Below are 55,663 nucleotides of genomic sequence, written 5' to 3' on the forward strand. Positions count from 1 at the left end.
AATTCGGCTCGTAATTCACGCGGCCGCGATGGATCGCCTGGCGATGCATGCCGTCGCGCTGGTTGTTCTGGATCTGCACGATCGGGGAGTTGATCGGGATCTCGTGGAAATTCGGTCCGCCGAGACGCGAAATCTGGGTATCCAGATAAGAGTGATTGCGGCCCTGCAGCAGAGGATCGTTACTGAAGTCGATGCCGGGTACGATGTGCGCGGTGCAGAACGCCACCTGCTCGGTCTCGGCGAAGAAATTGTCCGGGTTCCGGTTCAGGACCATGCGGCCGACCGGCATCAGCGGTACCAGCTCTTCCGGCACCAGCTTGGTCGGATCGAGGATATCGAAGGGGAAGGAAGCGGCCTGCTCCTCCGTGAAGACCTGCAGCGCCAGTTCCCATTCCGGGAAGTTGCCTGACTCGATGGCTTCCCACAGGTCGCGGCGATGGAAATCCGGATCGGCGCCGGAAATCTTGACAGCTTCGTCCCAGACCAGCGAGTGTGTGCCCTGCAGTGGATTCCAGTGGAACTTCACGAAGCGCGACTCGCCATTCGCATTCACCAGGCGGAAGGTGTGCACGCCAAAACCCTGCATGGTACGGTAACTGCGAGGAATCGCGCGATCGGACATGGCCCACATGAGCATGTGCGCGATCTCCGGGGATAGCCCGGCAAAGTCCCAGAAGGTGTCATGCGCGGTCGCTGCCTGCGGCATGCCGTGGTGCGGCTCCGGTTTGGCGGCATGCACCAGGTCGGGAAACTTCATCGCATCCTGGATGAAGAACACAGGGATGTTGTTGCCGACCAGGTCCCAGTTGCCCTCGTCGGTGTAGAACTTGACCGCAAATCCGCGCACGTCGCGCGCGACATCGGTCGAACCGCGCTCGCCGGCCACGGTCGAAAACCGCACGAACACCGGTGTACGCTTGCCCTTGGCGGCGAAAGGCGCCGCGCGGGTCAGCGCGCTGAAGTCGTCATAGGCTTCGAAAAATCCGTGCGCGGCCGAGCCGCGTGCGTGCACGACACGCTCGGGAATGCGCTCGTGGTCGAAGTGGGTGATCTTTTCACGCAGGATGAAATCTTCCATCGCGGTCGGACCGCGAAGGCCAATCTTCAGCGAGTGCTGGTTGTCCGCCACCAGTACGCCCTGGTTGGTGGTCAGGTGGCGGTCGCCCGGATCGACGCGCACACGGTCCAGTGGCGCCACGGTGGGATTGGCGCCGATCGCAGGCTTGCCGTCACCGACCTTGTCGGAACTGGCGATCTCGCTGCTGGTACTGCCGGTAGCTGCCGGCGTAGCGGGCTTGTGGTGGTCGCCCTCGGCCGGCGTGCGGGCCGCGTCGCCGTATTCGCCAGGCTTGTTCGGATTGAACGGCATGTCGGCGGCCAGCTGCTTCTCCGCGGCAGCCTTCTCGAACAGGCGCTTTTCGACCGGATTGCCGGACTTGGCAGGGCTGGGCGGCGCCGCGTCGGAGGGACCGGACACGGTACTTAATACGGAACCGGCGCCATCGGCGCCGGAGGTCTTCTTGGATGCGGTCATCGTGTCCTCTTCTTGAACCCTCGTTGAAAGAACACTTAACTTAGTCCACGAGGCCACGACCCTACGGTTAGCTGACTAACATATGGACGACAACCCTGAAAATAGCCGATGGTCCAGGCAGTCCGCATCAGCGCCGGCTGCGCGGCAGCGGTCCGATGGTCTTCTGGAACCAGTCGTCGATCATCTGCTTCTCGTAGCGCAGCGGTTCGGTGTCGAAGTAACGGACGCTGTGATCCAGGTAGTTCATGTCGGTCAGGCGCGCCTCGCCGCTCTTGATCACCTGGCCGTTCTGCTCCAGCGAATAGCGCAGTTCGATGCGCGGCCAGTCCGCGCGGCCGGTCATGACGCGCAGGTCGCGGCCGGCGCGCACGCTCGGGATCAGGCGGCCCGCGAGGTCGATGTCCGTCACCTCGATGCGCAGGTCCTGGCCCTGCGGCAGGCTGTTGCCCAGCTTGACGAAGTGCTCGGTCAGCTGCTTGAGCGTATCCTCGCGATCCCAGGGCACGAAGGGCACGTCGCTGAATTTGTCCGGTTGTATGTAAGTGACCGTGGTGGCGGCGCCGGCGCTGCCGGCGACCAGCGCGAAGAGGCCCGCGAGGGCCAATTTGCTGATGCGCGAGTCCATTTTATTTTCCTTTCGTCTAAGTCATCTTCCACTATCAATATACGCCGCATTCGGCGCCCCTGTCCGTCTACTTATGTTATTCATTTGTAATGAAATGTTAGTCCCCGCACAGCGGCCACGGACGCTTCCTCCGGAAAATGACGGCAAAGGGAGGACGCCGTGCCGGAAGGACCATCGCTCTACATTCTGAAGGAGCAGACTGCCCGCTTCGTGGGCCAGACCATCGTGCGCGCCGAAGGCAATACCTGGGCCATCGATACCGCGCGCCTGCTGAACCAGCCGGTCCTGGCGCTGCGCACCTGGGGCAAGCAGTTCTTCATCCAGATGCCCACCATGGCCGTGCGCATCCACTTCCTGCTGTTCGGCACCTACCGCATCGACGAGCGGCGCGAAAAGGAACCGCGGCTGTCGCTGGGTTTCGCCGACGGCAGCGAAATCAACTTCTACGCCTGCTCGGTGAAGGAAGTCGACTGCGAACTCGACGCCCTCTACGACTGGGAAGCGGACGTGATGTCCGATGCCTGGAACCCGAAGAAGGCGCGCAAGAAGCTGCGGGCAGCCCCTGACATGCTGGCCTGCGACGCCCTGCTCGACCAGGAGATCTTTTCCGGGGTCGGCAACATCATCAAGAACGAGGTGCTGTTTCGCATCCGCCTGCACCCGCTGTCCACGGTCGGCGCGCTGCCGCCCGCCAAGCTGCGCGCCCTGGTCGAGCAGGCGCGCCAGTACAGCTTCGACTTCCTGGCCTGGAAAAAGGAATTCACGCTCAAGAAGCACTGGCTGGCGCACAACCAGAAAACCTGCCCGCGCTGCCACATCCCCTTCCACAAGGCCAATCTCGGCCGCTCGAACCGGCGCAGCTTCTGGTGCGAACGCTGCCAGAAGCGCTATCAATGAGCCGCACAAAGGTTTATCAATTGCAAACACCATTAAAAAACGTTGCGGCTTTGTGACTTTTTGGTTCAGTTACGAACTGTTTCTTGTTGTTAATGGGTACTGCTCATACTACAATCGATTCGAGTAATACTGCTGTAATGCAAGGTTCGTTCTTTTTCAGACGCAATCACGATACTGGACATCGTCATGTCATTCCTGTCTTCCGCTGCGCCCAAACTTGCCCCGTGGAAAGTATTACTCGTCGATGACGAGCCGGACATTCACGACATCACCAAGCTCACCCTGTCGCGCTTCCGCCTGGACGGCCGCGGCCTGAGCTTCGTGCATGCCTATAGCGGCGAGGAAGCCAAGCAAGTGCTGGCGCGCGAAAAAGACATCGCGCTGGTGTTCCTGGACGTGGTGATGGAGCGCGAAGACAGCGGCCTGGAAGTGGCGCGCTGGATGCGCCAGGACCTGGACAACCAGTTCACCCGCATCGTGCTGCGCACCGGCCAGCCCGGCCAGGCGCCGGAAGAGCGCGTGATCGTCGATTACGACATCAACGATTACAAGGAAAAGACCGAGCTCGATCGCACCAAGCTGTTCACCACCACCTTCGCCGCCCTGCGCGCCTACCGCGACATCATGAAGGTCGAGGATGCGCGCCGCGTGCAGCTGACCTACCGCGAAGGCCTGGAGCGCGTGATCGCCGCCTCGGCCCATATTTTCCAGCAGCGTAACCTGAAGGACTTCGCCAGCGGCCTGCTGCAGCAGGTCGTGGCCCTGCTGCGCCTCGAGCAGAGCATGCTGCTGCGGGTGGCCGGCGCCAGCGTCATCACCGGCGAGAGCCGCTACGAGATCCTGGCCCGCATCGGCGAGATGGGAGAAAGCGACATCGGCCCCGAACTGGTGGCCCAGCTCGACGAAGCGCGCCACAACCGCATCTCCAAGCTGCACGGCGACACCTACGTCGGCTACTTCCCGAACAGCAGCGGCAAGGCTTCGCTGCTGGTGCTGAAAGGCGTCGACGAGATTTCCGAGATCGACGTCCAGCTGCTCGACGTGTTCTGCTCGGGCGTGGCGATCGCCTTCGACAACATCCTGCTGAACCAGGAGATCACCGATACCCAGGCCGAACTGATCCTGCGCCTCGGCGACGTGGTCGAGTCGCGCTCGAACGAGGCCGGCAACCACGTGCGCCGCATGGCCCAGGTCTGCCACCTGCTGGCCGAGGAATCCGGCATGTCCGAGGACGAGACCGCGGTGCTGATGCACGCGGCGCCGATGCACGACATCGGCAAGATCGCCACCCCGGACGCGGTGCTGCTGAAACCCGGCCGCCTCACGCCCGAGGAATGGGAAATCATGAAGCAGCACCCGACCGTCGGCCTGCAGATCCTCGACGGCTCCCAACGCCCGATCCTGAAGGCGGCCGCCGTGATCGCCCACCAGCACCACGAAAAGTGGGATGGCAGCGGCTACCCGCAAGGCCTGAAGGGCGACCAGATCCATCCGTATGCGCGCATCGTGGCGGTGGCCGACGTGTTCGACGCCCTCACCCACGAGCGCTGCTACAAGGAGGCCTGGCCGATCGAGCAGGTGCGCGACTACCTGCGCGAAGTGGCGGGCCACCATCTGGATCCGCACTACGTCGATATCCTCGTCAAGAACCTCGACAAGGCGGACGACATCAACCGCCGTTGGCCAGACTGAAGTAGACTACGCGCGCCGGAGCATTCTTGCCCGGAACACAATTTGCTCCGATGCGCATCCGAACCCGACTGCTGATCCTTATCCTCGCGATCCTGGTGCCGACCTTCAGCGCCGCGACGCTGGCGGTCGGCTACGTCTATCTCGAGGAGCGGCGCGCCCAGGAAAACAGCGTCAAGGAAGCGGTGCGCGCCTTCGCCCTGCTGGTCGACAACGAACTGGAAATCAAGGAAGGCATCCTGCGCGCCCTCGCCAGCTCGCCCTCGCTGGCGCGCGGCGACCTCGAGGAGTTCTACCGGCACGCCAAGGTCCTGGCGCCGACGCCGGACACCTCCATCATCCTGACCGAGCCCGACGGACACCAGCTGCTGAATACCCGGGTGCCGCTGGGCAGCCCGCTGCCGGCCCGGCGTGCGTCGAACATCGCCGAGCTGATGGAAACGCGCGGCGCCGATCGCACCCTGGTATCCGACCTGTTCAAATCGCCGCTGGGCGGCCAGCATGACTTCGTGGTGCAGGTGCCGGTGCGGATCGACGGCCGCATCCGCCACTTCCTCAGCATGGGCGTGACCGCCGCCAGCCTGCAGCAGCTGATGGCGGAGCAGCGTCTCCCGGCCGAATGGGTGGCTTCCATCATCGATCGCCAGGGGAAGATCGTGGCGCGCTCGCGCGACGCCGACCAGTACCGCGGACGCTCGGTGAGCAGCGCCGCCTTGCGCCAGTTCGCCAGCGGCAGCGAAGGCGTGTTCAAGGGCCGCAACATGGCCGGCACCCCGGCCCGGGGCTTCTACAGCACGGTGCCGGACGCGGGCTGGCGGGTACTGGTCAGCATCCCGCAAAGCGAGTTGCAGCGCGTGCCCGTGCATGCGGCGGCTTACCTGGCGGCGATCATGGCCGCGCTGCTGGTGCTGGCGGTGGTGCTGACGCGCCGTTTCGGCCGGCGCGCCATCGGCCCCATCGAATACCTGGGCCGCAGCGCCGAAGACCTGGGCGAGGGCCGCGAAGTGGCCTACGCGCCGCAGGAGATCGTCGAGATCGACGTGGTGGCGCGCCGCATGGCCGAGGCCAGCGACCGGATCCGCCGCGCCCAGGCCGAGCTGGAGCAGCGCGTGGCCGAAGCCGTCACCGCGAGCGAACAGGCGCAGGCGGCCATGATGCGCAGCCAGAAGATGGAAACCCTGGGCCGCCTGACCGGCGGCATCACGCACGAATTCAACAACCTGCTGCAGACCCTGACCACGGCGCTGCAGCTGGCAGCGCTGACCTCGAACCAGCCCAAGGTGCAGAGCCTGATCGACACCTGCAAGCGCACCATCAGCCGCGCCACCGCCCTCACCGGCCAGCTCGGCTCCTTCGGCCGGCTGCAGGACGCCAAGCTGTCGACGGTCCCCCCCGGCGAACAGCTGCGCAATTCCCTGCAGCTGATCCGCAACGTGCTGCGCCAGGGGATCGAGCTCGAACTCACCTGCGAGGACGATCTCTGGCCGGTGACGGTCGACCCGCTGCAGTTCGATCTCGCCCTGCTCAACCTGGGAATCAATGCGCGCGACGCCATGCCCGAGGGCGGCCGCCTCGCCATCAGCGCGCGCAATTGCGTGCTCGAGCCGACCGTCGAGCGCGGCGGCGGCGACTACGTGCTGGTCACCGTCACCGATACCGGCACCGGCATGGCGCCGGAGGTGCTGGCGCGCGCCCTCGACCCCTTCTTCACCACCAAGGAGCCGGGCAAAGGCAGCGGCCTCGGACTGGCCCAGGCTTATGCCTTCGCCACCCAGTCGCAGGGTTCGCTGGTGCTGTCCAGCACGCCCGGCCAGGGCACCCGGGTCGAACTCTACCTGCCGCGCTCGACCCTGCCGCTGTCGCCCCTGCCCGGCCGCAGCGCCCAGCTGGAAGAAATGCACGCCAGCGGCAGGATCCTGTTCGTCGAGGACGATGCGCTGGTGCGCGAAGCCGTGACGCGCGGCCTGGAGGAAGCAGGCTTCGAAGTGCTGGTGGCGCCCGACGGCGAGCGCGCGCTGGCGATGATCGAGGCCGGACTGGACGTCGACGTCGCCTTCTCCGACATCGTCATGCCCGGCAAGATCAGCGGCATCGACCTGGCCGGCATCCTGCGCGAACGCCGGCCCGGCCTGCCGGTGGTGCTGGCGACCGGCTACACCGACCAGCGCGCCACCGTGCCTGGGGTACAGGTGCTGGCCAAGCCCTACGAGATCGGCCAGCTGGTGGAACTGCTCGACAAGCTGTCGAAACAGGCCTGAGCGGTCTCCTTCAGAGGATCAGGCGCACGCGTTCGGCGCCGACGGCCACCATGCAGGTGGTCGCATGCAGCTTGCGTCCGCCGGTGGTCGAGCAGTCCGCGCTCACGCGCTTGCCCTGGAAGCTACCGGCAAACTCGCCGTCGCCGCGCAGCAGCGAGACATGCTCGTCGATGACCTTGTTCTCGTTGACGAAGATCTTGACGCCGGTGCTGTCGACCAGCTCGCCGCGAATCTGGAGTGTGCCGTCCGCGCTGACATAGCGACTTTCGGTAGCAGGCGTAAACACGGCGCAGCCGGACAAGATCATGCCCAGGCAGGCCATCAGTGTGAATTTTTGTGACATTTTTCCGCAGTTTTGAACGTTTTTTATTGTTTGCCTCGATGGGCAACGCATACTATACGGAATTGCTTAACGGAAAACTATCATATTGTCACAGCGACTGTTGTTATTCGGGTAATGTTAAAAGCCGAATGGCAACATGTATAAAATTGATGCAAGGCAACTGTTAGTTACGACCGCCAGAATGTGACATCCTGTGGACATGACTCCCTCCCCTTGCGCGTTCCCGCCCGGGCCGACCTGCGCGAAACCCTGGCCGGCGACTTCGAAATCCTGGGCCTGGGCGGCTCGCTGTCGCCGGACGGGCCGCACCTCCACATCGCCGTGGCGGATGCGGCCGGCAAGGTGACGGGCGGGCATATGGGGCCGGGCTGTCTGGTGCGCACCACGGCCGAGGTATTGGTGATGCTGCTGCCCGGCCACCGCTTCAGCCGGGAGACCGGCCCGGCGACCGGCTACAAGGAATTGTTCGTCGGGCCCGCCGAGTCCTCGATCGCGACATCGCGGTAGAGTTCCTGCAGGCCGGTATCTTCCAGGTCCTCGAGCAGGCGGATCAAGGTCGTCGATACCGCTTTCATCGAGCTCAGCAAGTCGGCCAGTTCGTTCAGCGTCGCGCCGCGGCGCACCTTCTCGATGATGTCGTCGCCGATGCGGTGCAGCTCGCGGTGCGGGGCATCGATCGCGTGGTAGATGGGTGTGGCGGCGATATGGCGGCCTTCGCCGAAATACCAGCGCCCCAGCGCGCAGTGGGTTGCGCTCATCTCCGGAAAACCGTCCGCCTTGCGGGTCGGACAATTGCGCGGCAAGGTGGCGCGCTGGACCGCATAGCTGACGAGCTGGCGCCGCCACTGTACGTGGTCGAGGATGGCCAGATGCACCTGCCCGACCGGAAAGCTGCGCGAACCGTCCGCCGTCGCGCGCAGCCGGCGAAATGCGTCCACCGGCAGCGGCCGGCTGAGCAGGTAACCCTGCATCAGCTTGCAGCCGGATTCGACCAGGAAATCGCGCTGGGCCTGGGTCTCCACGCCCTCGGCCACGACCTCCATGCCGAGCTCGTGGCCGAGCCGGATCGAGGAGCGCACGATCGTCGCATCCTTGGCCGAGCCCAGCATGCGGGCGATCAGGCCCTGGTCCAGCTTGATGGTGGTGAACGGCAGCTTGCTCAGGGTGTCGATGCTCGAATAGCCGATGCCGAAATCGTCCATCGCCAGGGTGATGCCGGCATCGACGATGCGCTGGACGCGCCCGAACAGGTGGTCGCAGGCCTGCAGCGCCTGGGTTTCGGTCATCTCGAGTTCCAGGCTGGCCGGCAGCAGCAGGTGGTCACGGATGGCGCCGAGCAGGATGTCGCTCAGCGCATCGTCTTCGAAGTCCTCGACGCTGACGTTGAAGGAAATGCGGATGTCCGCCCCGAGCGTCTCGCCCATGTCGTGCATGAGCTGGGTCAGGAGCTGCGCGGTCAGGGTCTTCAGCAGCGCCGTGCCCTGCATGACGGGGATGAAGCCGGCCGGCCCGACCACGCTGCCGTCCGCCCGGTGCCAGCGCACCAGCGCTTCGGCGCCCACGATACGGTTCGTGATCAGCGACGCCTTCGGCTGGTAGTACAGGACGAATTCCCTGTCGCGCAATCCCTCGACGATCTCGGCCTCGGTATGGGTTGGCATGGCGGCGCTCCGCAAATGGCGATACGACTTTATGCGCCTGCCCGCGCCGCGCGTCAAGCCGAGAGCGCCAGCTCCACCTTCCTGGCCGTGCGCGGGAAGCGCAGGTAATACTGCAGGCCCTTGCCGGGGCTGCTTTCCACCCGCAGCGTCCCGCCCAGCGAACCGGTCACCAGGTTGTAGAGGATGTGGGCGCCCAGGCCGCTGCCGCCGCTGCCGCGCTTGGTCGTGAAGAAGGGATCGAACATCTTGGTCAGCGTATCGGCGTCCATGCCGGCGCCGTCGTCGCCGTAGTCGAAGGCGATCATGTCGTCCTCTTCCATGCGCGCGCGGATCCTGATGTTGCCGGGCTGGTCGCGCTCGAAGCCGTGCACCAGCGAATTCACCACCATATTCGTGACGATCTGCGACACCGCGCCCGGGAAGCTGTCGACTTCCAGCTCGGGCGGGCAATCGACCTCCACCTTGACCGGCCGCCCTTTCAGCTTGGGCTGCAGCGAGAGCAGGATCTCGCCCACGTACTTGCACAGGTTGAACTTGCGGATATTGTCCGAGGACTGGTCCACCGCCACCTGCTTGAAGCTGCGCACCAGGCTTGCCGCGCGCTGGGTATTCGTGGTCATGATCCGCAGCGACTGGTCGACCACGTCGAAGAAGGCGTTCAGGCTGTCTTCCGTCATCTCGCCGGCCGCCAGCTCTTCCTTGGTGAGCTTGAGTTCCTGCACCAGGTGGCTGGTGGCGGTCACGCAGATGCCCAGCGGGGTATTGATCTCATGGGCGACGCCGGCCACCATCTGGCCCAGCGAGGCGAGCTTTTCCTGGCGCACCAGTTCGGTCTGCGCTTCCTGCAGCTGGGTCAGCGCCTGGTTCAGGGCCGCGTTCTGGCTTTCCAGGCTTTCCTTGGCCTTGCGGATCGCACGGTCGGCCTGCATGCGGGCGATTGCCACCGCCACGTGGCTGGCGATGAAGGCCAGCAGGTCGAGCTCGGTCTTGGTATACAGGACGGTCGGGTCGTAGCTCTGCACCACCATCACGCCATAGGCCTTGTCGTGCACCAGCATCGGCGCACCGATCCAGCTGGCGATCTGGATATTGCCGAGCGGCTGATGGACCTTGCCGGAAGCGACCAGGCGCGCGAAGCTGCCGGCGTCATGCAGCTGGGCCTGCCTGGTCTTGAGCACGTACGAGCACATGCCGATGCCGAAGGGGAAGCGCTTGCTGGGGGCGTCGTGGTCCTTCTCGTCGACGAAATACGGGATGCTGATCTCGCCGCTATCCGGATGGGTCAGCGCGATCAGGAAATTCTTCGCCACCATCAGTTCGCCGATGATGCGGTGCAGGCTGGCGGCCAGTTCGTCGGTGTCCAGCGCCGAGGCCGACAGGTCGGCGATCTGGTACAGCGCGTGCTGCACCTGCTCGGCGCGGCGGCGCTCGGCCACTTCGCGCGCCAGCGCCGCGGTGCGTTCCTGCACGGCGCGCTCGAGGCGGTCCATGCTCTGCAGGCCCTGCAGGGCGTTCGAGACGTGGTTGGCGATCAGGGCGAACAGCGCCTGGTCTTCCTCGCTGTAGGTGTGTTGGGGGAGGTAGCTCTGGATCACGATGGCGCCCAGCACCTCGTGCTGCTGGTCGAGCAGCGGGCAACCCATCCAGTGCTCGGCGACGCTGCCGGTGCCCCAGGTATTGCCGTTTTCCCGCGCACGCTCCTCGTCGGCGGTCATCGACAGCGCCTGCTTGTTGAGCATCACCCAGGCGGTCGGCGACTGCTCGGGCGAAGCCAGGCGCACGCGCTCGTCCGGGTTCGGGCCTTCATCGACGGTGTCGACGAAATACACGAAACGCACGGTACCGTCTTCGCGCTCGGCCAGGGCCACATAGAAGTTTTCCGCATACATGATGCGGCCCAGCGCGCGGTGCACGGCGCCGATGAATTCGGTGATGTCGGTGCAGCTGGCAGACAGATGCCCGATTTCGAGCAGCATGGCCTGCACCGCTTCCAGGCGCGCGAGACGGTTTTCCATCGATCCCCCTAAAACACGAAATAGTGCGTCTGGGAAATATTATCAGCTCGCGCGCCCGCCAGGAGAAAAGTGTGGCTTATTTGCGGCGATTTCAGCGCGGTGCGCGGAAATCGTTCTCGATCCAGGCCAGCGCGGAGGCCGGCGACAGCTTGAAGCCGGGATCGACCCGTACCTGGGCCACCTGCTCGCCCATCTCGTCGATGGCGGCCAGCAAGGCATAGGGATTGTCCTCGTCGGGGACGATGTCGAGCGTGACCTTCAGCTCGCCGTCCGCGCTGGACACCACGGTGCTCTTGTGCAGCCGGGCGTGCAGCTGCTGCTCGTGGCGGCGCAGCACTTCATACGCGGTCTTGACCAGCGTGTTGAAGGCGTTCACGTCGAGCGGCTTGGGGTTCTTCTTGTCGCGGCCCATGGTCCAGGGACCGACCAGGGCCGGTTCCGCTTCGCCGTCCTTGTACATCGCGACGGCCCAGCCTTCGTCATCCTCGTTCTTGATGACTCTTGCTGTCCATCCATTGTCCTGCCACAGACGTGCTTCCTGTACCGGCGCGTCTTCGTCGTGGTGATCCGGTGCTTGGTCGTTCATGTCGTTCCTATCCTGCTGCGGGCAAGCGCCCAAAGGTCAGATCATAGGAAATTCCGGCAGCCAGGGCAAGGGACAGCACCGAAACGGACACGATGCGCGGGCGGCATGCGCGCACCGGATGCGCCGGCTACATGCGCAGGTCGGGCCTGCGTGGCGGAAGGATCGGCGGCCCCGGTGGGGTACTGCGCGGATCGATCGCCGGATTCGGGATCTGCTTGTTGAATGGCGTGATGATGATGGGCGGAATGGCCGGTGGCGCCGACGGCGGATTCTTGTGGCCACCCCTGTCGAGCCGGGCAAGTGGTAACCAGGTCGGATGGTCCTCGATGTAATGCATAGGATTCCCTCCTGCGACAGAGCAGGCTGTCAGTATAGACCTCATGCTTGACATTGCAAGGCTTGATTCCCGCCAATTTTTCCTACCGTTCGTCGGCCGCCGGAGCACGCCTGCCCCCCGAAAATCGCAGCCTGTCGCATGCCGATGGAGGCGCCCGAACGATACAGATACATTGGAACCATGCCGACACGGACATAGCGTTTCAAAGCCCACATTCAAAACCGAACTACGCGAGGACCATCATGAAAAAGACCGCCGCTTTCGTCATCCTGTTTCTGTTTGCCCTGCTCCTGTGGAATGTGTTCGTCTCCAGCGGCGACATGGTCTTCAACGTCGACGGCGACGAGATCGACGGTCCGCTGGGCGCCCTGCTGGCGATGCTGTTCGCGGGCGGCGGCACGCTGCTGGCCGGCCTGGTCATGCTGGTGGTGGCCGCGGTGCTCGCGGTGGTGTTCGCCGGCGTCGGCGTCATCCTGATCGGCGGCCTCGGCATCGGCGCCCTGGTGCTGGCGCTGGCGGTCTCGCCGCTGCTGCTGCCCCTGCTGCTGCCGCTGGCCCTGGTCTGGTACCTGGTCAAGCGTTCCAACAAGAGCCGCCCGGTTCCGGTGTAATGCATTAGTGCGTAGGGTGGGCTCTCCGAGCCCACGCACGTTCGCGATCACGCCTCAGGCACTGCGGCGTTCCGCTGCGTACTGCGCATAACCGCGCGCCCGCAGCTCGCAGGCCGGGCACTTGCCGCAGCCGTGGCCCCAGTCGTGCGCGGCGCCGCGCTCTCCCAGGTAGCAGGTGTGGGTGTCGAAGCGGATCAGGTCGACCAGCGCTTCGCCGCCGCACTGCTCGGCCAGTTCCCAGGTCTGCTTCTTGTCGATCCACATCAGCGGGGTCTCGACTTTCAGGCGCGTGGCCATGCCCAGGTTGAGGGCCACCTGCAGCGCCTTCATGGTGTCGTCGCGGCAGTCCGGGTAGCCGGAAAAATCGGTCTCGCACATGCCGCCCACCAGCACCGTCAGGCCGCGGCGGTAGGCGACCGTCGCCGCCACCGTCATGAACAGCAGGTTGCGGCCCGGCACGAAGGTGTTCGGCAGACCATTTTCCTGCATCTGGATCGCGACATTGCTGGTCAGCGCCGTATCCGAAATCTTCGAGATCAGCGACAGGTCGATCATGTGGTCCTCGCCCAGGCGGCGGTCCCACTCCGGCGACAGGGCGCGCATCCTGGACAGCACCGTCGGCCGCACGGCCAGTTCGATCGCGTGGCGCTGGCCGTAATCGAAACCGATGGTCTCGACCCGTTCATAGCGTTGCAGGGCCCAGGCCAGGCAGGTGGTGGAATCTTGTCCGCCGCTGAACAGGACGAGCGCGGTGTCGGCTTGATGCATATTGATGTTCCTGAAGTAAAGCGTCCGCCGCCGGTTTTGACAATCCGTTAAGATGTGGCCGGCAGACTGGAGAATGGAGAGACATGGTAACCGCACGACCCGACACGATGAAGACACTTGCGCCGGCGCGATCTCGGATTTTGGCACAAATCGTGCTGGCCGTGAACGCGCTGTGTGTCTCCGTGGGCGCCGCAGGTCAGGTTGCAAGCCAGGCCCAGGACCCCGTCCCGGCCCCGACCACGGGCAAGGAACAGACCCAGAAGGAACTGCAGGAACAGGAGCGCCAGCCGGCCACGCCGCTGCCGGTCGAGGCGCCCGATCAGCGCTCGGTGCGCTACGAAGTGAAGATCGACGCCCCGCGCAACCTGCGCGAGCTCCTCGAAAGCAATCTCGACCTGATGCGCTGGCGCGGCAACCCGCGGGTCGACCTCGAACAGCTGCAGCGCCTGGTGCGCAACGCCCCCGAGGAAGCCAGGACCCTGGTCGCCACCGAGGGCTATTACACGCCCAAGATCTCGAGCGGGCTGGATACCTCGGGCGGCACGCCGGTCGCGCGCGTGATCGTCGATCCGGGCCAGGCGGTGACGGTCAGCGACGTCGACATCGAGCTGCGCGGCTTCGTCCCTTTCGATAAAACCGGAGCCCCGGTCGACGCGGCCTCCCTGCGCAACCGCTGGACCCTGCCGGTCGGCTCGCGCTTTCGCACCGCCGACTGGGAAGCGGCCAAGCGCGGCATGGTGCGCCAGATCACGCAGTCGCGCTTTCCGCGCGCCCAGCTGATCGACTCCAGCGCCACCGTCGATCCGGACAGCCACAAGGCCCGCCTCAAGGTCGTCATCGACAGCGGACCGGACGTGCATTTCGGCGCCCTCAGGATCGAGGGCCTGAGCCGCTATTCGCCCTCGATCATCAACAACCTGAACCAGATCCATCCGGGCGACGAGTACAACGAAGCCGCGCTGCAGGCGCTGCAGGGCCGCCTGCAGGACACCGGCTACTTCAGCAGCGTCGAGGTGAGCCTCGACATGTCCTCGGCCCTGCAGGAACAGGTCAGTGAACTGAACCAGGGACAGGGCGCGAAACCCGAAGCGCCGTCCGCCGCGGTCACCATGCCGGTGCTGGTGCGCGTGTCCGAGAACAAGCGCAAGAACGTATCGCTCGGCCTCGGCTTCTCGACCAATACCGGCGCCCGCGCCCAGGCCAACTACGACGACCTGAACGTGTTCGGCAAGCGCATGAAGAGCAATGTGCTGTACGAGCAGCTGCACCAGCAGGTACGCACCGATTTCTTCTGGCCGACCACCTCGAACGGCTACAGCAACAGCGTCGGCGCCGGCTACGACCGCGAGGACGTGCGCGACCAGATCACCCGCACCACCAGCATCCACGCCACCCGCGCCTGGGGCTCGCCGACGCTGGAACGCAGCCTGCGGCTGGAAGCGCTGACCGAGCAGGTCACCATCGACCACCTGCCCACCACGCGCGCGAAAGCCCTGCCGCTGACCTTCTCGATCACCAAGCGCCACCTCGACAGCCTGGTGCTGCCGAACAGCGGCTACATCGTCAACCTGCAGCTGGGCGCGGCGCCGCTGCCGATCCTGACCGACCAGCCCTTCGTGCGCAGCTATGTGCGGGCGATCGGCTACAAGCCGGTCGGCACCTCGGGCACCCTGATCGTGCGCGGCGAGTTCGGCGCGGTCCTGTCCAAGGACAAGGACGGCGTGCCGTCGACCTTCCTGTTCCGCGCCGGCGGCGACCAGTCGGTGCGCGGCTACGGCTACCAGCAGCTGGGCATCCCGGTCGGCAGCGCCATCACGGGCGGCCGCTACCTGTTCACCGCCAGCACCGAATACGACTGGTGGTTCAAGCCGCCCTGGGGCGCTGCCGTGTTCTACGACGTCGGCAATGCCGCCGACAACTTCGCCGACCTGAAGCCGAAAGTCGGCTACGGCGTGGGCGCGCGCTGGCGCAGCCCGGTCGGCCCGATCGCCGTCGACGTCGCCTACGGCAAGGCGGTGCACAAGGTCCGCCTGCACTTCTCACTGGGATTCACCTTCTGATGAGCGACGAAACACAAAACACCGCCACGCCGGAAGAACACAAGCCGCGCCGCTGGCCGCGCCGGGTCGCGATCGGCGTGGCCGTCACCGCCGTCGTGATCGGCGGCGCGGTCTGGTACGGCGGCCGCGAAACCACCCTGCAGATGATCGCCCAGCGCGTCGCCAGCGCCAGCGGCGGCAAGCTGACCCTGACCGGCGTGACCGGCTCGCTGTACGGCCACATGCACGTCGGCCAGCTGGTGTTCCGCACCGAGACGTCCCTGATGACGATGAACGACATCGACATCGACTGGAAGCCATGGCAATACCTGTCGCACGGCGTCGAGATCGACAAGCTGTACGCGAAGTCGCTGCGCATGGAAACGCTCAAGGAAAGCACCGAGCCGAGCACGATGCCGACCCGCCTCGCCCCGCCCTTCAAGATCGCGGTGGAAGATGCGCGCCTGGCCCAGGCGGTGTTCGTGAACAAGGGCGCGCAGACCCGGATCGACGACATCCGCGCCAGCCTGCACGGCGACAAGCAGCAGTGGAAGCTCGACTACGCGAAGGCGAACACGCCCTGGGGCCAGGCCGCCGCCAGCGGCACCATCGCCAATACCCTGCCCTACAAGCTGAATGCGGACGCCAGCCTGAGCCAGACGCCGGCTTCCCAGTCCACCTCGCAGGCCCAGCCCGGCGCCATCCTGCCGCAACTGAAGCTGCATGCCGGCGGCGACCTGCAAAGGACCGTTCTCGACGCCAGCGGCCAGGCCGCGCGCGCCCAGGGCACCGCCAAGCTGGTCCTGTCGCCCTTCGCCGAGATCCCGCTGCAGGCCTTCACGCTGAACGCGAAGAACATCGATCCGGGCTTCTTCAACCCCTCGCTGCCGACCGCCGACCTGAACCTGGCCGTGAACGCGCGCCTGGACCCGAACCGCAACATCAGCGGTTCCGTGAACCTGACCAACGACGGGCCGCAGGGCACCATCGACCAGCAGCGCCTGCCGCTGCGGGCAATGCGCGGCCAGCTGGGCGGCAACCTCTCGTCGATGAAGATCAGCGACGTGCTGCTCGACCTGGGCGGCGCCGGCAGCTTCACCGGCAGCGGCAGCGTCGAACGCGGCCCGGACGAAAAGGGCATCGGCACCGCGCAGTTCGCGCTGCACACCGACCGCATCGACCTCAGGCAGATCCACGGCAGCATGAAGAAGACCGCCATCGCCGGCGATCTGAAGGTGGCAAACACCCAGGACACCCAGACCCTGAACGTCAACCTGGTCGACGCCGGCATGCGCCTGGTGGCCGAAGCCGCCCTTGCCAACAATGTGCTGACCGTGCGCGACGCCCGCCTGGCCGCCGGCAAGGGCAGCGTGCGCGTGACGGGCAGCGCCAGCCTGGCGGACAAGAAGCCGTTCAAGGCGAATGTGGTCGCCAGCCGGCTCGACCCGGCGGCCTTCGGCGACTTCCCGAAAGCCGACATCAATGCCGAGATCAACGCCTCGGGCGCGCTGGCCCCGCAATGGCAGGTCGCGGCCGACTTCGCGCTGCGCCCGAGCCGCCTGTTCGACCAGCCGCTGTCCGGCAAGGGCAAGCTGGATGCCGACGGCGGCGCGCCGGGCGGCGTCCACGTGCACGACGTGAACGCCAGCCTGGCGCTGGGCGAGAACACGGTCGACCTGCGCGGCGCCTTCGGCAAGCCGGGCGAGAAGCTGGCCTGGCGCGTGGACGGCCGCCAGCTCGCGACCATCCGCAAGGACCTGTACGGCGCGCTGGTGGCGAACGGCGTCGTCAGCGGCACCATGGATGCGCCACGCACCAGCTTCGACGTCGACGCCCGTAACCTGGGCTGGGTGGCGCAGCAGCGCAAGCTCGACAACGGCGCCCTGCACGCCAGCGGCGAAGCCTGGCTGTCCGGCACCAAGGATGCGAAGGTGGTCGAGGTCAAGGCCAGCGGCTCGATGCAGAAGCTGAACCCGGCCGCCTTCGGCTCGCCCTTCGCCGGCAGTATCAACGGCAATTTCGACGCCAGCGGCCGCACCGGCGCGAACATGGGCGGCTCGGTCAACCTCACCCTGCAGCAATCGACCTTGTCGAATTCGCCGCTGTGGGGCCATGCGAAGCTCACGGCCGACAAGCGCCACGTCTCGAACGCCGACGTCGACCTGCACCTGGGCGCCAACGTGGTGGCCGCGCGCGGCGCTTTCGGCGGCGGCCGCGACACCCTGCAATGGCGCATCGACGCGCCCCAGCTGGCCGCCCTCGGCCCCGACTTCGGCGGCGTTCTGCGCGGCGCCGGCACCCTGTCCGGCACCATGGACACGCCCTCGCTGACCGCCACGCTGGACGGCCAGAACCTGCGCATGAAGGCGCAGAACCTGAAGTCCCTGCATGCCACCGCGAACCTCGGTTCCGGTCGCGGCGCGGCGGATCCGCTGGCGCTCGACGTGCAGATCGCCGGTTACGCCGGCGGCGCGCCGAGCAGCGAAACCCGTATCGCCACCGCCAGCCTGCAATCGACCGGCACCCGCGGCGCCCACACGATTTCGGCGGCGGCGCGCGGCGACACCTTCGACGCCAACCTCGCCATCAGCGGCGGCTATGCAAACAACGCCTGGGCCGGCACCCTGAACACGCTGCAGAACCGCGGCCGCTACGCGCTCGCGCTGGCGGCGCCGGCCCCGCTGCGCATCGCCGGCGCGCCGGGTTCGGGCGTCAAGGGACTCGCCAGCCCGGAGCAGATCAGCTTCAACAATGCCACGATCCGCCTGCCGGCCGGCTCGGTCACGATCCAGTCGCTGGTCAAGAACGGCCCGCGCTGGACCAGCCGCGGCAGCGCCACCGGGGTCCCGGTCAGCTACCTGGCCCAGGCCTCCGATGCGATCCGCGAGAACCTGCGCGGCGACATGACGCTCGGCGCCGACTGGGCGCTCGACATGCGCGCCCCCGTTGCCAGCGGCGCCGCGCCGGTGCTGGACGGCAGCCTGCACGTGTTCCGCGAGAAGGGCGACCTGATCGCCGGCGACGTCGCCCCGGTGGTGCTGGGCCTGCGCCAGCTCGACCTGCGCGCCGACGTCAATGGCGGCGCCCTGCACGCCCAGCTGGCGGTCGACGGCAGCCGGGTCGGCACCGCCAAGGTCGACGCCACCGCGCAGATGATCCACGGCCGCCTCGACAACGACAGCCCGCTGCGCCTGACCGCCAGCGCCAACCTCGGCTCGCTGGCCTGGGTCTCGCCGCTGATCGGCCAGCCGGGCCTGGAAGTGGACGGCGCCCTGAACCTGGCCGTCAGCGGCACCGGCACGGTCGGCGCGCCGACCCTGAACGGCACCGTGAACGGCGACCGCCTGGCGGTACGCTGGCCGGACCAGGGCGTGCGCCTGCGCAACGGCCAGCTGCGCGCGGTGCTGGCCGGCGACAGCCTGCAGCTGCAGCGCTTCGCCTTCGAAGGCAACAGCGGCCGCGCCACCATCGACGGCAACGTGCGCTTTGCCGGCAGCGAAACCGCCATGAACCTCAAGCTGGTGGCCGACAAGCTCGAAGCGCTGTCGCGCCCGGACCGCACCGTGATCGTCAGCGGCCAGGCCAGCGTGGTGCGCGACGCCCGCCGCTTCGCGGTCGAGGGCAGCTTCAAGGCCGACCGCGCGCTGGTGGAGTTCGCGCCGCAGGACCGCCCGACCCTGTCCGACGACGTGATCGTGCTTGGCCGCGCGAATGCCAAGGAAGGGCCGGCGAAGAAGGAGGCGGCGGTGCCGCTGACGATCGACCTGACCGCCGACCTGGGCGACGACTTCCACCTGCGCGGCATGGGCGCCGACGCCTACCTGGCCGGCAGCGTCCACGTGCGCAAGGTTGGCGACGGCGCGCCGCGCATCAACGGCACCGTGCGCACCGTGAGCGGCACCTATGCCGCCTACGGCCAGCGCCTGTCGATCGAGCGCGGCATCGCCACCTTCAGCGGTCCCTACGACAACCCGTCGATCGACGTGCTGGCGGTGCGCAAGCGTCCGGAAGGCGAGCAGCTCAGCGAGACCAACGTCGAAGCCGGCGTGCAGGTGCGCGGCACGGCGCTGTCGCCGACGGCCAAGCTGGTGTCGACGCCGAACGTGTCCGACAGCGACAAGCTGTCCTGGCTGGTGCTGGGCCACGGCATGGAAGGCACCACCGGCAACGAAGCCGATGTCCTCAGCGCGGCGGCCGGCGCCCTGCTGGGCGGCAAAGGCGGCACCGGCGGCATCCAGAGCAAGCTGGCGAACGCGCTGGGCGTCGACGAATTCGGCGTGCGCCAGGGTGCGGGCCAGGAACCCGGCCTGGCGAACACCGTGGTCACGGTCGGCAAGCGCATCTCGTCCAAGCTCTACCTGAGCTTCGAACAGGGCGCCGCCACCGCCACCAGCGTGGTGCGCCTGCGCTACAAGCTCACCCCGCGCATCACGCTGGCGCTGCAGACCGGCACCAACACGGCGCTGGACGTGCTCTACTCCTGGGCGTTCGATTAGTGTCACGTCGCCGCCGCGCAGGCGAATCAGGGCCGCAGCAATACCGCGCCCGTAGTCCTGCCCGCTTCCAGCATCCGGTGCGCCTCGGCCGCCTGCGCCAGCGGCAGTTCGGCGCCGATGCGTACCTGTAGTCCATCGGCCAGGCGCGCCAGGGTTGCCCTGGCGCCTTCGCGGTACAGCGCCGGATCGCGCATCAGGCGCATCACGCTGGGCCGCGAGAACGCGATCGCGCGCGGGGTGCCGATCTGCATCAGGTCGACCGGCCCGGGCATGCCGCCGGCCTGGCCGATGCTGGCCGCCATGCCGTAGGGCCGCACCGCATCGAAGCTGCGCAGCAGGGTCGGCCCGCCGATGCCGTCGATCGCGAAGTCGACGCCCTGCCCGCCGGTGAACGCGCGCGCGGCGGCGACGAAATCCTCTTCCCGGTACAGCACCGCGCGGTCGAGACCATGGGCCAGCGCCAGCTCGGCCTTGGCGCGGCTGCCCACGGTACCGATCACGCGCGCACCGAGCGCCTTCGCCCATTGCACCAGCACCAGGCCGAGGCCGCCGGCGGCCGCATGCACCAGCACCGTGTCGCCGGCCCGCAGCGGGCGCACGTGATGGAACAGCATGTGCGCCGTGATCCCCCGCAGCAGCGCGCCGGCCGCCGCCTCGGTCGGCACCGCGTCCGGCAGCACCACGGCGCAGGCGGCGGGCAGGTTACGCACTGCCGCGTAGGCGCCTGGCTGGCCGGCGTAGGCGATGCGCTGGCCGGGATGCAGCCCGCTCACGCCGGCACCCACCGCCTCGACGATGCCCACGCCCTCGACCCCGATGGTGGCCGGCAGAGCCGGCAGCGGGTAGACGCCATTGCGGTGGTAGACGTCCAGGAAATTCACCCCGACCGCCTGCTGGCGGATGCGGATCTCTCCCGCGGCGGGCGGCGCCAGCGCCAGCTGTTCCACCCGCAGCTCCTCGGGGCCGCCCTGGCGGCGGATGACGACATGTTCGATCAAGGCTTCCATTACTCGCTCCTGTTGAAAAGACGAGCACATGGTAGATTGATTGAAATTCGACCGAAATTCCAAAAAATCGCCACTTACCGTGCAAAAATTCGCAGATAGCCTCGAGACGAGCACACCCGGCCCGCTGGACTGGGACGACATCCGCTACTTCGTCGAACTGGCGCGCCAGGGCGGACTGAGCGCGGCGGCGCGGGCGCTGGCGGTCGAGCATTCGACGGTGTCGCGCCGCATCGGCATGCTCGAAGCCCGGCTCGGCCTGCGCCTGTTCGACCGCCTGCCGAAGCGCTGGATCCTGACCGCCGAGGGCGAGCACCTGCTGGCGTACGCGCGCCGCGTCGAGGACGAAGCGCTGTCCTTCGCACGCGCCGGCACCGGCGCCGGCACCCTGCGCGGCGTCGTCAAGGTGTCGGCGCCGCCGGCCCTCGCCAGCACCCTGCTGGTGCCGCGGCTGGCGGCCCTGCGGTCGCGCTGGCCGGCGATCATGATCGAGATCGTCGCCGAGGTGCGCCAGGCCAACCTGTACCGGCGCGAAGCCGACCTCGCGCTACGCCTGTCGCGTCCCGAGGAACCCGGCCTGGCCGGGCGCCCGCTGGCGCAGATGGGATACGGCCTGTATGCCACCCCCGACTGGTTCGCGCGTCCGCAAGCGGAATGGGAATTCGTCGGCCACGGCGAGGCGATGAAGGCGTCGCCGCAGCAGAAATGGCTGGACCGGTTCGGCGCCGGCCGGCCGTATGCCTTCCGGGCGAACGATGCCCACTCCATGCTGGCGGCCTGCCGCGCCGGCCTGGGCGTGAGCCTGCTGCCGCACTTCCTCGGCCGCAGCGACAGCCTGCTGGCAGTGCACCCGGACCACGCCGAGGTGCTGAGCCGGCCGATCTGGCTGGTGGTGCACCCCGACGTGCGCCGCTCGCCGCGCGTGACCCTGGTGGCCGAACTGCTGGCCGAACTGCTGGCGCAGGCCGGACCGGTCCTGGCGTGATCCCGACGCGCGACCGGGCTCGGGTGCATTTGCTAGAATGGACCGACATGCTCGACGCATAAAAACACGGGATTCACAGGCCAGTGCTCATGCAGAGAACCACCCGCTACGTCAACTACGCAACCGCGGTCAGCATCGTGATCCTGACCGCCGCCATCGGCACCCTCGTCGGCAGCATCGGCCGCACGATGGAATCGCGGCGCTGGGTGGTGCATACCCAGGACGTGCTGGTGCGCCTGCAGGAGACGGTCAGCCTGGTCAACCAGGTGGATGCGCTGCAGAAATCGCTGCTGCTCGACCACGACCCGCAGGACCGCGCCGAGCTGGACGCCGGGCTCGCCGCCATCCCGCGCGAGTGGCAGACCCTGCTCCGGCTGACCAGCGACAACCCGGTCCAGCAACGGGCATTGGAGCGCTACCGCACCCTGCTCGACGGCTTCATGCAGGGGCTGCGCGAGGGCCTGCAGCATCCCGAGCGGCATGACGAAACCGGCATGCGCACCCAGCGCAAGGCCATCGCCGCCCAGGAAGCGGCCCTGCGCGGCGAAGAGGAAAGGCTGCTGGTCCTGCGCGCCGCCGTGGTCGAGCGCGACCTGACCCGCACCATCGTGGCGACCGGCGCGGTGGCCTTCCTGTCGATCGCGCTGCTGTTCTTCGTGCGCGCCGTGGCGCGCCGCGATGCCCTCATGATGCAGACCGAGCAGGCGCGCCTGGCGGCCACGCTGCGCAGCATCGGCGACGCCGTGATCGCCACCGACCTGCATGGCCGGGTCCAGTTCATGAATCCGGTGGCGGAAGACCTGGCCGGCATGGACAGCGCCCAGGCTGCCGGCAGGCCGCTCGCGGAGGTGCTGCGCATCCTGCCGGCCGCCCCCGCGGCGCTCGACCTGCCCGCGCTGCTGCGCGACGTCGTCGCCGGCGCCACGGCGCCCGCGCGCATCGCGCTGTCGGGCAGCACGCCCCTGCATCCGGAAGCCAGGCGCGACTGGATCCTCAGTTGCCATCCGATGCTGGTGCACGGCAAGCCGGCCGGGGCCGTGATCGGCGCCCACGAGGTGACCGAGCTGAAACAGGCCCAGCGCAACCTGGCCGACGCCAACCTGCTGCTCGAACGCCGCATCCAGGAACGCACCGAGAGGCTGGCGGAAGCGAACATGGAACTGCGCGCTTTCGCCCATACGGTCGCGCACGACCTGCGGGCGCCGCTGCGCAACGTCGAAGGCTATGCCGACGCCCTGCGCGAGGACGAATCGCCGCGCCTGAGCGAACAGGGGCGCCACTTCCTGGTGCGGCTGTGCGACGCCGCCAGCCGCATGGACCGCCTGATCACCGAGCTGCTGGCCTACAGCCAGCTGTCGCGGGCCGAGCTCAAGCTGCAGACGGTCGACCTGGAGCGGGTGGCCTGGCTGGCCCTGTCCGACATCGAAACCCAGGTTTCGCGCAGCGGCGCCCAGGTCGAGATCGCCTCTTCCCTTCCCAAGGTGCTCGGCAACGAAGCCATCCTGGTGCAGGTGTTCGAGAACCTGATCGGCAATGCGATCAAGTTCGTCGCGCCCGGCGTCGCGCCCAGCGTCCGCATCCATGGACGCGAAGACGGCGAGCACGCGCTGGTCTGGATCGCCGACAACGGCATCGGCATCCCGCCCGAGCAGCGCGAGCGCATCTTCGGCGTGTTCGAGCGGCTGCACGGCGAGGAAGCCTATCCGGGCACCGGGATCGGCCTGGCGATCGTCCGCAAGGCCATGGAGCGCCTGGGCGGCAGCGTTCGGGTCGAAGCGGCGGCGGCCGGCACGGTGTTCCGGCTATGCCTGCCCATGCGGTGCGGCGCCGAACCTCCTCTATAATTTAACGATTCTGCATACGATCGGTTCACAATGCCCCTGCGCCTCCTGATCCTCGACGACAATCCCGACGACCGCCTGCTGGCCCGGCGGGAAATCGAACGTCATTTCCCCGGCTGCGAAGTCACCGAGGTGGGCGAGCGCACCGGCCTGGAGCGCGCCCAGGAGGCCGGCTTCCCCTTCGACGTGGTGATCACCGACTTCCAGATGCGCTGGACCACCGGCCTCGACGTGCTCAAGCGCGTCAAGGCCCACGATCCCCAGCTGCCGGTGGTCATGTTCACGGCCACCGGCACCCAGGAGATCGCGGTCGACGCCATGAAGCACGGGCTGGACGATTACGTGATCAAGAGCCCGCGCCACTACGCGCGCCTGCCGGTGGCGGTGCGCACCTGCCTCGACCGCTCCGAGATCCGCTCGCGCGCGATCCGCACCGAGACCCGGCTGGCCTCGCTGCTCGAAAACATCGAGCTGGGCGTGTTCCGCATGTCGCTCGAGGGCGAGCTCGAGGAAGGCAACAAGACCTTCTGGACCATGCTGGGACTGGCGCCCGGCGAATACTCGAAGGCGCCGGGCCATCCCCTGGTCGCGGAAGTGAAGCAGCGGCTGCCGGAACTCACGGCCACGCTGGACACCGCCGAGCTGCAGGTCCTGAGCGGCGAGCTCGGCGCCGGCGGCCGCGCCCACACCGTCAGGCTCGTGCGCGTGCGGGTGAACGGCCACGACGCCGTCGACGGCATCGTCAACGACGTCACCTCGCTGCGCCGCGCCGACCTCGAGATCCACCGCCTGAACGCCGACCTCGAGCAGCGCATCGCCGAACGCACCCGCCAGCTGCAGGAAGCCAACGAAGCCCTCGAGGCCTTCGGCTTCTCGGTCTCGCACGACATGCGCGAGCCGCTGCGCACCATCCAGGGCTATGCCAACGCGCTCAAGCAGGACTTCAGCGAGGGCCGCATGGAGCAGTCGGCGGTCTACGTCAACCGCATCGAAGCGATTGCGCGCCGGGTCGACACGATGGTGTCGGACCTGCTGGAGTTCGCCCGCCTGTCGCGCACCGAGATTCCGATCGAGACGGTCGGCGTGGCCGCCGCGATCCACGACATGCGGACCATGCTGCAGGCCGAGACCAGCCAGGCCGGCGCCGAACTGTGCATCGACGTGCCCGCCGGCCTGCACGTCAGGGCGCACCGCCAGACCTTCGTGCAAACCCTCGTCAACCTGGTCTCGAACGCCGTCAAGTTCGTCGCGCCGGGCGTGGCGCCGATGGTCCGCATCGGCGCCCGGCAGGCCGGCGGCACGGTGCGCATCACCGTCGAGGACAATGGCATCGGCATCCCCGAACAGGCCCAGGCCAGGATCTTCAACGTGTTCGAGCGCCTGCACAGCGAGGAAGAATTCCCCGGCACCGGCATCGGCCTGGCGATCGTCAAGAAAGGCGTCGAGCGCATGGGCGGCAGCGTCGGCCTCAGCTCGGCGCCCGGCGAAGGGGCGAGCTTCCGCGTCGAGCTGCCGGCCGCGCAGGACGGCGTATGACGTTTACCGCGCTGCTGATCGACGACAGTCCGGACGACCGCGCGCTGGTCGCGCGCGAACTGCGCCGCCATTTCGGCGACATCGGCATCCTGCAGGCCGGCACGCCCGAGACCCTGGCGGCGGCGCTCGACCAGGGCGGCTTCGACGTCACGATCACCGATTACCAGCTGCGCTTCAGCGACGGCATCACCGTGCTGCGCGAACTGAAGCGCCGCTTCCCGGAGCGGCCGGTGATCATGTTCACCGCCAGCGGCACCGAGGAAGTGGCGGTCGCCGCCATGAAGGAAGGCCTGGACGACTACATCACCAAGACCGCCAAGCACTATCCGCGCATCGGCTATGCGGTGCGCTCCTGCCTCGATCGGGTGCGGCAGCGCGACCAGGTCGAGCAGGCGCTGGCGCGCGAGTCGATCGCCAAGGCCAGGCTGGAGATCGCCCTGCAGTCGGCCGGCATGGGTACCTGGCAGCTCGACCTCGGCACGCGCGAACTGTCGTATTCGGAGGCCATCGGCCCGATGTACGGGCGGGCGCCGGGCTTCGTCCACACCGACGCCGAGCCATGGCTGGACGACATCCACCCGGACGACCGCCCGGCGGTGCTGGCGCAATGGGACGCCGCGCTGGCGGGCAGGCACGACTACCAGGCCGAGTTCCGCGCCTGCGGCGCCGACGGCATCGTGCGCTGGATCGAATCGAGCGGCAAGGTGATGCGCAATGCGGCCGGCATGCCGACCACGATCATCGGCACCGCCCGCGACGTCACCGCCGACGTGAACGTCAGGCGGAACCTGGAGCGCCAGCGCGAGCAGCTCGAAAAGGCGGACCGCCAGAAGAACAACTTCCTGTCCATCCTGGCCCACGAACTGAGGAACCCGCTGGCCGCCGCCGGCTACTCGGTCGCCCTGCTGCGCCAGGCCGCTGCCAACCCGGCCTCGGTGGGACGCGCGACCGAGGTCATCGACCGCCAGGTCAGCCACATGGCCCGGCTGCTGGACGAGCTGCTGGACCTGAGCCGGATCACGCACGACCGCCTGCAGCTCGACATCCAGCGGATCGACCTGCGCCGGGTGGCCGAGATGGGCTGCGACAGCGTGCGCGCGGCGCTTGAGGACAAGGGACACAAGCTCGGCATGTCCCTGCCGCCGGACGCGGTGATGGTCGAGGGCGACGAGGTGCGCCTGACCCAGGTGCTGAGCAACCTGCTGAACAATGCGGCCAAGTTCACGGCACCCGGCGGCGAGATCGGGATCCGCGTGACGCGCGAGGGCGGCCTGGCGATCGTCGAGGTGGCCGACAACGGCATCGGCATCGAGGCGCAGCGGCTGGAAGAGGTGTTCGAGATGTTCTCGCAGGCCCAGACCAAGGCCCGTGGCGGCACGCCGGGACTCGGCATCGGCCTGGCGGTGGTCAAGTCCCTGGTCGAGCTGCATGGCGGCAGCGTGGCCGCCTTCAGCCCCGGCCTCGGCCTCGGCACGCGGGTGCGCGTGACCTTGCCGCTGACGGCGGAGCAGGCCGGCGAGCAGGCGGCGGCCGCGCCGGACACCGGCCCCGCAACGGCGGGCGCGCGGGTCCCGCTCGAGGTCGTGCTGGCCGACGACAACCGCGATGCCGCCGACCTGCTGGCCGAATTCCTTGCGCTGCAGGGCTACACGGTGCACACGGCCTACGACGGCAAGGCCGCCATCGAACTGGCTTCGCGCATCCGGCCGCAGCTGCTGGTGCTCGACATCGGCATGCCCGGCGCGACCGGCTACGAGATCGCCGAGTGGACCAGGCAGCAGCCCTGGGGCGCGGACGCCACCCTGGTCGCCGTGACCGGCTGGGGCCAGGAAGTCGACGGCGACCGCGCGCTGCGCAGCGGCTTCGACGCCCGGCTGGTGAAGCCGGTCGACATGCAGCAGCTGCTGCGGGCCCTCGCCAGGAAGCCGGCCTAAGGCGCTGCCTGGGGCGCCGTCTTGCGCAGGAAGCCGGTGAGCGTGCCGGCCAGCTGCGGATGCAGCGGCAGCGCCGGGTCGCCATACGATGCCATCTGCCGCTGCGGATCGGCCGGCACCTCTTTCAGCACGTGGTTCATGCCGGGGATGATGGCCAGCACGGCATCCGGCCTGGCGGCCTTCAGCGCCTGCGCCTGGTCGACGCCGACCTGGATGTCGGTCGTGCCCTGCACGATCAGCACCGGCATGCGCAGCGCGGCGATGCGCCGGGACGGCACATACTTCATCCACGAGATCAGATAGGGCTGCACGCTGGGCCGGTAGAGCGCCGCCAGCGCGGGCGGCACCTCGGCGGCAAGCCTGCCCTGCTCCAGGCCGGCGAGGATGCGCTCGTTGTCGGCCGCGAGCGCCGGCGGCAGCTTGCCGGCGAGCTGCTTGCGCAGCACGGCGCCCGGTGCGTCGGCCACCCCGGCCAGCGACACATAGGCGGCCGCGCCGGCGCGTTCGGCGGCCAGCATGCCGATCAGCGCGCCTTCGCTGTGGCCAATCACCGCCACCTGGCCGAAACGCGGATCGGCCTTCAGCTTCGCGATCCAGGCCGCGGCATCGTCGACATAGGTGTCGAAGCGCAGCGCCGATTCGTCCGGCGCGGCGGCCCTGCTGGCGCCGATGCCGCGCTTGTCGTAGCGGACCGAGGCGAAGCCTGCCTGGCCCAGCGCCTCGGCCAGCAATTTGAGGCTGTCGTTGGGGCCCGGGAAGGCGGGATTGTTGCCGTCGCGGTCGGTGGGACCGGAACCGGCGACGATCAGGACGACCGGTGCCTTGCCTTCGCCCGCCGGCAGATGCAGGGTGCCGGCGACCGTGCCGCCGCCGGCGGTAGCGAGCGAAATCGGCTGGTCGCCGGGCGCGGCGGCAAGGACGTGTGACGCCACCGCCAGCAGCAACATCGGCCACATTTTCAGGAATCGGATACCGGTATGCAGTTTCATCGCATCTCCAAATTTGAAATTCATCTAATTAGACATCCATCTAAATATTAAGCGCGCAGCCGGCCGTGCGTCAATGCACGGCGGGTTAGTGGTGGAATAATCAGTGCAGCGTGCGCGCGATGCTCGGGTTCGGATCGGTATCCGGTTCGTCGTTCATGGGCGTGCGGATCGGCGGCTGGTGCGGGTCGGGCGAGTCGAAAGGCTCCTTGGGCGGCTCGTCGATGGGCGCCGGATCGGGGGCGCGGTGCGCTTCGATGGGTGCAACGAACATGGTCGGTTCTCCTGCTGGAAGAACCAAAACATTACCATGCGCAGCGGTTTGCCGACGCCCGGCTGGATTACAATGGCGGATTCGACACCAAGGAAATCGCCATGCTGCCCACTCCCGTCGTTGCCGCCGTCCTCGCCCCGCTGATCCTGTGGCGCGTCTACAGCCGCATCAAGCGCCTGACGACCCGCCAGCGCTCGAAAGTGTGGCGTCACCGCACGACCCTGGTCTTCTTTCCGCTGCTGGTCCTGATGCTGGCCGCGCTGAGCCTGCAGACCGCGCCGATCGCCATTGCCGGCCTCGGCGCCGGACTGGTGCTCGGCATCGTGCTGGGCCGGATCGCCAGCGCCGGCACCAAATTCGAACAGGAAGGCAGCGAGTACTACTTCACGCCGCACGCACCGATCGGCATGCTGGTCGCGCTGCTGTTCATCGGCCGCATGGGCTACCGCGCCTATGAGTACTATGCGCTGGGCTCCTTCGCCCACCACGAGTTCGTCACCAGTCCCCTGACCCTGTGCATCTTCGGCGTCCTCGCCGGTTACTACATGACTTTCGCGGCCGGTCTGCTTGCCTGGCGCAAGCGCACCGCCGCCGCCGCAATCGCCCAATGAGCATCACCACACTTGCCCTCATCCTCCTCGTTCCGATCCTGGTCTGGCGCATCTACCAGCGCCTGAAAGGCCAGATGACACGCCAGCGTTCGATCATGTCGCGCCACTACACCGGCCTGCTGGTGTTCGGCGCCATGCTGCTGGTGCCCGCCGCCGGCATGGGCGAGCGGCCGCTGTCGCTGGCCGCGCTGGCGCTCGGCGCGGTCGCCGGCATCGCCCTCGGCATCTACGGCCTGCGCCGCACCCGCTTCGAAGACACCGACCAGGGCTATTACTTCACCCCGCCGATGCGCATGGGCGTGCTGGTGGGGATGCTGCTGGTGGCGCGCGTGATCTACCTGGGCATCGAGGTCTACATGAACCAGGGCAGCAACCAGCCGAATCCGCGCTTTTCGGACAGCCCGCTGACGATGTACTGCGTGGGCATGACCGCCGGCTACTTCGCCACCTTCTCGGCCAGCCTGATGCGCTGGCGCCTTCGCCTGAGAAAAGAGAACACATGAGACTGAACCGCCGCCGTTTCCTCGAAGCCGTACCGATCGCTTCACTGGGCCTGGCGGCGGGCAGCAGCGCCCACGCCCAATACGGCGGCGCATCAAGCGGCAGCGCGGCGCCTCCAGCGGACATGGACACCCTGGTCGTGCTGGCCGGCGACACCCTGCCGCGCAACCCGGCCGCCGAACCGGCGCACCTGCAGGCACTGCTGGACCGGCATGCGAAGCCGGCCGACGGCTACCTGGCGGGCGGTGCGGTGGCGGAACTGGAAGCGACGTTCTCTGCCCTGCTGGGCAAGGAAGACACGGTCTTCATGCCGACCGGGACCCTGGCGAACCACGTCGCCCTGCGCCTGCTGTGCGGCGAGAGCCGGCACGCGCTGGTGCAGCAGGAAAGCCACGTCTACCGCGACGAATCGAATACCGTCACCACCCTCAGCGGCATCAACCTGGTGCCGCTGGCGCCGGGCCGGGCCGCGCCCACCCTGGAAGAGCTGAACGCGGCGATCGAGCGCGCCGAGCTCGGGCCCTACCCGATCAAGGTCGGCGCGATCGCGCTGGAAAGCCCGGTGCGCCGCGCCCAGGGCGCATGCTTGAGCCCCGCACTGGTGGCCGAGATCGCAAGCATCGCGCGTGCGAAAAAAATCCCGCTGCACCTGGACGGCGCCCGCCTGCTGCTCATGAGCGGCATGGAAGGCTTCCGCGTGAAGGACTATTGCGCGCACTTCGACACGGTCTACGTCTCGCTCTACAAATACCTGGGCGCGCCCTTCGGCGGCGTGCTGTCCGGGCCCAAGCCGCTGATGGCGAAGGCGCGCGAGCTGCGCCACATGTTCGGCGGCACCATCTACCACGGCTGGCAGGCCGCCCTGCCCGCCCTCGACGCGCTGGACGGCGTCGAAGAACGCTATGCGCGCGTGCGCGCGGCCGGCGAACGCCTGCTGGCGGCGCTGGAACGCACGCCGGGCTTCAAGGTAAAACGCATCGAGAACGGCAGCAACCTGGCGGTGCTGGAGATCGCGCCGCAGCGCCTGGCCGGGCTGGAAGAGCGCCTTCAAAAGGCCAACGTGCGGATCAGCAAACTGAATGAAGGGAAGGCGCAGCTCGGCTTCAACGAGTCGATCCTGCGGAAGGATACCGATTACCTGCTCAAGGCGCTGGCAGGCTAAAGTACTTAGGCCAGCGACTCCCAGCTCGGCAAACCGTGCTTCCTGCGCTGGTGGGCATAGTAGCCGGCCATCGACAGGCCGAAGAACAGGCCGGCGGCGCAGGCGGTGAGCAGGGCCAAGTGCAACGCCGTGTTGTGACGGGACCAGAATCCGACCCACATGACCAGCCCCCAGCCGACGGCGAACCAGCTGCCCGACAGCAGGGCGGCGGCGGCGAAACCCATGAAATGCGGCGGCCGCACCTGCACGCCGCAGCGCCACAGAAGACGCATCAAGGGCGGCGCGTAGCTGCTGCATTCGATGCCGCTCTGTTCCAGCAGCGCGATGGCCCTGTCTCGTCTTGCCTGAAATTCCATTCCTGCCCTCATCTAAAACGTTTTCCGATGATAACAGCCGACCATGGCCGGGAAATGCGTCAATTCTCACGCGCGCATTTCGGCAAGGATCTTGCGCAGCTCTAATACGTCGTAATGGTCCTTGCCTGCCTGGCCAGGCACTGGCATGCGGCGTGCCGATGGCGGGACGGTGCTGGCGCTGCAGCGGCACCTGGCCGGCGGCGCCGCGCACTGATCCTCAGGCGGCGAAGCCGCCGTCGATCAGCAGGTCGGCGCCGGTCACGAAGCCCGCTTCCGGGCCGGCCAGGTAGGCCACCATCGCCGCCACTTCGTCGGCGTGGCCATGGCGCGGCAAGGCCATCAGGCCGTGCAGGCTCTCGGCGAACTCGCCTTCGGCCGGGTTCATGTCGGTGTCGATCGGACCCGGCTGCACGTTGTTGACCGTGATCCCGCGCGGGCCGAGGTCGCGCGCCATTCCCTTTGCCAGTCCGGTGAGCGCCGACTTGCTCATCGCGTAGGCGGCGCCGCCCGCGAACGGCATGCGGTCGGCATTCGTGCTGCTGATGTTGATGATGCGCCCGCCATCCCGCATGTGGGCGGCGGCCGCCTTCGAGGCCACGAACACGGCGCGCACGTTCACCGCCAGGGTCTGGTCGAGATCGGCCAGCGAGAACGCTTCCACGGGACCCAGCCGCAGCACGCCGGCGCTGTTGACGAGGACGTCGAGGCGGCCGAAGTGGTCGGCGGCGCGGTCGATGGCGCGGGTCAGGGCTTCGGCATCGGCGGCGTCGGCGCGGATCGCGATCGCTTCGCCGCCGCCGGCTTCGATCTCCGCCACCAGGGCTTCGGCGGCGATGGCGGACGACTGGTAGCCGATCGCGATCCTGGCGCCTTCGCGGGCCAGGCGGCGCGCGGTGGCGGCACCGATGCCGCGCGAACCGCCGTTGATGAAGGCGACCTGGTCGTGCAGTTTGCTGTCCATGATGCTTTCCTTTCGGTGTGGGTGGTTGGTGAGGAAAGTATGGTCCGGCCCACTTGTTCCCGGTAGTCGTCAATCCGGCTTTACAGCTTCAACCATCGGTATAAGATGAGGACATGCAGACCGATCTCGCTCCCCACCTCGACTGCTTCGTCGCCGCTGCCGACGAGGCCAGTTTTTCCGCCGCCGCCAGGCGCCTGGGCCTGACCCCGGCGGCCGTCAGCAAGAGCGTGGCGCGGCTCGAAGCCGGCGTCGGCGTACGCCTGTTCCAGCGCAGCACGCGCAGCCTCAGCCTGACGGCGGAGGGCGAACGGCTCTACCGCCAGATCCGCCTGCCCTGGACCGAGATCGCCGATGCCCTGGCCGACCTGCGCCAGGACGCCGGCAAGCCGGCCGGCACCCTGAAGATCGCAATGGCGCCGGCGGTCGGCCGCATGTATTTCGTGCCGCTGCTGGAGGGCTTCCTGGAGCGCTATCCGGACGTGGTGCCGGACCTGCATTTCGATAACCGCCAGGTCGACCTGATCGGCGAAGGCTTCGACGTCGCCATCGGCGGCGGCGTGGAATTGACGGATGCCCTGGTGGCGCGCGAGCTGGCGCAGGCAAGCTCGGTGCTGGTGGCGGCGCCCGGCTATCTGCGGCGCTTCACGGCGCCCGAAGAGCCGGAGCAGCTGTCGCGCCATCGCGGCCTGCTGCGGCGCGCGCTCGGGTCGGGACGCCTGATGCCGTGGACCTTGAAGAGCGATGCGGGACGGGAAGTCGTGGCGAACGTGCGGCCGGTTGCGGTGCTCGACGATCCGGAAGCGATCGCGCGCGCGGCCGCCATCGGCCTGGGCATCGCGATGCTGCCGATGCCGCATGCCCTGCCCTTGCTGGAAACCGGAGAACTGCTGCGGGTGCTGCCCGGCTGGCATGGGCTGAACCGCCCGCTGGCGATCTACTACTCGAGCCGCAAGCTGCTGCCGGCCAAGGTACGGGTGTTCGTGGAGTATGTGGTGGAGGCGTTCCGCACCGGTGGCGGCGCGGAACGCTTTTCAAGGCGCTGACCCGGCGTCAGGCCGCCTTTGCAGGCGCCTCGCCGGCCGCGCGCCGCTGCAGCACGAAGATCGGCTGCGCCCACTGCACGTCCTTCTTCTTCTTGCTGGTGATGAGGGTCAGGTCCGAAGGGTCGTAGACGTCCGTGTTGTGGGTCAGCGGGGTCGTCATCAGGTACTGGGCGTCGGTGTTCTTCAGGAACTCGCCGACCAGCTGGATGTTGCGGATGTCCAGGTGGGCGAAGGGTTCGTCGATGAACACGAAGCCGCCCGAGCCCTCTTCCGACTTGAGCAGACCGATCAGCAGCACCAGCGACTTCATGACCTGCTGGCCGCCGGACGCTTCGCCGTCGTTCATGCCGATCTGGCCCTTGCCGTCGAACTTGAAGCGCACGTGCAGGCCGGCCTGGGCCAGCTGCAGGTCGTCGTTCTCCAGGCGCACCGGGTCGACCGTGACCTCGATGTTGGCCAGTTCGCCGAGCTCCCTGATGTTCTTCGAATAGGTCTTGATCGTGTAGCGCAGGCGCTCGATGTAGGCGCCGCGCGCATTGTCGGTGGCCTCGATCGCGCGGTTGTTCTGGTAGCGCCGCTCCTCGGTCTCGTTCTGGCGGTTCGACAGCTGGTCGTTCAGGCGCTCGTACTGGTCGATCACGGTGGGATCGTGTTCCCAGTCGCTGCGCGCCAGCGAGGTGTCGAGCGAGCCCACGCGCAGCTTCACCTGGTGGGTGTTCTGGTGCGCGGCCACCAGCGCCGCGCGGCGTTCCGGCTGACGCCAGGCTTTCGGCACGTGGCGCCAGTTGCGGCGCAGCTCCAGCAGGGCGCGCGCATGATCGCTGCGCTGATCGATCTGGCGGCGGTGGTTCAGGCGCATGCCGGCTTCCGCTTCCGACAGCGCCATGCGGGCGTTCTGCCACACGGTGTCGGCACGGGTGCGGGTGACGGTCGCGTTCTTGGTCAGCACCTGCAGCTCGCCCAGGCGCGCGCCGACTTCCAGGCGCTCGGTCTTGAGCGGCTCGATGGCGCGCATGGCTTCCTCGAACTCGGCCTGGCGCGCGCTCAGTTCCTTGACGGCGTCGACGCCGGCGATGCGCACGCGCAGCGCCGACACCTCGGTCGCCAGCTTGCTGATCTCCAGAGTCAGCTTGTCTTCCTGGGCTTCCAGGGCCGGCAGCGCTTTCTGGATCGCTTCCAGGCGCTGGGTCTTGCCGGCCGCGCCGAAGCGGTAGCGCGAAGGCTCCACGAACAGCGAGCGCCCGCCGCGGCGTTCGCGGTGGTAGGCGTCCGGCGTGATCCACTCGTCGGCATCGCTCTTGAAGCCGGCATCGACGGATTCGACGCGCTCGATGCGCTCGAGCTGGTCGATCAGCCAGGACGGCGCCTTCGAGCTGAAACGCACCACCGACAGCAGGGTGTCGTCCTTGACCACCGGCGCGCTGACGCAATCCGGCACGATGAAGTGGCGGTAGCGCTCCTTCTCGGCCAGCTTGTAGGCCGCCGGCGCATCCTTGGCGTTCTCCAGCAGCACCACCGAGGCGTAGCCGCCCAGCACGCCCTCGACGGCGCCCTGCCATTTCGGGTCCGTCACCTCGACGATATCGGACAGCATCGCGTGCGGGATCTTGGCGTCGTTCAGCGCGCGGCGCATCAGGCGCTGGGCTTCCGGCTCCGGCATCGAACTCTTGCCCTGCAGGGCCGAGATGGTCGACAGCTCGCCGGCGATGCGTGCCGCCAGGTTGTCGCGCTCGGTCTTCTTCTTCGCCAGCTGGACTTCCTTCGTTTCGAGCTGGCTCTGCACCTCGGCGATGTCGGCGCCGGAATCCGCGGCCAGCTTCTGCAGGCGTTCCTTCTGTTCCAGCAGGCTTTCCAGGGGTTTGAGCTTGCGGTTGACTTCCGTGAGGCGGCCGGCCAGGGTGTTCGCTTCCTGCTCCAGCTGGACTTCCTGCTGCTGGGCTTCGGTCAGCGCGCGCTGCTGGGCCGCCAGCGCATGGCGCTTCTCGGCCAGCTGGCTGTCGGCCTGCATCAGCGGCTTCCTGGCTTCGCGCAGCGCGCGGCTGGCCTGGCCCGCCTTTTCGCGCGCCTCGTGGTACTCCAGGCTGGGCAGCACTTCCTCCACCAGCTCGCGGCGTTCCTTGTTCAGGTCTTCCCACTGGTGATAATTCGCGACGCGAAGCCGCAGGCCTTCGAGGTTGATGCGCGAGGTTTCCAGCTCGGCCTCGAAGCGCTTCAGCTCCGTTTCGGTATCGCGCTGGTGGCGCTTGGCTTCGTCGTAGGCGTCCAGCACTTCCTTGTCGCCGAAGACCTGGAACACCAGGTCCAGCAGCTGGCGCGGCGAGTATTCGCACAGCTTGTCGGTCTCGCCCTGCTCCAGCGCCAGCACCTTCGACATCGCCGGCGACAGGCCGGCCGAAGCCAGGCGCTTGCGGTAGTTCTCGACGCCCAGCCAGTCGCTGGCTTCGGTCACTTCCTCGATGTCGATATTCCCCGGCCGCATCAGATACTGGCGCTTCCAGTCGCCGCCGTTCTTCTGCACCTGGCAGAACAGCGTGACTTCGTCGTCGCTGAAGAAGCCGCTGTGGCGGAACGGACGATTCGACAGCTGGCGGCCCGAGGGCTTGTTGTCGACCACGGCGCGGATCCAGGCGCTCTGCTGGCCCGAGTGGCGCGCATAGTGCTTGTAGGTGCGGCCCATCGAGCAGTCGAGGCCGAACAGGGTGCGCAGCGCGTCGAGCAGCGTGGTCTTGCCGGAGCCGTTCTGGCCGGCGATGGTGATGATCTTGGCGTCCAGCGGGATGTTCTTGATGCGCTGCCAGTAGTCCCAGTGGACCAGCTCGAGAGATTTAATGTGGAACATGCGCTTTACTCCTGGGATTCGGGGGCGGCTTCAGCGGGCGCTTCGGCCGGAGCCTCGGCGACGACCGGCTCCGCCGGTGCGGCTTCCGTCGAACCCGCATCGTTGGCCGCTTCGCTGACCGGGCGGCGCACCGCCCTCAGCGGCGCGCGCTTGAACACCTCGGCCAGGGCGCCGTTGATGATGCGCTCCTTCAGCAGGTCGGTGTCCATCAGCAGGTCGAGCAGCGGGCCTTCGAGGATCACGTCGCCGCGGCGCTCGATGAAGCCGAGCTTCGACAGCAGGCCCAGGTTCATGTCCATGCGGGTCTTCTTGCCCAGCTTGTCGCCGAAGTCGGCCAGCAGCGCGGTGTAGGAGATGCCGATCGAGGTGTCCTCGGCGCGCGGGATCGGATTGTCCTTGTCGAACATGTCCGACTGGTCGACGTCGATCGCCTGGTGGGTTTCCTGGCGCTGGCGCTTGGGCAGGATGATCTGCGCCCACAGCACCACCAGCAGGGCCACGCCGTCGCGGGTCAGGCCGAAGTTATTGTTCTGCCAGATGTCCTTGGCGCCGAAGATCTTCGGCTCGACGTTGCGGTGCAGGGCCAGGGTGACGTGGTCGGCATACACGTTGTCGATCAGCTTCAGGCCGGATTCCAGCAGGCGCTTGTCGATCTCGGCGCGGAAGGTATCGTCGGACAGCGCGCGCTTGACCATCTTGTCGTCGCGGCGCAGGGTCTGGTGCGTGAGCAGCCGCGCAATCAGGATCTGTGCATCGTCATTCATCGTCTTTACTGTCCAAGTCTAGATTCAAGGAGAGGGTCGCGAGCGACATCGCCGCCACGTGCGGATCGTCCAGCTGGACCATTTCATCCTCGGAGTTGAAGCGTACCGGCAGGCGCGCCAGTTCGGCGGTCGGCCCTTGCAGGCTGGCCTCGGCGGGGTCGCCCAGCAGCGGCAGCAGCGAGGCGCGGTAGGACGCCACCGCGAAGCTGGCCGGCAGCAGCGAGTCCTGGATCGGCACGCTCTTCGGCGCACCTTCGGCCATGACCGGGAAGTTGTCGAGGTTGGCGAAGTCGGCCAGGCGCTTGATCCAGTCGTCGAGCTCGGCCTGCATGGCCGGGTTGTCGTTGATGGTCAGCGGGGCGTCTTCGCCGCTCGGCAGGCCGCCCGGGGCGACGTTGACCGCGCGCTCCGTCATCAGCTCGGTCTCGGCGACGTCGATCATCTCGGCCGGCGTGACGAACAGCGGCAGGACCGGACGCTCGATGGCGTCCTCGGCCAGGCTGGCCAGGTCGTCGTGGGCCAGCAGCCAGCGCTTGATGTCGGTGGTCGACAGGCCGGACTGGCCCAGGTGCACGCGCTGGCGCTCGATCTGGTTCAGGGCGCGCGAGAACATGCCCTGCATGTTCAGCAGCGAGGACTGGGCGCGGCCGATCGCCTGCGCCGCCTTGTGCGTGGCCGCATCCGCCTGCTCGCTCGAGGTGATCGCACGCAGGATCGTCGACCCCTTCTCGACCCAGTCGCAAGCCATGTGCCATTTCGCCTGCGAGGCGCGCAGGCGGAATTCGGAACCGGAGGCGATCGCGTCGCGGAACTCTTCGTGCAGCTCGACCAGGCGGCCCAGCAGGTGCTTGAGCTGCTCGACCGTGACGCCGCCGACGGCCTGGGCGCCGGCCACCTGCGACAGCAGGAAGCCCATCTCGGCCTCGTCTTCTTCCGGACGGCCGAGCGCCAGCAGGGTGTCGAGGGCGGCCAGGACATTGCGCGCCAGCGGCGTGATGCGGTACACGGCAGCCGGATTATCCCAGGCCAACAGGCCGTGAGAGCGCAGGCGGCCCAGCACCGTCTCCAGGCTTTCCGGGATCAGGTAGGCGAACTTCTGGTTGATGTCGGCGCGCGAAAAGGCGGATTCGCCCGTTTCGGCGGCCAGCTCGCGCAGCACCAGCAGGCGCACGATCACGCCGTCCTGGCCGCCGTGGAACAGGGCCGTGAACGCCTGCAGCATGGGCTGGGCGCGCTTGAGGTGATAGACCTGCTCGATCTCGTCCGGCGCCACTCCTTCGTGGAAGTGGGCCTGCAAGGGATCCAGTTCGTCTTGCGCTATGGAATGGAGGTCGGCGGCGGCGGCGCCTGCCAGGTTGTCGATCATCGTAAGGCTTACCAGTTGCCGGTTTTGTAACGCGTGCGGCGGCCAAGGCGGCGTGCGCGGGGGCGTCAGTATAACAGTTCAAACGAGCAGTTAAGACCAAGCAACTTTTAAGAACTGGCTAATACGCAACGGAGTGAAGGCAAAAATAGCTTGCACTGAATGCAATATTTTGCTTTCGCACTATAGAGAACCGAGCCGCGCGCTCTGCATCTCTCAGCCGCCGGATAATGGCCATCATGACAACGATTGAAGGAGAAATGCCATGCAACGAACACTTGCCACCGCAGCCTTCACCCTGGCCGTCTGCCTGATGCAGCCCGCCGTGCTGGCCGCCCAGCCGAAAGAACAGAACGGGGTCAGCTACATCAACGGCGGCGTCGGCCAGGACGAGCAGAACGCGATGCGCGCCCTGCGCGCCGACTACAACCTGCAACTGACTTTCGCCACCAGGCAGACCGGCGCCTACCGCTCCGACGTCCAGCTCGACATCACGGACGCCCGGGGAGGCAATGTGCTGAGCGTGGCGAATACCGGGCCGATGTTCTTTGCGAAATTGCCGCCCGGCGTGTATCACATCAGCGCCTCGGCCGAAGGCAAGACCTTCAAGCGCAGCGTGCGGATGGGGAATGCGCCGAAGGAGATCGTGTTGCACTGGGAGAATGATTCGCTGGAAGATCCGGGGGTGCAGGATTAACCGCTACTTCGTCGCCCCCGCGCAGGCGGGGGGTCAGCGCTTCGTGATCTTCTCCAGCGTCTGCTCCACATAATCGCGGTCGTTGTCGACGAACTTCAACTTGACCGGATACCACTCCAGCGACGGCGCCAGCCAGATATCGAGGGTCTGGTCCTTCGAGCCCGGCGGCGGTTCGCGCAGCACGTGGATGGTGTCGACCGTGCCGATGGCGGCGCCGGCCTGCACTTTTTCGCGGCCGATCACGCGGAAGGTCCAGGGATCGGCATCGCGTGGGCCGACCACGAAGAAGTCCCAGTCCGAACCCGGCTTGAACTTGTCCTTTGCCGCGCGCGCCACCCCGATCAGCTGCCACGAGATCGACACCCGGTCCTGCTCGCCGCCCTTGATCGGGTAGCTCTTCTTGCCGTCGCTGAAGCTGATGGTCTTGGCCTCGCGGTCGAAATTCGCCGTCACTGGGTCTTTGCGGAAGCGCTTGTCGTAGTACTCGTTCGGCGCCAGGCCGTAGCTGTCGATGGTGCCGGTGCTGCGGTTCTCGGTCAGCTTGCCCAGCAGGGCCACGCGCGAATCGGTGTTGATCGTGTACTTGCCGTCGCCCTGGCGCCAGCTCAGCGTGGCTTCGCCGCTCAGCGTGAAGCCGCGCTGGCGGGCGCTGATCGAGTACGACAGGTCGGCCGAGGGCGGCAGGTTAACCGGACGCATCTGCGCCGGATGCTCGTCCGCCGCGGGCGCACCTTGCGCCGTCATCGCCGCCGCCAGCAGTCCACCCGCAGCGGCCAGTTTCCACATCTTGTTCATATCAGCTTCCTGAATTCTTCATCACGATCTTGTTCGCGGTCTGGGTCGTCACCGCCCCGCTCGCTTCGAGGTTACGGATCTGTACCGGAACCCAGCCGTAGCCGGGCGCCAGCCACAGGTCCAGGCGCGAGTTGTACGAGCCGGGCTTGGGCGGACGCGTCAGGTGCCAGGTGGCGATCCTGCCCATGCCCGTGTCGATCTGTTCCTGGCCGAGCACCATGAAGCTGAAAACGCTCGCATCGCGGTCTTCGCCGACAAGGATGTCGATATTTCCCGACAATTGCTGCGGATCGCCGCGCGCGATCGCCGTCAACTGCAGCGGCACGCTGGCCTTGTCCTGGGCGCCCCAGACCAGGGGGTAATTCGCTTCCGACGCCGAAAAACTGAGCCTGCCATCCTTGCGGTTGAAATGGGTGGCCGTCATCGACCGCCCGCGCCGCTTTTCCGTCATCAGGGTCGGCATGAAGCCTTCCTCGCCCACCGTACCTTCGCTGGTCACGGTCAGCAGATTCACGTGCGCGAACACCACCGTGATGCCGACCTCGACGCGGATCTTGTACGAGGTCGGCGTAATCGTCCACGCCAGCTGGGCGTCGCCGCTCCATTGCGTGCCGTTGGCATCGGTGCGCGCGACGTCCATCCGGATCTCGGCGGCGGGCGGCAGGTCGACCTTGTAGTGGCGCGCTTCGGGAGCGGGCCTGGGCGGCGCCGGTTCCGCTGCCGGCTGCGCGGCAGCCTGGGAGGATTGTACGTCGGCCACCGCATTCGGGGCGCTCCCCTGCCCAGCCGCAAGTTCTCCGGCGGCGGCGGCGGGCGCCGCTGCCGGCGCGCCATCGCCGGATTCTGCACCGGCCACGGCGCCCTGGCCGGCCTCGTCCACCTCCACCGGCTCGGGCGGCAAGCGCGGCAGCGGCGGCGGTTCGAGGGCGGGCGGGGGAGACGGCGGCAGGGGCCGCGGCTGGGGCGGCGGCGTGACCGGCGTTTCCACCAGTTCCGCCACCACCAGCGGCGCCTCGCGCCGCACGCCGTCCCCACGCGGCCGGCCTACCTGTGCGTTGAACCAGTCCAGCACGGCCAGGTGCAGCAGGACCGTGACCGCACCCAACACGATTTTCCGGCGGCGGTTCGGGGCGAAAGCGAGGCTCATCCGGCTAGTGTAACGTCTATGAGGGGTACAAGTAATCTGATACGCTAAGTGCCGACCTCTAACAGGAGAAGACCACCATGCTGAAACCACCTCCAGCCAATATGCCCGGGATGACGGATACGCTGGACTTCGTCAAGAACCTGTGGGGTTCGATGAACCTTCCGGGCACGAACATGTCGGGCATGAGCGCGCCGCCGCTCTCGACCGAAGACCTCGACAAGCGGATCGCCGACCTGAAGGCCGTCGAATCCTGGCTCAACATGAACCTCACCATGCTGCGCGGGACCATCCAGACCATGGAAGTGCAGCGCGCCACCCTGTCGACGCTCAAGACCATGGGCGCCTCGATGGCCGAGGCGATGCGCCAGTCGGGCGTGAGCGCCGAGAAAATGGCCGGCATGCCCTTCTCTTCCTTCTTCGGCCAGCCGGGGACGGCTGCGGATGCCGGCGGTGGCGGTTCGGCCCAGCCCGGTACGGCGGCGCCGGCGCAGGACCCGGCGGCGGCCATGGGCATGCCGGCTGCGTTGGCGTGGTGGAATATGCTTCAGGAACAGTTCACTCAGGCAGTCGCGACGGCGATGGCGCCGGGCGATGGCGGTGCCAAGGCCGAGCCGCAGGGCGAGGCGCCGGCTGCACCGTCGTCGCAGGCGGAACCCGCACCCGGTGCGGCGCCGAACGGCAATGGCCGTGCGCGTGGCGGCAAGCCGAAGGCCGACAAGGCGTAGGGTGGGCACGCCGTGCCCACGCGGGCGCTAACGTAACGCTGGCTTCACGCGTGGGCTCGGGGAGCCCACCCTACGCCGGCTCTTCCGTGGCTTGCGGCTGCAACTGCGCCAGCTGCTCCATCAGCTGCGCGAAGCGCTGCTGCCCCGGCAGCAGGCGGTCGACGTGGTGCAGCACCTCGTAGGCTTCGGCGGACAGCTTGTCGTCGTAGCCGTGCTGCTGCATGTGCGACAGCATGATCTGGGCCGCATTGAACAGGATGCGCTGGTTGTTCGGCACCGCCTTGCGCGCATTGCGCATCCACTCCACCGCTTCGGCCAGCTTGCCGGTCTTCCACAGCAGCACGCCCTGGTTCATCAGGTCCGCCGCTTCCTTCTTCGAGCTGCGGATCAGGTCCAGGCCCTCTTCGCCCATGCGCGCCTTCTCGAAGATCGCCTGCACTTCGTCCAGCAGCAGCGGGTTGTCGTGGTTATTGCGGATCACGTAGCACAGCAGCTCGGCCGGCGCGTCCTTCACGCCCACCGCGAACAGCAGGGTCGCCAGTTCGAGGCAGGTGGCGGTGTCGGGGCGCTCGGCGCTCAGCTTCAGCATCTCTTCGAGCTCGTCGCCGGCCTTGCGCGCACGCCGGTAGTCGCCGCTCTCGTGGTAGACCAGGCCTTCGGTGATCTTCGTGCGCAGCAGCATGTCCGGATGCTCGTGGCCGAACTCGCGCTGGGCCGCCAGCAGCAGCTGCAGGGCTTCCTTCGGATCGTTCTTCTGGCCGCACACGCGCGCCAGGCCCAGGTAGGCGTCCGGGGTCTTCATGATCGAGTACTCGCCGATCGCGATGCATTTGCGGAAGGCCTTCTCGGCCATCTGTACATTGCCCAGCTTGAGCGCGATATTCCCCAGGTTGCGCTGGCGCGGCACCGAGTTCGGCGACAGCCTGGCGGCGCGTTCCAGGATCGCGCAGGCTTCCTCCGCCTTGCCCATGTTCTGGTAGGACGCGGCCAGCTGGTCGTAGGCGTCGATGTAGTAGCGGTTTTCCGCGATCACGCTCTGGAACATCTGGCGCGCCTGTTCGAACTCGCCGTTCGCCATGCGGATCTTGGCCAGGCCGGCGCGCGCCCACTGGTATTCGCGCTGTTCCAGCACCTGTTCGTAGACTTCGCGCGCCTTGGCCGGCTGGCCGCTCTTTTCCATCAGCCTGGCCTTCATGCGCAGGAGGTCGAGGGCGTGGATCTTGTCGTTCTCGATCTGGGCGTCGCACAGCCTGGCCGCGCGCAAATAATCCTTTTCCGCATAGGCCTGGTCGATCATGCGGAACACCTGCTTCTTGTGCCACACGCGGTTCAGGCGGGTCAGCAGCACGCCCTCGGTGATCGGCTTGATCAGGTAGGCGTCCGGCTGGTGCTCGGCCGCGCCCATCACCGATTCCACGCTCTTCTCGGCCGACACCATCAGCCACACGGTGCTCGGGTTGATCAGGTTGCGCACCCGCGCTTCTTCCAGTACCTGCTGGCCGTTCTTGCCTTCGCCGAGGTTGTAATCGCACAGCACCACGTCATAGCGGATGCGCGACAGCAGCCCCATCGCCTCGCCGCCGCTCGAGGCCTGGTCGATGTTCTTCGCACCCAGGCTGCGCAGGCTCTCGCGCAGCAACTGGCGCACGCCGACGAAATCGTCGACCACCAGGTAGTTCTTGCCGGCCCAGTCGATCTGGTCGGCCGCGGCGGCGGCAACGCCCGGATTCGCGAGATTCATGGCAGTCTCAGGATGAAGCAGCCGCCGCCATAGGCCCCGCCGTTCTCCAGGCGCAGGCTGCCGCAGCGGCCGCGGTGGCGATGCATCTTCGCGACTTCGCTGGAAAAATACAGGCCCAGGCCGGCGCTATTGGTCAGGAAGTTGACCCCGCTGCCCTGCTCGCGGGTCGCGATCGCGCCGGCTTTCAGCAGGGCCGGCGGGTAGCCGGGACCGTTGTCCTCGACGCGCAATTCGAGCCAGCCGTCCAGCTCGCGGATTGCCAGGCGCACGGTGTCGCAGGTGTAGTGGATGGCGTTGTTGATCGCATGCGAGAGCACGCCGACCACCAGGTCTTCGTCGAAGTGCCAGATCAGGGCCGGGTCATAGTCGAGCTCCAGCCGGATGCCGCGCGACTTCAGCAGCACGCGCTCGATCGCCACCACCTGCTCGACCAGCTGGCCGAGCGCGAGCGGCTGCACGTCGAAGGGGTATTCCGGCTTGCCGACCTGCTTGTACAGGGCCAGCAGCTGCATCAGGTTGTCGTTCAGGCGCTTGGTCTGGTACAGCATGTGCGCCATCTGCGGATAGGCCGATTCGGTCTTCGGGGACGCATCGACGAGCAGGCGCTCCAGCGTGCCGGACAGGACGCTGATCGAGTTCTTCATGTCGTGCGCGGTCGATGCAAGGAACAGGAACAGGTCGTGCGAGTCGGGCGCGGGGGTCGGGTGGTCTGCCGTCAGGTCGTCCATCTCAACCTTTCAGATGTGAAATGTTGCTGGACGTTAATTATACCTTTAGTCGGTGTAATTACTTACAGGAAATCAGCTCTCCCCGGCTTGCGGCCCCCGGCTGGTGCGGCGCGCGCGCAACACGAAACGGGCGGGATCGAGGGCGTCGACCAGCGCCGATTCCAGCGGCAGCGGCTCGCCTTCGAGCTGGGCGGCGAGAAGCTCGGCGGCCCAGCCGGCCCAGATCAGGCCGCGCGAGGCATAGCCCAGCAGCGCATACAGGCCGGGGTAGCGCGGCACGTCGCGCAGGCGTTCGGTACTGCCGGCGGCGCCGAAATCCGGCACGCGGCCGACCAGTGGCAGGCGGTCCGGGGCGATGCAGCGAAAACCCACCCGGCCCTGCAGCGGCGCGCCCTGCGCCGCCTGCGGATCGGACAGCAGGCCGCGCAGGCGTTCCAGGTTTTCCTCGTGGCTGGCCAGCGAGAGTTCGGGATTGTCGTCGAGGTCGTAGGTGGCGCCGGCGCTGACGACGCCGTTCGACGGCGGGGTCAGGTAGGCTTCGCGGCACAGCACCACGGGCAGGGCCGGCAGCATGTCCGCCGGCAGGTGGCTGACCTGGCCGCGCATGGTCGTCAGCGGCAGCGGCGCCGCGTGCGGCAGCTGGGTCGCGCCGGCGCCGGTGGCCAGGATCAGGTTGGGTGCGCGCGCCACCACGTTGCCCTGCTCGTCACGCACCAGCCAGTGCTCGTCCTCGCGGGCGATGCGCACGCTGCCGACACCGAAGCGCTGCTCCAGCCGGCCGCCGCAGGCCGCCAGCATGGCTTCGCAGACGCTGCCGGGCCGGGCCCAGCCGCCCTGGCGGAACAGCCAGCCGCCGTCCGGCGCGGGCAAACCCAGCAGGGCCTCGGCCTGCGGCTGCTCGAGCCATTCGGCAAAGCCGGCCGGCAGCGCGCCGCTGGCGGCGATGGCGCGCTGCACCTCGGCGTGGCCGGGGTCGCGCGCCAGCTGCAGCACGCCGCAGGCATCGCCTTCGATGCTGCGGCCGGGACCGATGCCGCCCAGGCGCTCCCAGTGGCGCAGCGCGTACAGGTAGGCGGCGCGGGTCAGGCGGGTCGGAATGTTGTCGTCGCGCGAGACCAGCGGCATGAAGATGCCGGCGCGGTTGCCGGACGCTTCCATGGCGGGCTTCTCGTGGCGCTCGACCAGGGTTACCTCCCAGCCGCGTGCGCACAGGCGCTCGCAGGCGGCGGAGCCGGCGATGCCGGCGCCGAGCACGATGGCGCGCCGCTCAGGCGCCGGCGGCTGCGGCGGCCGCGGCTTGCGGCTGGCACAGCGCGCCTTCTGCCTGCCGGCCAGCCGGTCCGCTTCGCTGCCGGGCTCGAACACGAAGCTTTGGGCTTCCAGCGCGGCCACCTGCTCGGCCGTCAGGCCCTGGCACAGCAAGCGGGCCTGGGGCGCGGCCACCCGCGCCAGCGCGCGCGCAAAGTCGGTGCCGGCGTTCTCCAGGCCATGCAGGCGGAACAGGTCGACCCGCGCCGCCAGTTGGCCGAGGGCCGTATCGATGGGGGCATTCAGCAGGTCCAGCGTCAGGCCGGGCTCGGGCTGGGGAATGCGGTGAAAGCCCGGCAGCAGGCAGTCGGGATCCGATTGCGTGCACAGGGCGATCACGTGCAGGTGCGGCGAGCGGTGCGGATCGGTGCGCCAGACGTCGGCCATCACCCGGAACGAGGCGCCGTCACCATAGTCGCTGTCGAAGACGGTGTAGTGCGCCTGGGTGCACCATGCATCCCGGTAGTCCATGTTCAGCTCCTGCCGCGGGCCCCGCTGCGTTGGCGGCAGATGCAGCCGCGGTCGTGGTCGTCCACCATGCCGATTCCCTGCATGTAGGCGTAGACGATGGTCGAGCCGACGAACTTGAAGCCGCGCTTGCCGAGGTCCTTCGAAATGCGGTCGGACAGCTCGGTGCGCGCGGGACGCGCACCATCCGGCCAGTCGTTGACGATCGCTTGGTGGTCGACGAAGGACCACAGGTAGCGGTCGAGGGTCAGCCCTTGCTCGCGCATGGCGAGGTAGGCCTTCGCATTGTTGATGGCGGCCGCGACCTTCAGGCGGTTGCGCACGATGCCGGGATTGGCCAGCAGCTCGGCCACCTTGGCGTCGTCGTAGCGGGCGATCTTGGCGGCGTCCCAGCCGTCGAAGGCGCTGCGGTAGCTGTCGCGTTTGTTCAGGATCGTCTCCCACGACAGGCCGGCCTGCGCCCCTTCGAGATTCAGCATCTCGAACAGCGTGGTCTCGTCATGGCAGGGCACGCCCCACTCGTGATCGTGATAGGCGATGTAGCGCGGATTGGCCATATTGGCCCAGGTGCAGCGGGTGGTGTTCATATCGGAAGTATAAACCCGGCGGACGCCCGGTGAACGGGAAGCTGCCGGTGCCTGGCTGTATCAAAATGTTTACATTGAAACAGGAATTTCTTAAAAGAATATGGATTTGTTAACAACAAACAGTTACCCTGTAGGATCTCTCCTACTTTAACCTCCGGACATGCACAGCCGTCGAGCCTATTTGCGGCAAACGATGCAGCAAGCGCGCCTGCAGAAGCGGCTGGCCGTGGCGGCCACGCTGGCTGCCGCCGGCTGCGCGCTCGTCCTGCTGCAGCACGAAGCGCATCCGGAGCAGCGCCGCCCGGCAGCGCCCACGCCGGCCGTGCAGGCGCCGTCGCTGTTACGGCTTGCCGCCCAGGCCAGCCCGCCGCCGGCACCGGCTCGGCATGTGTATCCGTATTCGATCGTTCCCGGCGGCGTGACCAGCCGCACCGAGCTGGCCCGCGCCGTCCTCGCCGACAAGACCGTGGCCGCGCATTACGCGGGCTTCGACACCGACAAGGCCGAGCTGCGCACGGTGCCGAAAGCGCGCGCCGTGTACGTGTCCTACCGCAAGGGCGACCATGTGTACTGGACCGCGAAGAAGGTGATGCTGGCCGAGGGCGAGGCCGTGCTGTCGGACGGCCGGAGCGATATCCGCGCGCGCTGCGGCAACCGCATTTCGGACACGCCCCAGCTGCCGGTCGAGGCCAGCGGCCCGTCCGAGCGGGAACTCGACACCCCGGTCGAGCAAACCCAGGCGGCCGAGGACGGCGCGCTGCGCGAGGTCGCCTTCGATCCGGACGAGGACGGCGGTGAAGGCCAGTCCTTCGTGACGCAATCCTTCGCGAACGGGGCCGGCCTGCTGACGGCCGCCCAGGCGCAGGCCAGTGCCGGCCGGGCCGGCCTTGCCAACGGTGGCCCGGGCTATCTCGATTCCCTGGCCGACACCGAACGCAGGAACACCATGCTCGCCATGCTGGCGAATTCGGCCTCCGGCCTCGGCGGCCGGACACCGAACGGCGGCAACGGCGGCGCAGGAAATACATCCGGCGGATCGACCAGCGGCGGCGGCATCGTGACCGGGGGCCTCGGGAGCCACAACACCGGCGATACGGCGCCGACCGGTTCCGATGGCGAAAGCGCGGGCAGCGGCGGATCCGGCAACGGCGGCGGCACGGGAGACGCCGGCGGCGGCAAGCCGGCCGAGCCGACCGTGCGTCCCGATCCGGGTTCCGATCCACTGCCGGGCCGCGACAATCCGCCCAAGGACCATCCCTTGCCCGAGCCGGACAGCCTCTGGCTGAGCGGCGTGGCCGGCGCCGCCCTTCTCGTCCAGCGCCGCCTGCGCCGCCGTTCAGGCGCAACCGCCGACCAGTAACAAGGGCAGGCCCGTCCAGGCAATCGCCACCAGCGCCAGTATGGCCAGCACCGCGCCGGCCCGTTCGGCCAGTCCGGCCTGGCGGTCGCGCAGCGCGCCGCGGCCGCGCCAGGCCAGCAGTGCACACAGCGCCAGCGCCGCCACCGTCACCCCACCCAGCAGCAGGCGGTCCGGCCCGCCGGGACGCAGGCCGGCCGGCGTGCATTGCGCCGCCGCCAGCCCGTAGCTGAAGGCGAAGTGCGCGATCCAGACCAGCAGCGGCAGCGTGACCTGCAGCGCGCGGCGAAAAAAATGTTCGCTGGGCGTCTTCATGCTCACTCCATCACCAGCGGCATCAGCCGCACCACCGCCACCGCGGCAATGCCTTGCAAGGTCGTGTAATGCCAGACCAGGGCGATGTTGTCGAGCGTGGCGCGGCTGCGCGGGCCCAGGTGGCCGCGCCAGGCGCGCAGCGCCAGGTAGGGTGCGAGGACGAGCAGCAGGACGATGTGCAGGCCCTGGTAGCCGGCCAGTGCCGCGATCGCCGCCGCCCAGGCGCTGGAGGCAGGATCCAGGCCGGTGCGCCAGCCCTGCAGGTCGAGTACGAAGGACGCCAGCGCGCAGCCCAGCGCCGCCAGCGCCAGCCACGGCAGGCGGCGCTGGCCGAGGCTGCGCCGGGCCAGCCACACCAGCGCGGACCCCGACAGCAGCAGGCCGCAGGACGCCAGCGCCTGCGTCAGGGGCGGCAGCGACGCGCCCGGCGGCGGGCAGACCATCAGCCGCATCGACACGTGGACGTAGGCGAAGGCGAAGGAAGCGAAGATGCTGGCGTCGACCACCAGCATGATGATGGTGGCCCACCAGGAATGCGAAGCGGTGCCGGTCGCCCCCACCGGCAGGGGCTGCGATGCTTCCGCCTGCACCGTCTCGTGCGCCGGTTCGCGGTCCGATCCCCACATCCATCCGAGCACGCCGCCGACGGCCAGCAGGCCGCCGGCCCAGGCCAGCGGATACAGCTTCACGGTCAGCAGCAGGAAGAAGGCGGCGGTACCGAAGGCGGCCAGCATCGGCAGCCAGCTGTCGCCGGGCAGCACCAGCAGGTAGCGCGGCGTGGCCGCGACCGGGCTGGTGGCGATGGTCTCGCGCGCGCCGGTGGCGCTATGCGGCAGGTAGTGGCGGCCCTCCTCCACCTCGCGCGCCAGTTCCGGCTCGTCCCACAGCGGATCGTGGGAACTCACCCGCGCGATGCTGCGGTTGCCGTAGTCTTCGGAGCCGAGCCACTCCAGGGTCGGCGCATTCCAGGGATTGCCGACCGGGCGCGCCTCGCGCCGCAGAGTGCGGAAGGCGTCGGCGGCGAACAGCGCAACCCCTAGCGCGAACAGGAAGGCGCCGACGGTCGACGCCATGTTCAAGCCGTTCCAGCCCAGCTCCGGCCCATAGGTATAGACCCGGCGCGGCATCCCCAGCAGGCCGCTGATGTGCATCGGGAAGAAGGCCAGGTTGAAGCCGCCGAACATCAGCCAGAACACCCAGCGCGCAAGCGCCTCCGACAGGCGGTTCCCGTTCACCAGCGGCAGCCAGTAATACAGGGCGGCGAACACGGGGAACACCATCCCGCCGATCAGCACGTAGTGGAAGTGGGCGACGATGAAATAAGTGTCGTGCACCTGCCAGTCGAAGGGGATCACGGCGACCATCACCCCGGTCAGCCCGCCCAGCACGAAGATGAACATGAAGCCGAGCAGGAACAGGGTCGGCGCGCCGCGTTGTACCTTCCCCTTCCACAGGGTGGCGATCCAGGCGAACACCTGGATCGCGGTCGGCACCGCCACCGCCATGCTGGCCGCCGAAACGAAGCTCATCTCCAGCACGCCCAGGCCGGCGGTGAACATGTGGTGGGCCCACAGGCCGAAGCTGAGCACGCCCACGCCCAGCAGGGCCGCGACGATGGCGCGCCGCCCGACCAGGGGCGTGCCGGCGATGGTCGGGATCATGGTCGAGACCATGCCGGCGGCGGGCAGGAAGATGATGTAGACCTCGGGATGGCCGAAGAACCAGAACAGGTGCTGCCACAGCAGCGGGTCGCCGCCGCGCTCGGCGATGAAGAAGGGCCAGTCGAAGGCGCGCTCGAGTTCCAGCAGCGCGGTGCCGGCGATCACGGCCGGGAAGGCGAACACGATCATCAGGGCCACCACCAGCATCGCCCACGCATACACCGGCATGCGGCCCAGGCTCATGCCGGGCGCGCGCGTAAACAGGATGCCGACGATCAGTTCGATGGCGCCGGCGATCGCCGAGATCTCGATGAAGCCGATCCCCAGCAGCCAGAAGTCGGCGTTCAGGCCGGGCGAGTATCTGGTGCCGGTGAGCGGCGGATACATGAACCAGCCGCCATCCGGCGCCAGGCCGGCGAACAGGGTGCAGAAGAAGGCCAGGCCGCCGAAGGCATAGGCCCAGTAGGCGTAGGCGGAGAGGCGCGGGAACGGCAGGTCGCGCGCGCCCAGCATGTTGGGCAGCAGGTAGACGGCGATCGCCTCCACCACCGGAATCGCGAACAGGAACATCATCACCGTGCCGTGCATGGTGAAGACCTGGTTATAGGTTTCCGCACCGAGCAGGGTGTTCTGCGGCACCGCCAGCTGGGCCCGGATCAGCAGGCCCAGCACCCCGGCCAGCACGAAGAACAGCAGGGCCGTGCCGATGTAGAGCAGGCCGATATTGGTGTTGTTCACCGACGAGAAGAAGCGCCAGCCGCGCCGGGTGCGCCAGACTTCCTCCAGTTTTTCGAGTTCGCCGTCGGGGCGCGGCGCGGTATTCGGGGTCGTCCTCATTGAAGATGCTCGAGATAGGCCGCCAGCGCGCGCAGCGATTCGCCGTCGAGGCCGGAAGCGGCGGGCATGAAGACGCCCGGTTTCAGGGCTTGCGGATCGGCGATCCAGCCGGCCAGTGCGCCGCGGTGGTTGCGCAGCAGGCCGGCGCCGATCTGCAGGCGGCTGCCGACGTGGGTCAGGTCCGGGCCCAGGCGCGAACTCTCGGCCACGCCGCGGATCGTATGGCAGGCCTGGCAGCGCTGCTCCAGGAAGACGGCGCGTCCGCGCGCCGGCAGTTCGGCGGCGGGCACGGACGCCGGCCTGGCCTGGTGCGCCAGCCAGGCGTCGAATTCGGCCGGCGCCAGCGCCACCACGTGCAGCGCCATGTTGGCGTGCTGGGTGCCGCAGTACTCGGCGCACTGGCCGCGGTAGATGCCGGGTTTGTCGGCGCGCAGGGCCAGGCCCGTCACCCGGCCCGGGATCATGTCGCGCTTGCCCGCCAGCGCCGGGACCCACAGGCTGTGGATCACGTCGGCCGCGTTCAGGCCCAGGTAGACGGTGCGCCCGACCGGGATGCGGATCTCGTTGGCGGTGGCGATCTCGCGCCCGCTGGCCGGGTCGCGGTAATGGACTTCCCACCACCACATCTTGCCGGTCACGGAGATCGTCATCGCCTTGCCGGAACCCTGGGGCACCAGCTGGGCGCTGCGCCAGGTGCTCCAGCCCAGCAGCGCCGTCAGCAGCAGCACCGGCAGGGCGACGCCGCCGCCGGCGATCCACAGCACGGGGCGCAGCGGCCGGTCATGGCGGCGCAGGCTGAGCGCCAGCAGGACCAGCACGGCGATGAAGATCAGGGCGCCGGCGCCGAACAGCACCCAGGCGAACTGCTTGACGACTTCGGCGTCGGCGCCGGCCGGGTGCAGTACCGATTGCAGGGGTTCGCTGTTCAAGAAACTACCTCAGCGTGTACAGGAAGGCGGCCATGTGGCGCGCCTCCTGTTCCGTCAGGCCCATGGCCGGCATCGCCGTGCCGGGCTTCATTGCCGGCGGGTCGATCAGCCAGGCGGCCAGCCGGTCCGGCTGGTTCGGGATGCCGCCGGCGATATAGCTCAGCTTTCCGAAGCCCTGCAGCGGCGGCCCGGCATCGCCGCCGGCGCCGCGCACCTCGGGAATCGCATGGCAGGCGCCGCACTGGTACTGGGTCACCAGTGCCTTGCCGGTCTTGGCGTCGCCGCCCGCTACCTGCCGCGTGGCCGCCTTCCCTCCGCATGCGGCCAGCAGCGCAAGGCACAGGGCGGCGCAGGCAGGAAAGCGGCAGGGTCGGAAAGGCATCGGCATCGTTGGGCAGGCGCTCGCACGCTTGGATTCACTCATCGGGCCGCCAGGGCGGATGACTTTTATAATACCGGAAGTGATGTAATTTTTTTAACACGATACGATTCGCCAAATCCTTGCCTTCCGATCGCACCCGCCTGGTGGCCAAGACCGCCCTCTTCACGCTGCTCCTCGCGGCGGTGCTGGGTGCGGGCGCCGGCTTCGTCGTGTTCCGCGCCGGCTGGTACGACATCGGCGCCAGCACCCAGCACCTGCAGCCCGTCTACAGCCTGCTGGAACAGGGCATGCACCATTCGGTGCGCCACCATGCGAAGACGGTCCTCACGCCCAGCCTGGGCGCGCCGGCCCAGGTGCTGCGCGGCGCGGGCCTGTACCGCGACCACTGCGTCCAGTGCCATGGCGGTCCCGGCACGGCGCCTGCGCCGCACGGCATGAGCATGCAGCCGGTGCCGGGGCCGCTGGTCGATGCCAGCGGGCGCTGGAAACCGCATGAGCTGTACTGGATCACGCGCCACGGCATCAAGATGAGCGGCATGCCGGCCTGGGAAGCGCGCCTGGACGAGGCCGACACCTGGGCCATCGTCGCCTTCCTCGTGCGTCTGCCGGGGCTCGATGCCCGAGCCTACCGGGAGCTGACGGCCGCCGCACCAGGCGCCGCCGACACGGTGCAGCCGCTACCCGCCAGCGCCGGCGACCCCGCGCGCGGCAAGCGCATCCTGGCGCAATACGCCTGCCAGTCCTGCCACCGCGTCCCGGGCGTGACCGGTTCCGAGGTCGACGTCGGCCGTTCGCTGGACGGGCTGTCCCGGCGCCGCCTGATCGCCGGCGCCCTCCCCAACAGCCAGGACAACCTGGTGCGCTGGATCCGCGACCCGCAGGCCGTCGATCCGCGCACGGCGATGCCGAACATGGGCGTCAGCGAGCGCGACGCGCTGGACATCAGCGCCTGGCTGCTGAGCCAGTGATCAGGTGACGAGCGCCTGCTCCAGCCGCCTCACCCCGGCGCGGATCTGGGCCGGCGTGAAGGCCGAAAAGCCCAGCAGCATTCCCGGCGGCACCGCGCAGTCCGGGCCGGCGGCCGGGTTCACGTAGTAGGACAAGGAGCGCAGGTCGACCCCGGCGGCGGATGCGCGGGCGACGGCTTCCTGCTCGCCGAGACCATTCATGATCCCCACGCACAGATCCAGGCCGGCATCCGACGGGCCGCAGGCCAGTATCCCCCGCATGCGGCTGTCCAGGGCTTCCAGCATGGCGATGCGCCGCTCGCCGTAGGCATCGCGGGTGCGCCGGATGTGGCGCGCGAAGTGCCCTTCCTGGATGAAGTCGGCCAGCACCGCCTGCGGCACGATCGGGCTGTGGCGGTCGACCACGGCCTTGGCGCGCGCCAGCGGCGCCGCCAGCGCCGGCGGCGCCACCACATAGCCCAGGCGCAGTCCCGGGAACAGCACCTTCGACAGGGTGCCGACGTAGATCACGCAGTTCGCGCGGTCGAGGCCCTGCAGCGAAGCCAGCGGCGGGCCGGTATAGCGGTACTCGCTGTCGTAGTCGTCCTCGACGATCCAGGCGCGCTTCGCCTCGGCCCAGCGCAGCAGCTCCAGGCGCCGCGCCAGGCTCATGGTGGCGCCCAGCGGCAGCTGGTGCGAGGGCGTGGCGAAGGCCATGCGCGCATCCGGGTAGCGGGCCGCGGCGTAGGCGACGTCCATGCCTTCGGCGTCGACCGGCACCGGGCAGATCCTGGCGCCGGCCACCGCGAACGGCGCCAGCGCGCCCTGGTAGCCGGGCGACTCCAGCCAGACGCCCTCGCCCGGCGCCAGCAAGAGCTGGGCCAGCAGATACAAGGCCTGCTGCGAACCGTTGGTGATGACGATCTGCTCCGGCATGCAGCGCACTCCACGCGAGGCCTGCAGGTAGGCGCACAGCAGTTCGCGCAGCGGCGGATGGCCGGCCGCGCCGCCATAGCCCAGCGGGACTTCGCGGCGGCGCCAGTGGCGCGCCTCGAGCTTGCGCCAGACCTCGAAGGGGAACAGGTCCAGGCCAGGCATGCTCATGCGGAAGGTGCGCAGGGGCCCGTCGTGGTGGCGCACGCGCGCCATCGCCGAGGCCATCGCTTCGCCGCGCGCGGACAGCGGCCGCACCAGCGGCGGCGCGGCGTCCCGCGGCGCGCTCCGGCGTGCCGCCGCCGGCAACGAGGCGCTCACGAAGGTGCCCTTCCCCACCGCCCCTTCCAGGTAGCCCTCGGCCATCAGCTGCTCATAGGCGGCCAGCACGGTCTGGCGCGAGACTCCCAGCAAGCGGCCCAGTTCGCGGGTGGCGGGCAGCCGCACCGTGGGCTGCACCGCACCGGACAGGATCGCTTCCTTCATCTGCAGGTACAGCTGGCGGAACAGCGGCGTGGCCGCATCGCGCTCGAGCGGAATGGCGGCGAGGATGTCGTGGACGTGCATGGGTGTCTCATGGAATTGGTACGCCCATCTTCGTCCTTATTGGTTATTTCGGCAAGCCACTTGCCGTCCTAAGATGGAGGCATGAAAACATTCGACGCCAGCCTGTCCTGGGAACGCGGCGCCCAGGCCTTCACCGACCAGCGCTACAGCCGCGCGCATACCTGGACCTTCGACGGCGGCCTGTCGGTGCCTGCCTCGTCCTCGCCCTTGTCGGTGCCGCTGCCGATGTCCGATGCGGCCGCGGTCGATCCGGAAGAGGCGCTGGTGGCCGCCGCCAGCAGCTGCCACATGCTGTTCTTCCTGTCGCTGGCGGCGGCGCGCGGCCTGGTGGTCGACAGCTACCGCGACGATGCCACCGGCTTCCTCGGCAGCGACGAGCTGGGCCGGCTGGCAATGACCCGCATCGTGCTGCGCCCGCGCATCGCCTTCGCCGGCGGGCCGCCGGACGCCGCCGTGCTGGCCGCCCTGCACCACGACGCGCACGCCCGCTGCTACATCGCCAGCTCGCTGCGCGGCGAAGTCGTGGTCGAGGGAGAAGGCTGATGTACGCACCATCCCACTTCCGCGAAGAGCGCATCGAGGTCCTGCACGGCCTGGTCGAAGCGCATCCGCTGGGTGCCCTGGTGCACCTCGGCGAGGACGGCCTGGCCGCCGACCACCTCCCCTTCGAGCTGGTGCCGGCATCGGGCGAAGCGCCCTGCGGCATCCTGCGCGCCCACGTGGCGCGCGCCAACCCGCTGTGGCGCCGGGACGGCGCGCCGGTGCTGGCAATCTTCCAGGGACCGTCCGGCTACGTCTCGCCCGAACTCTACGATGCAAAGGCCATCGACGGACGCGTGGTCCCGACCTGGAACTACGCGGTCGTGCATGCGCACGGCCGGCTGCGCACCATCGACGACACCGAATGGCTGCTGGCCCACATGCGCCGCATGACCCTGCGCCAGGAGCACCGGCAAGGCCGCGGCTGGGCGGTCGACGATGCGCCGCGCGACTATATCGACAAGCTGGTGCGGGCGACGGTCGGCATCGAGATCGTCATCGACCGCCTGCAGGGCAAGTGGAAGGCGAGCCAGAACCGCGGCGAAGAGGAGCGCATGCGCATCGCCCTTGCGACCGGCATGGCGCCCTGAGATCCCAATCTTCGCTGGACATTGCGGCGGATTGCTGCGCACAATGGGGATGCACCTGGGAGGGAAGGGTTCATGTCCATACAAAGCCGCAATCATGTCCATGTCTCCGGCAAAGGCGCCGCCACCATGGTCTTCATCCACGGTTTCGGCTGCGACCAGACCATGTGGCGCCTGCTGGCCCCAAGCTACCAGGACCGCTTCCGCGTGGTCACCTACGATCTGACCGGCTGCGGCCAGTCCGAGCTTTCGGCCTACGACCGCAGCAAGTACGGCAGCCTGCACGGCCACGCCGCGGACCTGCTGGAGATCGTCGACAGCGTCACGAATGGTCCGGTGGTGATCGTCGGGCATTCGGTCGGCGCCACCATCGGCATGCTGGCCACGATCGCC

49 protein-coding genes (2 of these 49 cut by a window edge) are annotated in these 55,663 nt (G+C 68.0%); 22 read left to right on the top strand and 27 right to left on the bottom strand.

The window, feature by feature from the left end:
- Together AC1DOQ_RS04310 and AC1DOQ_RS04315 are read right to left on the bottom strand one after the other, a co-directional pair.
- A protein-coding gene (locus AC1DOQ_RS04310; RefSeq protein ID WP_477360616.1) for a catalase crosses the window boundary here: on the bottom strand, positions 1-1,534 show its 5' portion. It extends 857 nt beyond the left edge of the window; 1,534 of the gene's 2,391 nt are visible here — the first part of the coding sequence; its start codon is at positions 1,532-1,534; its stop codon lies off the left edge, out of view.
- Positions 1,535-1,661: 127 nt separating this feature from the next.
- Positions 1,662-2,159 carry a DUF3016 domain-containing protein gene (locus tag AC1DOQ_RS04315; protein ID WP_477360618.1) on the bottom strand — a complete coding sequence of 166 codons (498 nt, stop codon included), beginning with the start codon at positions 2,157-2,159 and terminating at the stop codon, positions 1,662-1,664.
- A 159-nt stretch (positions 2,160-2,318) separates the two neighbouring features.
- On the opposite strand from AC1DOQ_RS04315, the gene AC1DOQ_RS04320 reads away from it, so the two are divergent.
- From AC1DOQ_RS04320 to AC1DOQ_RS04330, 3 genes are all read left to right on the top strand, one after another.
- Positions 2,319-3,056, top strand: coding sequence for a DNA-formamidopyrimidine glycosylase family protein (locus tag AC1DOQ_RS04320; RefSeq protein WP_477360620.1), 738 nt, complete (start codon positions 2,319-2,321; stop codon positions 3,054-3,056).
- A gap of 186 nt (positions 3,057-3,242) precedes the next feature.
- Positions 3,243-4,748 carry an HD domain-containing phosphohydrolase gene (locus AC1DOQ_RS04325; protein WP_477360622.1) on the top strand — a complete coding sequence of 502 codons (1,506 nt, stop codon included), beginning with the start codon at positions 3,243-3,245 and terminating at the stop codon, positions 4,746-4,748.
- Between the two features lie 50 nt (positions 4,749-4,798).
- Positions 4,799-7,003 (top strand): hybrid sensor histidine kinase/response regulator, encoded by a 2,205-nt coding sequence (locus AC1DOQ_RS04330; RefSeq protein ID WP_477360624.1) that lies wholly within the window; start codon positions 4,799-4,801, stop codon positions 7,001-7,003.
- A 10-nt stretch (positions 7,004-7,013) separates the two neighbouring features.
- Here the strand turns inward: AC1DOQ_RS04330 and AC1DOQ_RS04335 are convergent, their stop codons facing one another.
- Complete coding sequence (locus tag AC1DOQ_RS04335; RefSeq protein WP_477360626.1) at positions 7,014-7,346, bottom strand: hypothetical protein; 333 nt, start codon at positions 7,344-7,346, stop codon at positions 7,014-7,016.
- 183 nt (positions 7,347-7,529) lie between these two features.
- Here AC1DOQ_RS04335 and AC1DOQ_RS04340 point away from each other — a divergent pair, with 183 nt between their 5' ends.
- Complete coding sequence (locus AC1DOQ_RS04340) at positions 7,530-7,853, top strand: PPC domain-containing DNA-binding protein (RefSeq protein ID WP_477360628.1); 324 nt, start codon at positions 7,530-7,532, stop codon at positions 7,851-7,853.
- Here AC1DOQ_RS04340 and AC1DOQ_RS04345 read toward each other — a convergent pair.
- From AC1DOQ_RS04345 to AC1DOQ_RS04360, 4 genes are all read right to left on the bottom strand, one after another.
- The gene (locus AC1DOQ_RS04345) at positions 7,799-9,007 is read right to left on the bottom strand and encodes an EAL domain-containing protein (RefSeq protein WP_477360630.1); all 1,209 of its coding nucleotides are present in this window, start codon (positions 9,005-9,007) and stop codon (positions 7,799-7,801) included. The two genes, AC1DOQ_RS04340 and AC1DOQ_RS04345, sit on opposite strands and share 55 nt — an antisense overlap.
- A gap of 53 nt (positions 9,008-9,060) precedes the next feature.
- Entirely contained in the window at positions 9,061-11,022 is a 1,962-nt protein-coding gene (locus AC1DOQ_RS04350) for a GAF domain-containing sensor histidine kinase (RefSeq protein WP_477360632.1), read from the bottom strand.
- Between the two features lie 91 nt (positions 11,023-11,113).
- On the bottom strand, positions 11,114-11,608 hold the full coding sequence (locus tag AC1DOQ_RS04355; protein WP_477360634.1) for a hypothetical protein: 495 nt from the start codon (positions 11,606-11,608) through the stop codon (positions 11,114-11,116).
- A gap of 127 nt (positions 11,609-11,735) precedes the next feature.
- The gene (locus AC1DOQ_RS04360) at positions 11,736-11,945 is read right to left on the bottom strand and encodes a hypothetical protein (RefSeq protein ID WP_477360636.1); all 210 of its coding nucleotides are present in this window, start codon (positions 11,943-11,945) and stop codon (positions 11,736-11,738) included.
- 242 nt (positions 11,946-12,187) lie between these two features.
- Between AC1DOQ_RS04360 and AC1DOQ_RS04365 the strand changes: the two genes are divergently transcribed.
- The gene (locus tag AC1DOQ_RS04365) at positions 12,188-12,556 is read left to right on the top strand and encodes a hypothetical protein (RefSeq protein WP_477360638.1); all 369 of its coding nucleotides are present in this window, start codon (positions 12,188-12,190) and stop codon (positions 12,554-12,556) included.
- Positions 12,557-12,610: 54 nt separating this feature from the next.
- On the opposite strand, the gene queC is transcribed toward AC1DOQ_RS04365, so the two are convergent.
- Positions 12,611-13,324 carry a 7-cyano-7-deazaguanine synthase QueC gene (gene queC, locus AC1DOQ_RS04370; protein ID WP_477360640.1) on the bottom strand — a complete coding sequence of 238 codons (714 nt, stop codon included), beginning with the start codon at positions 13,322-13,324 and terminating at the stop codon, positions 12,611-12,613.
- 152 nt (positions 13,325-13,476) lie between these two features.
- Here queC and AC1DOQ_RS04375 point away from each other — a divergent pair, with 152 nt between their 5' ends.
- Together AC1DOQ_RS04375 and AC1DOQ_RS04380 are read left to right on the top strand one after the other, a co-directional pair.
- The gene (locus tag AC1DOQ_RS04375; RefSeq protein WP_477360642.1) at positions 13,477-15,384 is read left to right on the top strand and encodes an autotransporter assembly complex protein TamA; all 1,908 of its coding nucleotides are present in this window, start codon (positions 13,477-13,479) and stop codon (positions 15,382-15,384) included.
- On the top strand, positions 15,384-19,859 hold the full coding sequence (locus AC1DOQ_RS04380) for a translocation/assembly module TamB domain-containing protein (protein WP_477360644.1): 4,476 nt from the start codon (positions 15,384-15,386) through the stop codon (positions 19,857-19,859). Before AC1DOQ_RS04375 ends, AC1DOQ_RS04380 begins: the two co-directional genes overlap by 1 nt.
- Before the next feature lie 26 nt (positions 19,860-19,885).
- Here the strand turns inward: AC1DOQ_RS04380 and AC1DOQ_RS04385 are convergent, their stop codons facing one another.
- Complete coding sequence (locus AC1DOQ_RS04385; RefSeq protein WP_477360646.1) at positions 19,886-20,866, bottom strand: quinone oxidoreductase family protein; 981 nt, start codon at positions 20,864-20,866, stop codon at positions 19,886-19,888.
- A 79-nt stretch (positions 20,867-20,945) separates the two neighbouring features.
- On the opposite strand from AC1DOQ_RS04385, the gene AC1DOQ_RS04390 reads away from it, so the two are divergent.
- The 4 genes from AC1DOQ_RS04390 to AC1DOQ_RS04405 all read left to right on the top strand — a co-directional run bounded on the left by AC1DOQ_RS04390 (position 20,946) and on the right by AC1DOQ_RS04405 (position 27,159).
- Positions 20,946-21,848 (top strand): LysR family transcriptional regulator, encoded by a 903-nt coding sequence (locus AC1DOQ_RS04390; protein ID WP_477360648.1) that lies wholly within the window; start codon positions 20,946-20,948, stop codon positions 21,846-21,848.
- Positions 21,849-21,937: 89 nt separating this feature from the next.
- Positions 21,938-23,692 (top strand): sensor histidine kinase, encoded by a 1,755-nt coding sequence (locus AC1DOQ_RS04395; RefSeq protein WP_477360650.1) that lies wholly within the window; start codon positions 21,938-21,940, stop codon positions 23,690-23,692.
- 30 nt (positions 23,693-23,722) lie between these two features.
- Positions 23,723-25,225, top strand: coding sequence for a sensor histidine kinase (locus AC1DOQ_RS04400; RefSeq protein ID WP_477360652.1), 1,503 nt, complete (start codon positions 23,723-23,725; stop codon positions 25,223-25,225).
- Positions 25,222-27,159, top strand: coding sequence for a hybrid sensor histidine kinase/response regulator (locus AC1DOQ_RS04405; RefSeq protein ID WP_477360654.1), 1,938 nt, complete (start codon positions 25,222-25,224; stop codon positions 27,157-27,159). Before AC1DOQ_RS04400 ends, AC1DOQ_RS04405 begins: the two co-directional genes overlap by 4 nt.
- Here AC1DOQ_RS04405 and AC1DOQ_RS04410 read toward each other — a convergent pair.
- Together AC1DOQ_RS04410 and AC1DOQ_RS04415 are read right to left on the bottom strand one after the other, a co-directional pair.
- A complete protein-coding gene (locus AC1DOQ_RS04410) occupies positions 27,156-28,148 on the bottom strand; it encodes an alpha/beta hydrolase (protein ID WP_477360656.1) in 993 nt (330 codons plus the stop codon). The two genes, AC1DOQ_RS04405 and AC1DOQ_RS04410, sit on opposite strands and share 4 nt — an antisense overlap.
- A gap of 100 nt (positions 28,149-28,248) precedes the next feature.
- The gene (locus AC1DOQ_RS04415; RefSeq protein ID WP_477360658.1) at positions 28,249-28,419 is read right to left on the bottom strand and encodes a hypothetical protein; all 171 of its coding nucleotides are present in this window, start codon (positions 28,417-28,419) and stop codon (positions 28,249-28,251) included.
- A gap of 101 nt (positions 28,420-28,520) precedes the next feature.
- Here AC1DOQ_RS04415 and AC1DOQ_RS04420 point away from each other — a divergent pair, with 101 nt between their 5' ends.
- From AC1DOQ_RS04420 to AC1DOQ_RS04430, 3 genes are read left to right on the top strand one after another with little or no spacing between them, the layout of a single operon-like run.
- Entirely contained in the window at positions 28,521-29,030 is a 510-nt protein-coding gene (locus tag AC1DOQ_RS04420; RefSeq protein WP_477360660.1) for a CcdC protein domain-containing protein, read from the top strand.
- Positions 29,027-29,533: a CcdC protein domain-containing protein gene (locus AC1DOQ_RS04425; protein ID WP_477360662.1), complete on the top strand. Its 507-nt coding sequence runs from the start codon at positions 29,027-29,029 to the stop codon at positions 29,531-29,533. Before AC1DOQ_RS04420 ends, AC1DOQ_RS04425 begins: the two co-directional genes overlap by 4 nt.
- Positions 29,530-30,693, top strand: coding sequence for a threonine aldolase family protein (locus AC1DOQ_RS04430; RefSeq protein ID WP_477360664.1), 1,164 nt, complete (start codon positions 29,530-29,532; stop codon positions 30,691-30,693). The genes AC1DOQ_RS04425 and AC1DOQ_RS04430 overlap by 4 nt, the downstream gene beginning before the upstream one ends.
- A 5-nt stretch (positions 30,694-30,698) precedes the next feature.
- Here AC1DOQ_RS04430 and AC1DOQ_RS04435 read toward each other — a convergent pair whose 3' ends face one another.
- Together AC1DOQ_RS04435 and AC1DOQ_RS04440 are read right to left on the bottom strand one after the other, a co-directional pair.
- The gene (locus AC1DOQ_RS04435) at positions 30,699-31,049 is read right to left on the bottom strand and encodes a DUF6404 family protein (protein WP_477360666.1); all 351 of its coding nucleotides are present in this window, start codon (positions 31,047-31,049) and stop codon (positions 30,699-30,701) included.
- Between the two features lie 217 nt (positions 31,050-31,266).
- The gene (locus AC1DOQ_RS04440) at positions 31,267-32,010 is read right to left on the bottom strand and encodes an SDR family oxidoreductase (RefSeq protein WP_477360668.1); all 744 of its coding nucleotides are present in this window, start codon (positions 32,008-32,010) and stop codon (positions 31,267-31,269) included.
- 113 nt (positions 32,011-32,123) lie between these two features.
- Between AC1DOQ_RS04440 and AC1DOQ_RS04445 the strand changes: the two genes are divergently transcribed.
- Positions 32,124-33,053 (top strand): LysR family transcriptional regulator, encoded by a 930-nt coding sequence (locus AC1DOQ_RS04445; protein WP_477360670.1) that lies wholly within the window; start codon positions 32,124-32,126, stop codon positions 33,051-33,053.
- 7 nt (positions 33,054-33,060) lie between these two features.
- On the opposite strand, the gene AC1DOQ_RS04450 is transcribed toward AC1DOQ_RS04445, so the two are convergent.
- Genes AC1DOQ_RS04450 through AC1DOQ_RS04460 form a run of 3 tightly spaced genes read right to left on the bottom strand, consistent with a single transcriptional unit; the run spans position 33,061 to position 38,022 of the window.
- Positions 33,061-35,892: an ATP-binding protein gene (locus AC1DOQ_RS04450; RefSeq protein WP_477360671.1), complete on the bottom strand. Its 2,832-nt coding sequence runs from the start codon at positions 35,890-35,892 to the stop codon at positions 33,061-33,063.
- A gap of 5 nt (positions 35,893-35,897) precedes the next feature.
- Complete coding sequence (locus AC1DOQ_RS04455; RefSeq protein WP_477360673.1) at positions 35,898-36,656, bottom strand: hypothetical protein; 759 nt, start codon at positions 36,654-36,656, stop codon at positions 35,898-35,900.
- Positions 36,649-38,022 (bottom strand): hypothetical protein, encoded by a 1,374-nt coding sequence (locus AC1DOQ_RS04460; RefSeq protein ID WP_477360675.1) that lies wholly within the window; start codon positions 38,020-38,022, stop codon positions 36,649-36,651. Before AC1DOQ_RS04460 ends, AC1DOQ_RS04455 begins: the two co-directional genes overlap by 8 nt.
- 262 nt (positions 38,023-38,284) lie before the next feature.
- Between AC1DOQ_RS04460 and AC1DOQ_RS04465 the strand changes: the two genes are divergently transcribed.
- On the top strand, positions 38,285-38,716 hold the full coding sequence (locus tag AC1DOQ_RS04465) for a hypothetical protein (protein WP_477251953.1): 432 nt from the start codon (positions 38,285-38,287) through the stop codon (positions 38,714-38,716).
- A 33-nt stretch (positions 38,717-38,749) separates the two neighbouring features.
- Here the strand turns inward: AC1DOQ_RS04465 and AC1DOQ_RS04470 are convergent, their stop codons facing one another.
- Together AC1DOQ_RS04470 and AC1DOQ_RS04475 are read right to left on the bottom strand one after the other, a co-directional pair.
- On the bottom strand, positions 38,750-39,511 hold the full coding sequence (locus AC1DOQ_RS04470; RefSeq protein ID WP_477360677.1) for a DUF3108 domain-containing protein: 762 nt from the start codon (positions 39,509-39,511) through the stop codon (positions 38,750-38,752).
- A 1-nt stretch (position 39,512) separates the two neighbouring features.
- A complete protein-coding gene (locus AC1DOQ_RS04475; RefSeq protein ID WP_477360679.1) occupies positions 39,513-40,658 on the bottom strand; it encodes a DUF3108 domain-containing protein in 1,146 nt (381 codons plus the stop codon).
- A gap of 77 nt (positions 40,659-40,735) precedes the next feature.
- Here AC1DOQ_RS04475 and AC1DOQ_RS04480 point away from each other — a divergent pair, with 77 nt between their 5' ends.
- Positions 40,736-41,383, top strand: a complete 648-nt coding sequence (locus AC1DOQ_RS04480) for a PhaM family polyhydroxyalkanoate granule multifunctional regulatory protein (RefSeq protein WP_477360681.1) — start codon at positions 40,736-40,738, stop codon at positions 41,381-41,383.
- 70 nt (positions 41,384-41,453) lie between these two features.
- On the opposite strand, the gene AC1DOQ_RS04485 is transcribed toward AC1DOQ_RS04480, so the two are convergent.
- The 4 genes from AC1DOQ_RS04485 to AC1DOQ_RS04500 form a co-directional block, all read right to left on the bottom strand.
- Entirely contained in the window at positions 41,454-43,124 is a 1,671-nt protein-coding gene (locus tag AC1DOQ_RS04485) for a tetratricopeptide repeat protein (protein ID WP_477360683.1), read from the bottom strand.
- The gene (locus AC1DOQ_RS04490; protein ID WP_477360685.1) at positions 43,121-43,852 is read right to left on the bottom strand and encodes a sensor histidine kinase; all 732 of its coding nucleotides are present in this window, start codon (positions 43,850-43,852) and stop codon (positions 43,121-43,123) included. Before AC1DOQ_RS04490 ends, AC1DOQ_RS04485 begins: the two co-directional genes overlap by 4 nt.
- Before the next feature lie 72 nt (positions 43,853-43,924).
- Positions 43,925-45,631 carry an FAD-dependent 5-carboxymethylaminomethyl-2-thiouridine(34) oxidoreductase MnmC1 gene (gene mnmC1 / locus AC1DOQ_RS04495; protein WP_477360687.1) on the bottom strand — a complete coding sequence of 569 codons (1,707 nt, stop codon included), beginning with the start codon at positions 45,629-45,631 and terminating at the stop codon, positions 43,925-43,927.
- 2 nt (positions 45,632-45,633) lie between these two features.
- Positions 45,634-46,215, bottom strand: coding sequence for a DNA-3-methyladenine glycosylase I (locus AC1DOQ_RS04500; RefSeq protein ID WP_477360689.1), 582 nt, complete (start codon positions 46,213-46,215; stop codon positions 45,634-45,636).
- 193 nt (positions 46,216-46,408) lie between these two features.
- Here AC1DOQ_RS04500 and AC1DOQ_RS04505 point away from each other — a divergent pair, with 193 nt between their 5' ends.
- Positions 46,409-47,575, top strand: a complete 1,167-nt coding sequence (locus AC1DOQ_RS04505; RefSeq protein WP_477360691.1) for a hypothetical protein — start codon at positions 46,409-46,411, stop codon at positions 47,573-47,575.
- On the opposite strand, the gene AC1DOQ_RS04510 is transcribed toward AC1DOQ_RS04505, so the two are convergent.
- The 4 genes from AC1DOQ_RS04510 to AC1DOQ_RS04525 are packed head-to-tail and all read right to left on the bottom strand — an operon-like array spanning position 47,552 to position 51,696.
- Positions 47,552-47,887, bottom strand: a complete 336-nt coding sequence (locus AC1DOQ_RS04510; protein WP_477360693.1) for a hypothetical protein — start codon at positions 47,885-47,887, stop codon at positions 47,552-47,554. The two genes, AC1DOQ_RS04505 and AC1DOQ_RS04510, sit on opposite strands and share 24 nt — an antisense overlap.
- Before the next feature lie 2 nt (positions 47,888-47,889).
- The gene (gene ctaD / locus AC1DOQ_RS04515) at positions 47,890-50,385 is read right to left on the bottom strand and encodes a cytochrome c oxidase subunit I (protein WP_477360695.1); all 2,496 of its coding nucleotides are present in this window, start codon (positions 50,383-50,385) and stop codon (positions 47,890-47,892) included.
- A complete protein-coding gene (locus AC1DOQ_RS04520) occupies positions 50,382-51,314 on the bottom strand; it encodes a cytochrome c oxidase subunit II (protein WP_477360697.1) in 933 nt (310 codons plus the stop codon). Before AC1DOQ_RS04520 ends, ctaD begins: the two co-directional genes overlap by 4 nt.
- A gap of 4 nt (positions 51,315-51,318) precedes the next feature.
- A complete protein-coding gene (locus AC1DOQ_RS04525) occupies positions 51,319-51,696 on the bottom strand; it encodes a c-type cytochrome (RefSeq protein ID WP_477360699.1) in 378 nt (125 codons plus the stop codon).
- Between the two features lie 119 nt (positions 51,697-51,815).
- Between AC1DOQ_RS04525 and AC1DOQ_RS04530 the strand changes: the two genes are divergently transcribed.
- The gene (locus AC1DOQ_RS04530; RefSeq protein ID WP_477360701.1) at positions 51,816-52,664 is read left to right on the top strand and encodes a c-type cytochrome; all 849 of its coding nucleotides are present in this window, start codon (positions 51,816-51,818) and stop codon (positions 52,662-52,664) included.
- Here AC1DOQ_RS04530 and pdxR read toward each other — a convergent pair whose 3' ends face one another.
- Positions 52,665-54,143, bottom strand: coding sequence for a MocR-like pyridoxine biosynthesis transcription factor PdxR (gene pdxR, locus AC1DOQ_RS04535; protein WP_477360703.1), 1,479 nt, complete (start codon positions 54,141-54,143; stop codon positions 52,665-52,667). It abuts the gene before it with no gap.
- Between the two features lie 81 nt (positions 54,144-54,224).
- On the opposite strand from pdxR, the gene AC1DOQ_RS04540 reads away from it, so the two are divergent.
- From AC1DOQ_RS04540 to AC1DOQ_RS04550, 3 genes are all read left to right on the top strand, one after another.
- On the top strand, positions 54,225-54,686 hold the full coding sequence (locus AC1DOQ_RS04540; protein WP_477360705.1) for an OsmC family protein: 462 nt from the start codon (positions 54,225-54,227) through the stop codon (positions 54,684-54,686).
- Positions 54,686-55,273 (top strand): FMN-binding negative transcriptional regulator, encoded by a 588-nt coding sequence (locus AC1DOQ_RS04545; RefSeq protein ID WP_477360707.1) that lies wholly within the window; start codon positions 54,686-54,688, stop codon positions 55,271-55,273. The genes AC1DOQ_RS04540 and AC1DOQ_RS04545 overlap by 1 nt, the downstream gene beginning before the upstream one ends.
- A gap of 72 nt (positions 55,274-55,345) precedes the next feature.
- A protein-coding gene (locus AC1DOQ_RS04550) for an alpha/beta fold hydrolase (protein ID WP_477360709.1) crosses the window boundary here: on the top strand, positions 55,346-55,663 show its beginning. Its footprint extends 486 nt past the window's final position; only the first 318 of its 804 coding nucleotides appear in the window; its start codon is at positions 55,346-55,348; its stop codon lies off the right edge, out of view.

It is taken from the genome of Massilia sp. 01N417, assembly GCF_056399645.1.

Excerpts from the sequence above, each read along its gene's own strand:
- AC1DOQ_RS04315 (WP_477360618.1), bottom strand. The coding sequence starts at position 2,159 with ATGGACTCGCGCATCAGCAAATTGGCCCTCGCGGGCCTCTTCGCGCTG.
- AC1DOQ_RS04325 (WP_477360622.1), top strand. The coding sequence starts at position 3,243 with ATGTCATTCCTGTCTTCCGCTGCGCCCAAACTTGCCCCGTGGAAAGTA.
- AC1DOQ_RS04330 (WP_477360624.1), top strand. The coding sequence starts at position 4,799 with ATGCGCATCCGAACCCGACTGCTGATCCTTATCCTCGCGATCCTGGTG.
- AC1DOQ_RS04335 (WP_477360626.1), bottom strand. The coding sequence starts at position 7,346 with ATGTCACAAAAATTCACACTGATGGCCTGCCTGGGCATGATCTTGTCC.
- AC1DOQ_RS04345 (WP_477360630.1), bottom strand. The coding sequence starts at position 9,007 with ATGCCAACCCATACCGAGGCCGAGATCGTCGAGGGATTGCGCGACAGG.
- AC1DOQ_RS04350 (WP_477360632.1), bottom strand. The coding sequence starts at position 11,022 with ATGGAAAACCGTCTCGCGCGCCTGGAAGCGGTGCAGGCCATGCTGCTC.
- AC1DOQ_RS04355 (WP_477360634.1), bottom strand. The coding sequence starts at position 11,608 with ATGAACGACCAAGCACCGGATCACCACGACGAAGACGCGCCGGTACAG.
- AC1DOQ_RS04360 (WP_477360636.1), bottom strand. The coding sequence starts at position 11,945 with ATGCATTACATCGAGGACCATCCGACCTGGTTACCACTTGCCCGGCTC.
- AC1DOQ_RS04365 (WP_477360638.1), top strand. The coding sequence starts at position 12,188 with ATGAAAAAGACCGCCGCTTTCGTCATCCTGTTTCTGTTTGCCCTGCTC.
- queC (WP_477360640.1), bottom strand. The coding sequence starts at position 13,324 with ATGCATCAAGCCGACACCGCGCTCGTCCTGTTCAGCGGCGGACAAGAT.
- AC1DOQ_RS04380 (WP_477360644.1), top strand. The coding sequence starts at position 15,384 with ATGAGCGACGAAACACAAAACACCGCCACGCCGGAAGAACACAAGCCG.
- AC1DOQ_RS04385 (WP_477360646.1), bottom strand. The coding sequence starts at position 20,866 with ATGGAAGCCTTGATCGAACATGTCGTCATCCGCCGCCAGGGCGGCCCC.
- AC1DOQ_RS04395 (WP_477360650.1), top strand. The coding sequence starts at position 21,938 with ATGCAGAGAACCACCCGCTACGTCAACTACGCAACCGCGGTCAGCATC.
- AC1DOQ_RS04400 (WP_477360652.1), top strand. The coding sequence starts at position 23,723 with ATGCCCCTGCGCCTCCTGATCCTCGACGACAATCCCGACGACCGCCTG.
- AC1DOQ_RS04405 (WP_477360654.1), top strand. The coding sequence starts at position 25,222 with ATGACGTTTACCGCGCTGCTGATCGACGACAGTCCGGACGACCGCGCG.
- AC1DOQ_RS04410 (WP_477360656.1), bottom strand. The coding sequence starts at position 28,148 with ATGAAACTGCATACCGGTATCCGATTCCTGAAAATGTGGCCGATGTTG.
- AC1DOQ_RS04415 (WP_477360658.1), bottom strand. The coding sequence starts at position 28,419 with ATGTTCGTTGCACCCATCGAAGCGCACCGCGCCCCCGATCCGGCGCCC.
- AC1DOQ_RS04420 (WP_477360660.1), top strand. The coding sequence starts at position 28,521 with ATGCTGCCCACTCCCGTCGTTGCCGCCGTCCTCGCCCCGCTGATCCTG.
- AC1DOQ_RS04425 (WP_477360662.1), top strand. The coding sequence starts at position 29,027 with ATGAGCATCACCACACTTGCCCTCATCCTCCTCGTTCCGATCCTGGTC.
- AC1DOQ_RS04430 (WP_477360664.1), top strand. The coding sequence starts at position 29,530 with ATGAGACTGAACCGCCGCCGTTTCCTCGAAGCCGTACCGATCGCTTCA.
- AC1DOQ_RS04435 (WP_477360666.1), bottom strand. The coding sequence starts at position 31,049 with ATGGAATTTCAGGCAAGACGAGACAGGGCCATCGCGCTGCTGGAACAG.
- AC1DOQ_RS04440 (WP_477360668.1), bottom strand. The coding sequence starts at position 32,010 with ATGGACAGCAAACTGCACGACCAGGTCGCCTTCATCAACGGCGGTTCG.
- AC1DOQ_RS04445 (WP_477360670.1), top strand. The coding sequence starts at position 32,124 with ATGCAGACCGATCTCGCTCCCCACCTCGACTGCTTCGTCGCCGCTGCC.
- AC1DOQ_RS04450 (WP_477360671.1), bottom strand. The coding sequence starts at position 35,892 with ATGTTCCACATTAAATCTCTCGAGCTGGTCCACTGGGACTACTGGCAG.
- AC1DOQ_RS04455 (WP_477360673.1), bottom strand. The coding sequence starts at position 36,656 with ATGAATGACGATGCACAGATCCTGATTGCGCGGCTGCTCACGCACCAG.
- AC1DOQ_RS04460 (WP_477360675.1), bottom strand. The coding sequence starts at position 38,022 with ATGATCGACAACCTGGCAGGCGCCGCCGCCGCCGACCTCCATTCCATA.
- AC1DOQ_RS04465 (WP_477251953.1), top strand. The coding sequence starts at position 38,285 with ATGCAACGAACACTTGCCACCGCAGCCTTCACCCTGGCCGTCTGCCTG.
- AC1DOQ_RS04470 (WP_477360677.1), bottom strand. The coding sequence starts at position 39,511 with ATGAACAAGATGTGGAAACTGGCCGCTGCGGGTGGACTGCTGGCGGCG.
- AC1DOQ_RS04475 (WP_477360679.1), bottom strand. The coding sequence starts at position 40,658 with ATGAGCCTCGCTTTCGCCCCGAACCGCCGCCGGAAAATCGTGTTGGGT.
- AC1DOQ_RS04480 (WP_477360681.1), top strand. The coding sequence starts at position 40,736 with ATGCTGAAACCACCTCCAGCCAATATGCCCGGGATGACGGATACGCTG.
- AC1DOQ_RS04485 (WP_477360683.1), bottom strand. The coding sequence starts at position 43,124 with ATGAATCTCGCGAATCCGGGCGTTGCCGCCGCCGCGGCCGACCAGATC.
- AC1DOQ_RS04490 (WP_477360685.1), bottom strand. The coding sequence starts at position 43,852 with ATGGACGACCTGACGGCAGACCACCCGACCCCCGCGCCCGACTCGCAC.
- mnmC1 (WP_477360687.1), bottom strand. The coding sequence starts at position 45,631 with ATGGACTACCGGGATGCATGGTGCACCCAGGCGCACTACACCGTCTTC.
- AC1DOQ_RS04500 (WP_477360689.1), bottom strand. The coding sequence starts at position 46,215 with ATGAACACCACCCGCTGCACCTGGGCCAATATGGCCAATCCGCGCTAC.
- AC1DOQ_RS04505 (WP_477360691.1), top strand. The coding sequence starts at position 46,409 with ATGCAGCAAGCGCGCCTGCAGAAGCGGCTGGCCGTGGCGGCCACGCTG.
- AC1DOQ_RS04510 (WP_477360693.1), bottom strand. The coding sequence starts at position 47,887 with ATGAAGACGCCCAGCGAACATTTTTTTCGCCGCGCGCTGCAGGTCACG.
- ctaD (WP_477360695.1), bottom strand. The coding sequence starts at position 50,385 with ATGAGGACGACCCCGAATACCGCGCCGCGCCCCGACGGCGAACTCGAA.
- AC1DOQ_RS04525 (WP_477360699.1), bottom strand. The coding sequence starts at position 51,696 with ATGCCTTTCCGACCCTGCCGCTTTCCTGCCTGCGCCGCCCTGTGCCTT.
- pdxR (WP_477360703.1), bottom strand. The coding sequence starts at position 54,143 with ATGCACGTCCACGACATCCTCGCCGCCATTCCGCTCGAGCGCGATGCG.
- AC1DOQ_RS04540 (WP_477360705.1), top strand. The coding sequence starts at position 54,225 with ATGAAAACATTCGACGCCAGCCTGTCCTGGGAACGCGGCGCCCAGGCC.
- AC1DOQ_RS04545 (WP_477360707.1), top strand. The coding sequence starts at position 54,686 with ATGTACGCACCATCCCACTTCCGCGAAGAGCGCATCGAGGTCCTGCAC.